The 56141-nt window shown below is 64.7% G+C and carries 52 protein-coding genes (2 of these 52 cut by a window edge); 27 read left to right on the forward strand and 25 right to left on the reverse strand.

What is annotated here, in order from left to right; all coding sequences use genetic code 11:
• Positions 1-286, forward strand: the end of a protein-coding gene (locus CH271_RS23950; RefSeq protein WP_094635178.1) for a xylulokinase. Its footprint begins 1133 nt before the window's first position; only the last 286 of its 1419 coding nucleotides appear in the window; its start codon lies off the left edge, out of view; its stop codon occupies positions 284-286.
• 92 nt (positions 287-378) lie between these two features.
• On the opposite strand, the gene CH271_RS23955 is transcribed toward CH271_RS23950, so the two are convergent.
• Genes CH271_RS23955 through CH271_RS23985 form a run of 7 tightly spaced genes read right to left on the reverse strand, consistent with a single transcriptional unit; the run spans position 379 to position 7743 of the window.
• Positions 379-1452 carry an SDR family oxidoreductase gene (locus CH271_RS23955; RefSeq protein WP_094635179.1) on the reverse strand — a complete coding sequence of 358 codons (1074 nt, stop codon included), beginning with the start codon at positions 1450-1452 and terminating at the stop codon, positions 379-381.
• A gap of 46 nt (positions 1453-1498) precedes the next feature.
• On the reverse strand, positions 1499-2236 hold the full coding sequence (locus tag CH271_RS23960) for a sulfite exporter TauE/SafE family protein (protein WP_094635180.1): 738 nt from the start codon (positions 2234-2236) through the stop codon (positions 1499-1501).
• Positions 2236-3231, reverse strand: coding sequence for an ABC transporter ATP-binding protein (locus CH271_RS23965; protein ID WP_037196069.1), 996 nt, complete (start codon positions 3229-3231; stop codon positions 2236-2238). The genes CH271_RS23960 and CH271_RS23965 overlap by 1 nt, the downstream gene beginning before the upstream one ends.
• Positions 3224-4243, reverse strand: coding sequence for an ABC transporter ATP-binding protein (locus CH271_RS23970; protein WP_094635182.1), 1020 nt, complete (start codon positions 4241-4243; stop codon positions 3224-3226). Before CH271_RS23970 ends, CH271_RS23965 begins: the two co-directional genes overlap by 8 nt.
• Entirely contained in the window at positions 4240-5226 is a 987-nt protein-coding gene (locus tag CH271_RS23975) for an ABC transporter permease (RefSeq protein ID WP_094635184.1), read from the reverse strand. Before CH271_RS23975 ends, CH271_RS23970 begins: the two co-directional genes overlap by 4 nt.
• An 8-nt stretch (positions 5227-5234) precedes the next feature.
• Complete coding sequence (locus CH271_RS23980; protein ID WP_037196062.1) at positions 5235-6164, reverse strand: ABC transporter permease; 930 nt, start codon at positions 6162-6164, stop codon at positions 5235-5237.
• Position 6165: 1 nt separating this feature from the next.
• Complete coding sequence (locus tag CH271_RS23985) at positions 6166-7743, reverse strand: ABC transporter substrate-binding protein (RefSeq protein WP_094635351.1); 1578 nt, start codon at positions 7741-7743, stop codon at positions 6166-6168.
• 338 nt (positions 7744-8081) lie between these two features.
• Here CH271_RS23985 and CH271_RS23990 point away from each other — a divergent pair, with 338 nt between their 5' ends.
• The 4 genes from CH271_RS23990 to CH271_RS29015 all read left to right on the forward strand — a co-directional run bounded on the left by CH271_RS23990 (position 8082) and on the right by CH271_RS29015 (position 10264).
• A complete protein-coding gene (locus CH271_RS23990; protein WP_179274830.1) occupies positions 8082-9077 on the forward strand; it encodes a 2-hydroxyacid dehydrogenase in 996 nt (331 codons plus the stop codon).
• Positions 9074-9469: a universal stress protein gene (locus CH271_RS23995; RefSeq protein WP_094635185.1), complete on the forward strand. Its 396-nt coding sequence runs from the start codon at positions 9074-9076 to the stop codon at positions 9467-9469. Before CH271_RS23990 ends, CH271_RS23995 begins: the two co-directional genes overlap by 4 nt.
• A 298-nt stretch (positions 9470-9767) precedes the next feature.
• Positions 9768-10103: a hypothetical protein gene (locus CH271_RS24000; RefSeq protein WP_037196056.1), complete on the forward strand. Its 336-nt coding sequence runs from the start codon at positions 9768-9770 to the stop codon at positions 10101-10103.
• Positions 10100-10264, forward strand: coding sequence for a hypothetical protein (locus CH271_RS29015; RefSeq protein WP_156399697.1), 165 nt, complete (start codon positions 10100-10102; stop codon positions 10262-10264). Before CH271_RS24000 ends, CH271_RS29015 begins: the two co-directional genes overlap by 4 nt.
• Before the next feature lie 77 nt (positions 10265-10341).
• Here CH271_RS29015 and CH271_RS24005 read toward each other — a convergent pair whose 3' ends face one another.
• Positions 10342-11235: a LysR substrate-binding domain-containing protein gene (locus tag CH271_RS24005; protein ID WP_094635187.1), complete on the reverse strand. Its 894-nt coding sequence runs from the start codon at positions 11233-11235 to the stop codon at positions 10342-10344.
• Between the two features lie 170 nt (positions 11236-11405).
• On the opposite strand from CH271_RS24005, the gene CH271_RS24010 reads away from it, so the two are divergent.
• A complete protein-coding gene (locus CH271_RS24010; protein WP_256986531.1) occupies positions 11406-12914 on the forward strand; it encodes a SulP family inorganic anion transporter in 1509 nt (502 codons plus the stop codon).
• Positions 12915-12944: 30 nt separating this feature from the next.
• The gene (locus tag CH271_RS24015; protein WP_094635190.1) at positions 12945-13349 is read left to right on the forward strand and encodes a MerR family transcriptional regulator; all 405 of its coding nucleotides are present in this window, start codon (positions 12945-12947) and stop codon (positions 13347-13349) included.
• 11 nt (positions 13350-13360) lie between these two features.
• Here the strand turns inward: CH271_RS24015 and CH271_RS24020 are convergent, their stop codons facing one another.
• Positions 13361-14986 (reverse strand): ribonuclease J, encoded by a 1626-nt coding sequence (locus tag CH271_RS24020; protein ID WP_094635192.1) that lies wholly within the window; start codon positions 14984-14986, stop codon positions 13361-13363.
• Between the two features lie 338 nt (positions 14987-15324).
• Between CH271_RS24020 and CH271_RS24025 the strand changes: the two genes are divergently transcribed.
• The gene (locus tag CH271_RS24025; protein WP_094635194.1) at positions 15325-16815 is read left to right on the forward strand and encodes a SulP family inorganic anion transporter; all 1491 of its coding nucleotides are present in this window, start codon (positions 15325-15327) and stop codon (positions 16813-16815) included.
• Between the two features lie 60 nt (positions 16816-16875).
• Here the strand turns inward: CH271_RS24025 and CH271_RS24030 are convergent, their stop codons facing one another.
• A complete protein-coding gene (locus CH271_RS24030) occupies positions 16876-17439 on the reverse strand; it encodes a TetR/AcrR family transcriptional regulator (RefSeq protein ID WP_179274831.1) in 564 nt (187 codons plus the stop codon).
• 62 nt (positions 17440-17501) lie between these two features.
• Between CH271_RS24030 and CH271_RS24035 the strand changes: the two genes are divergently transcribed.
• From CH271_RS24035 to CH271_RS24050, 4 genes are read left to right on the forward strand one after another with little or no spacing between them, the layout of a single operon-like run.
• Entirely contained in the window at positions 17502-18860 is a 1359-nt protein-coding gene (locus tag CH271_RS24035; RefSeq protein WP_094635197.1) for an MFS transporter, read from the forward strand.
• Between the two features lie 54 nt (positions 18861-18914).
• On the forward strand, positions 18915-20453 hold the full coding sequence (locus CH271_RS24040) for a flavin-containing monooxygenase (RefSeq protein ID WP_256986534.1): 1539 nt from the start codon (positions 18915-18917) through the stop codon (positions 20451-20453).
• Positions 20450-21295, forward strand: coding sequence for an SDR family NAD(P)-dependent oxidoreductase (locus CH271_RS24045; RefSeq protein ID WP_094635199.1), 846 nt, complete (start codon positions 20450-20452; stop codon positions 21293-21295). Before CH271_RS24040 ends, CH271_RS24045 begins: the two co-directional genes overlap by 4 nt.
• Entirely contained in the window at positions 21292-21963 is a 672-nt protein-coding gene (locus tag CH271_RS24050) for a TetR/AcrR family transcriptional regulator (protein ID WP_094635201.1), read from the forward strand. The genes CH271_RS24045 and CH271_RS24050 overlap by 4 nt, the downstream gene beginning before the upstream one ends.
• Here CH271_RS24050 and CH271_RS24055 read toward each other — a convergent pair.
• Positions 21960-22886 carry an alpha/beta hydrolase gene (locus tag CH271_RS24055; RefSeq protein ID WP_094635354.1) on the reverse strand — a complete coding sequence of 309 codons (927 nt, stop codon included), beginning with the start codon at positions 22884-22886 and terminating at the stop codon, positions 21960-21962. The genes CH271_RS24050 and CH271_RS24055 overlap by 4 nt on opposite strands.
• An 81-nt stretch (positions 22887-22967) precedes the next feature.
• Between CH271_RS24055 and CH271_RS24060 the strand changes: the two genes are divergently transcribed.
• Positions 22968-23516, forward strand: coding sequence for a TetR/AcrR family transcriptional regulator (locus CH271_RS24060; RefSeq protein ID WP_037196042.1), 549 nt, complete (start codon positions 22968-22970; stop codon positions 23514-23516).
• 1 nt (position 23517) lies between these two features.
• Here CH271_RS24060 and CH271_RS24065 read toward each other — a convergent pair whose 3' ends face one another.
• Genes CH271_RS24065 through CH271_RS24080 form a run of 4 tightly spaced genes read right to left on the reverse strand, consistent with a single transcriptional unit; the run spans position 23518 to position 28338 of the window.
• Entirely contained in the window at positions 23518-24465 is a 948-nt protein-coding gene (locus CH271_RS24065; protein WP_094635202.1) for a GGDEF domain-containing protein, read from the reverse strand.
• A gap of 48 nt (positions 24466-24513) precedes the next feature.
• Positions 24514-25782 carry a glucarate dehydratase family protein gene (locus CH271_RS24070; protein ID WP_094635203.1) on the reverse strand — a complete coding sequence of 423 codons (1269 nt, stop codon included), beginning with the start codon at positions 25780-25782 and terminating at the stop codon, positions 24514-24516.
• Complete coding sequence (locus tag CH271_RS24075; RefSeq protein ID WP_037196036.1) at positions 25782-26708, reverse strand: 5-dehydro-4-deoxyglucarate dehydratase; 927 nt, start codon at positions 26706-26708, stop codon at positions 25782-25784. Before CH271_RS24075 ends, CH271_RS24070 begins: the two co-directional genes overlap by 1 nt.
• Positions 26709-26739: 31 nt before the next feature.
• Positions 26740-28338 carry an aldehyde dehydrogenase (NADP(+)) gene (locus CH271_RS24080; protein ID WP_037196034.1) on the reverse strand — a complete coding sequence of 533 codons (1599 nt, stop codon included), beginning with the start codon at positions 28336-28338 and terminating at the stop codon, positions 26740-26742.
• 288 nt (positions 28339-28626) lie between these two features.
• Between CH271_RS24080 and CH271_RS24085 the strand changes: the two genes are divergently transcribed.
• From CH271_RS24085 to CH271_RS24095, 3 genes are all read left to right on the forward strand, one after another.
• Positions 28627-29973 carry an enolase C-terminal domain-like protein gene (locus tag CH271_RS24085; RefSeq protein WP_094635204.1) on the forward strand — a complete coding sequence of 449 codons (1347 nt, stop codon included), beginning with the start codon at positions 28627-28629 and terminating at the stop codon, positions 29971-29973.
• Positions 29973-30926 (forward strand): 2-hydroxyacid dehydrogenase, encoded by a 954-nt coding sequence (locus CH271_RS24090; protein WP_094635205.1) that lies wholly within the window; start codon positions 29973-29975, stop codon positions 30924-30926. The genes CH271_RS24085 and CH271_RS24090 overlap by 1 nt, the downstream gene beginning before the upstream one ends.
• A 130-nt stretch (positions 30927-31056) precedes the next feature.
• Complete coding sequence (locus CH271_RS24095; RefSeq protein ID WP_256986550.1) at positions 31057-32199, forward strand: L-talarate/galactarate dehydratase; 1143 nt, start codon at positions 31057-31059, stop codon at positions 32197-32199.
• Between the two features lie 16 nt (positions 32200-32215).
• On the opposite strand, the gene CH271_RS24100 is transcribed toward CH271_RS24095, so the two are convergent.
• Positions 32216-33484 carry a sensor domain-containing phosphodiesterase gene (locus CH271_RS24100; RefSeq protein ID WP_094635207.1) on the reverse strand — a complete coding sequence of 423 codons (1269 nt, stop codon included), beginning with the start codon at positions 33482-33484 and terminating at the stop codon, positions 32216-32218.
• Positions 33485-33772: 288 nt separating this feature from the next.
• Between CH271_RS24100 and CH271_RS24105 the strand changes: the two genes are divergently transcribed.
• Entirely contained in the window at positions 33773-35086 is a 1314-nt protein-coding gene (locus tag CH271_RS24105) for a TrkH family potassium uptake protein (protein ID WP_094635208.1), read from the forward strand.
• Positions 35079-35744, forward strand: coding sequence for a potassium channel family protein (locus CH271_RS24110; protein ID WP_037196024.1), 666 nt, complete (start codon positions 35079-35081; stop codon positions 35742-35744). Before CH271_RS24105 ends, CH271_RS24110 begins: the two co-directional genes overlap by 8 nt.
• On the opposite strand, the gene CH271_RS24115 is transcribed toward CH271_RS24110, so the two are convergent.
• Together CH271_RS24115 and CH271_RS24120 are read right to left on the reverse strand one after the other, a co-directional pair.
• On the reverse strand, positions 35728-37203 hold the full coding sequence (locus CH271_RS24115) for a mannitol dehydrogenase family protein (protein ID WP_094635209.1): 1476 nt from the start codon (positions 37201-37203) through the stop codon (positions 35728-35730). The genes CH271_RS24110 and CH271_RS24115 overlap by 17 nt on opposite strands.
• Positions 37200-38222, reverse strand: a complete 1023-nt coding sequence (locus tag CH271_RS24120) for an NAD(P)-dependent alcohol dehydrogenase (protein WP_094635210.1) — start codon at positions 38220-38222, stop codon at positions 37200-37202. Before CH271_RS24120 ends, CH271_RS24115 begins: the two co-directional genes overlap by 4 nt.
• Positions 38223-38338: 116 nt before the next feature.
• Here CH271_RS24120 and CH271_RS24125 point away from each other — a divergent pair, with 116 nt between their 5' ends.
• From CH271_RS24125 to CH271_RS24145, 5 genes are read left to right on the forward strand one after another with little or no spacing between them, the layout of a single operon-like run.
• Positions 38339-39370 carry a sugar-binding transcriptional regulator gene (locus CH271_RS24125; RefSeq protein ID WP_037196016.1) on the forward strand — a complete coding sequence of 344 codons (1032 nt, stop codon included), beginning with the start codon at positions 38339-38341 and terminating at the stop codon, positions 39368-39370.
• Positions 39367-40719, forward strand: a complete 1353-nt coding sequence (locus CH271_RS24130; protein ID WP_230596525.1) for an ABC transporter substrate-binding protein — start codon at positions 39367-39369, stop codon at positions 40717-40719. The genes CH271_RS24125 and CH271_RS24130 overlap by 4 nt, the downstream gene beginning before the upstream one ends.
• A complete protein-coding gene (locus CH271_RS24135) occupies positions 40716-41666 on the forward strand; it encodes a carbohydrate ABC transporter permease (protein WP_037196012.1) in 951 nt (316 codons plus the stop codon). The genes CH271_RS24130 and CH271_RS24135 overlap by 4 nt, the downstream gene beginning before the upstream one ends.
• Entirely contained in the window at positions 41666-42550 is an 885-nt protein-coding gene (locus CH271_RS24140) for a carbohydrate ABC transporter permease (protein ID WP_094635211.1), read from the forward strand. The genes CH271_RS24135 and CH271_RS24140 overlap by 1 nt, the downstream gene beginning before the upstream one ends.
• 11 nt (positions 42551-42561) lie before the next feature.
• Positions 42562-43668 (forward strand): ABC transporter ATP-binding protein, encoded by a 1107-nt coding sequence (locus CH271_RS24145; protein ID WP_037196008.1) that lies wholly within the window; start codon positions 42562-42564, stop codon positions 43666-43668.
• Here CH271_RS24145 and CH271_RS24150 read toward each other — a convergent pair.
• Positions 43665-44138, reverse strand: coding sequence for a DUF3995 domain-containing protein (locus CH271_RS24150; RefSeq protein WP_094635212.1), 474 nt, complete (start codon positions 44136-44138; stop codon positions 43665-43667). The genes CH271_RS24145 and CH271_RS24150 overlap by 4 nt on opposite strands.
• Positions 44139-44242: 104 nt before the next feature.
• Between CH271_RS24150 and CH271_RS24155 the strand changes: the two genes are divergently transcribed.
• Complete coding sequence (locus CH271_RS24155) at positions 44243-45931, forward strand: AMP-binding protein (protein ID WP_094635355.1); 1689 nt, start codon at positions 44243-44245, stop codon at positions 45929-45931.
• 68 nt (positions 45932-45999) lie between these two features.
• Here the strand turns inward: CH271_RS24155 and CH271_RS24160 are convergent, their stop codons facing one another.
• The 3 genes from CH271_RS24160 to CH271_RS24170 all read right to left on the reverse strand — a co-directional run bounded on the left by CH271_RS24160 (position 46000) and on the right by CH271_RS24170 (position 49139).
• Entirely contained in the window at positions 46000-46812 is an 813-nt protein-coding gene (locus tag CH271_RS24160; RefSeq protein ID WP_373453603.1) for an alpha/beta fold hydrolase, read from the reverse strand.
• A gap of 37 nt (positions 46813-46849) precedes the next feature.
• A complete protein-coding gene (locus tag CH271_RS24165) occupies positions 46850-48460 on the reverse strand; it encodes an ABC-F family ATP-binding cassette domain-containing protein (protein ID WP_179274832.1) in 1611 nt (536 codons plus the stop codon).
• Between the two features lie 133 nt (positions 48461-48593).
• On the reverse strand, positions 48594-49139 hold the full coding sequence (locus CH271_RS24170) for a hypothetical protein (RefSeq protein ID WP_037196003.1): 546 nt from the start codon (positions 49137-49139) through the stop codon (positions 48594-48596).
• Positions 49140-49231: 92 nt separating this feature from the next.
• Between CH271_RS24170 and CH271_RS24175 the strand changes: the two genes are divergently transcribed.
• The 3 genes from CH271_RS24175 to CH271_RS24185 all read left to right on the forward strand — a co-directional run bounded on the left by CH271_RS24175 (position 49232) and on the right by CH271_RS24185 (position 53620).
• Positions 49232-51061, forward strand: a complete 1830-nt coding sequence (locus CH271_RS24175) for a penicillin-binding transpeptidase domain-containing protein (RefSeq protein WP_094635213.1) — start codon at positions 49232-49234, stop codon at positions 51059-51061.
• A gap of 105 nt (positions 51062-51166) precedes the next feature.
• Complete coding sequence (locus tag CH271_RS24180) at positions 51167-52828, forward strand: NTF2-like N-terminal transpeptidase domain-containing protein (protein ID WP_179274836.1); 1662 nt, start codon at positions 51167-51169, stop codon at positions 52826-52828.
• A 45-nt stretch (positions 52829-52873) separates the two neighbouring features.
• Positions 52874-53620: a sulfite exporter TauE/SafE family protein gene (locus tag CH271_RS24185; protein ID WP_037195997.1), complete on the forward strand. Its 747-nt coding sequence runs from the start codon at positions 52874-52876 to the stop codon at positions 53618-53620.
• Positions 53621-53639: 19 nt separating this feature from the next.
• Here CH271_RS24185 and CH271_RS24190 read toward each other — a convergent pair whose 3' ends face one another.
• The 3 genes in view from CH271_RS24190 to CH271_RS24200 are tightly spaced (at most 5 nt apart) and all read right to left on the reverse strand, a layout consistent with a single transcriptional unit that may run on beyond the window.
• Positions 53640-54974: an NAD(P)-binding domain-containing protein gene (locus CH271_RS24190; protein ID WP_094635214.1), complete on the reverse strand. Its 1335-nt coding sequence runs from the start codon at positions 54972-54974 to the stop codon at positions 53640-53642.
• The gene (locus tag CH271_RS24195; protein ID WP_094635215.1) at positions 54971-56026 is read right to left on the reverse strand and encodes an ArsO family NAD(P)H-dependent flavin-containing monooxygenase; all 1056 of its coding nucleotides are present in this window, start codon (positions 56024-56026) and stop codon (positions 54971-54973) included. The genes CH271_RS24190 and CH271_RS24195 overlap by 4 nt, the downstream gene beginning before the upstream one ends.
• A gap of 5 nt (positions 56027-56031) precedes the next feature.
• Positions 56032-56141, reverse strand: the 3' portion of a protein-coding gene (locus CH271_RS24200) for an arsenate-mycothiol transferase ArsC (RefSeq protein WP_094635216.1). It continues 307 nt past the right edge of the window; the window shows 110 of its 417 coding nt (coding positions 308-417); its start codon lies off the right edge, out of view; its stop codon occupies positions 56032-56034.

The raw sequence follows: 56141 nt of genomic DNA on the forward strand, positions 1-56141 counted from the left end.
GGGGGTGGAGACGAAGCGGGTGCTGCTCATCGGCGGCGGCGCGAAATCGGCTGCGGTGCGGGAGCTGGCCCCGGCCATTCTCGGGGTCCCGGTGATCGTGCCCGAGCCGGGTGAATACGTCGCCGACGGTGCCGCGCGCCAGGCTGCATGGACGTTGGCCGGGACCGTTGAGCCGCCGACCTGGGCGCAGGCCGCGTCGAAGACATACGAGGCAGACCCGACCCCGGCGGTGCGAGAACGCTACGCCGAGGTGCGGGATCTGACCGAGGGTGCCGCCCCCAGGTGAGCGGAACCCCGTAGCAGAGGTCGAGTTCGGAGTGGAGCCTGCGGAACGACCGCAGGCTCCGCGCGCACGTGCGGCGCAGCCGCTCTCACGCTCTAGGGAATCAGGCGCGCGTCTCGGTAGCGCTGAATCACCGAGGCGATGGCGTCCGGCGTGGACCGGAAGCCGAGGAAGCCGGCCTTCTTGGACTTGTTCATGTCGGTCAGGCATTCCATGTCGCGGCCGAGGTCGCCGTCGGTGTGCCACCACGACGCCAGACGGGAGACATCGCTCTCCACCAGATCGTGCTTCTCCGCGATGCGCTTCCACGCAGCGGCCGCGTCGGACATGCGGGGTTCGAGGGGACGCGGTTCGGTGTCGAAGCCCTCGGGCTCGACGCCGAAGTGCGCGGCGAACTGCGGCCACAGCCAGCGCCAACGGAACACGTCACCGTTGGTGATGTTGAAGGCCTCGTTGTGCGCATTGTCATCGGTTGCGGCCCAGACCATCTGCTCGGCAAGCAGGTCGGCGTCGGTGAGGTCGGTGAGCCCGTTCCACTGCGTTTCGGAGCCGGGAAAGACGAACTTCTCACCGAGTTCCTTGCAGATCGACGCGTACACGGACAGCGTCAGCATCATGTTCATTGCGTTGCCGACCGCGAAGCCGGAGATGGTGTGGGCGCGGTGCACGCTCCAACCGAATCCGAACTTCTCGGCACCGGCGAACAGTTCGTCTTCCTGCGCGTAGTAGAAGTTCGGGGTGTCGAGGCGATCCTCGGTCTCGTGGAACGGCGTCTCGGCCATCACTGCCTCACCATAGGCATCGAACGGTCCGAGGTAGTGCTTGAGGCCGGTCATCAGCGCGACGTGCTTCACCGACTCGAGGGGCCCGAGAACATTCAGCACATTGCGTAGGGTCGCCGAGTTGACCTCGATGTTCTCCTGCTCGGAGTCCTTCTTCATCCATGCGGTGAAGAACACGACCTCGGGGCGAACGTCCTTCAGAGCCTTCTCGAGCGAGGCCGGATCGAGCAGGTCCGCGGCCACCGGCACGACGCCGTCGACGGGGGTACTTCCGCTGCGACTCAGTCCGTAGGTGGTCCAGCCTGCATCGAGTGCAGCGTGGCACAGGGCCTGCCCGGAAATTCCGGTGGCACCGACGATCAGCGCGCGCGTGGTGTTCGTAGTCATCCGCACCGACTACCCACTGGAGCCGATGCAACACGTGACACGGCCCTCACATCAGAGCGAGTACCTGCTGGGCGACGAGAACGAGTGCGCCGGTTGCGGAGACACCGATCGCGGTGATGCGCAGGCGTCGACGATCGAGAACGCGATTGACCACGCGAGAGAGCAGGAAGCCGAGAACTGTCGCCGGGGCCAGGAACACGAACAGCGTCGCGGTATGGGCGTCCACTGCACCGGCCACCGCCAGTACCGCCAGAGAAATGAGTGATCCGACGAGGAAGAAGCAGCTCATGGTGCTGCGCAGTTCGGCTCCGGTGTTGCGTTGCCACACCAGGGCCATCGGCGGTCCGCCGATGGAGGTGGCCGTTCCCAGAATTCCCGACGCGGCCCCGGCCACCACCAGGTTTCGTCTGTGCGGCAACGGGACCCAACCGAAGGACGTCAAGGCGACGCCGCTCAGCACCACCAGCGCGAGCAGGATGGCCAGGCCGCGCTCGGGCAACAGCACGAGCAGCAGGGCGCCCACCGCCGATCCGGGTAGTCGACCGGCCAGCGCCCACCCGGCGCCCGAGAGGTCGAGGGCAGTGCGATCACGAACCAGGACGAGCACACTGACGACCACGGCGAGCATGATCAGCGTCGCTGGGATGAGCCCGGGGTCGACGATGGCCACGATGGGCGCGGCGAGCATGCCCATGCCGAATCCGATGGACGCCTGCATCGCCGACGCGAAGAAGATGGCAAGCGCGACGACGACGAATCCGGTGACGCTCAGGTCTGTCGCCATCACGTCCCGGCAGCGACGAGGCCGAGATTGCCTGCGGCGAGCGGATAGTGGCATTCGGCGATGTGATCGGCCTCGTCGGCGTCGAGCGCCACCGGGGGTGCCTCACTGGCGCACAGTTCGGTCGCTTTCCAGCAGCGTGTGCGGAACCGGCATCCCGACGGCGGATTCAGCGGCGACGGTACCTCGCCCTTCAGCAGGATCTTCGTCCCGCGGTTCGACGCGTCGAGTGTGGGTGCGGCCGACATCAGCGCCGCGGTGTACGGGTGCGCGGGACGCTCGAACACGGCTTCGGTAGCGCCGGATTCGACGATGCGGCCCAGGTACATCACCGCGACGCGGTCGGCGACGTGTCGGACGACCGACAGATCGTGCGAGATGAACACGTACGAGATGCCGAGTTGCTTCTGCAGGTCGTTGAGCAGGTTGAGCACCTGCGCCTGGACCGAGAGATCGAGTGCCGAGACCGGCTCGTCGCAGATGATCACGTCGGGGTTCAACGCCAGGGCCCGCGCGATGCCGAGGCGCTGGCGTTGACCGCCGGAGAACTCTTGCGGGAATCGGTTCTCGTCGCTCGGTCGTAGGCCCACCAGATGCAACAGCTCACGCACTCGTGCGGAGCGATCGCGGCGAGTCTTGTACAGGCCTTTGTGAGTTCGCCACGGCTCGCCGATGATGTCACCTGCCGTCATCCGCGAGTTCAGCGAACCGTACGGGTCCTGGAACACCATCTGTACTCGTCGACGCCACGCGAGGAGTTCCTTGCCGCGCAGGGCGAACGGATCGATGCCGTCGAAGGCCACGGTGCCCGAGTCGGGTCGTTCGAGCATCATCAGCGTGCGCGCGAGAGTGGACTTGCCGCAGCCGGATTCACCCACCAAGCCGAGGGTCTCGCCGCGTCGCAGATCCAGGTCGATGGCGTCGAGGGCGCGGAGCTTGCCCCGGCCGACGTCGAAGGTCTTGTTCAGTCCGCGCACGGTCAACAGTTGTTCAGACATGGCTGGATACCTCGTTCGGGAAGTGGCAGGCCGACATCCGGCCGTCGCCGACGGATTCGAGCGGAGGGCGTGTGCTGACGCAGATGTCGCGGGCGATGGGGCAACGGGCCTGATAGACGCACCCGTCGGGAATCGAATGGAGATCCGGCGGGGTGCCGCCGATCGACTTCAGATCCTCACCGCGGACGGCGTGTACAGGGACCGAGTCGAGCAGTCCCTTGGTGTACGGGTGGCGCGGTTCGCCGAACACCTCGGACACCGGTCCGGTCTCGACGACGTTGCCCGCGTACATGATCGCGACCCGGTCGGCTTCCTCTGCCACCAGGGCGAGATCGTGGGTGATGAGGACGACGGCCATGTCGTGCTCGGTGCGCAGTTCCTTCAGCAGAGCCATGATCTGCGCCTGGACCGTCACGTCGAGCGCGGTGGTGGGTTCGTCGGCCAGCAGTACCGACGGACTCAGGGCCACGGCCATCGCGATCAGCAGTCGCTGACGCATGCCGCCGGAGAACTGATGCGGGTAGGAGTCGGCGCGCGATTCGGGCTCGGGAATGCCGACGCGGGCCATGAGTGTGATCGCCTCGACGCGTGCCTGTTTGGCCGACATGCCTCGATGGATCCGAAACGGTTCGGCCAGTTGCGTTCCCACGGTGTAGACGGGATTGAGTGCCGTCAGTGCATCCTGGAAGACGATGGCCAGTTCGGTGGCCGCGATGGTGCGTCGCACCTTGGTCTTGGCGGTGACCAGATCGACGTCGCCCAGCTCCACCGAGCCGCCGGTGATGTCGGCGATCGGTTCGAGCAGACCGACGATGGCCTGGGCGGTCATCGACTTGCCGCAGCCGGATTCACCCAGCAGAGCCAGGGTTTCACCGCGGCGGGCGCTGAAGGTGACGTTGTCGACGGCGCGAATGACGCCCGACGGCGTCCGCAGATCGACCGTCAGTCCGCGGACGTCCAGAGCGATGCTGCCGGTATCGGAACGCCGAGGTGCGGTTGCCGGTGCGCTCATGAGACGACCTTTCGTGCGGGGATCAGGCGAGACCGCTTGGAGCGGGGGACATTGAGTCGCCACCGCTGTGCCGGATCGGTGGCGATGCGGGCCCAGGCGGCGAGGACGGTGGCCGAGACGGTCGTCAGCACGATGGCCAGGCCGGGGAAGAAGGAGAGCCACCAGGCGGTCTGCAGGTAGGTACGGCCCTGCGAGACCATCAGGCCCCACGAGACGTCGGGTGGCTGAATGCCGATGCCCAGGAAGCTCAGTGACGATTCGGCGAGAATGACGAAGCAGAAGTCCAGGGTGGCGACGGTGAGCAGGGTCGGCAGCAGAATCGGGGCCACGTGGCGTCGGATCACCGATCCGCTCTTCGCGCCGAACGTACGGGCGGCATCCACGAACAGCCGACTCTGCAGTTCGGCGGACTCGGCGCGGGCGGTACGCAGGTAGATGGGGATACGCGTGACCGTCAGGACCAGAACGATGTTCGCGGCACTGGGCGAGAAGACGTAGAGCACGACGACGGCCATCAGCAGCGACGGGAAGCTGAGGATGACATCGGCGACGCGCATCGCCGCGGTCTCGCGCCAACCGCGATGGAAGCCGGCCCACATCCCGATGAACGAGCCGATGATCGCCGAGAGGATCACCGCCGGAATGGCTACCGACAGTGTGGTTCTGCTGGCCACGATCAACCGGGCCAACATGCTGCGCCCCAGAGGATCTGTGCCGAGGATGTTCATCCAACCGGTGTCGAGGGTGAACGGCGGCAGGTTGGAGCGGTCGAGGTCCTGATCGGTAGCAGCGTCACCGACCAACATCGGGCCGAAGATCGCGGTGAGGAAGACCAGCACCAGAATCGCGGCGGCGACGGTGGCGACCCTGTCGCGCAGGAGCAGCTTCCACAGCGGGGCCGACGCCTTGCGGGCCTCCACCGGACTCTGCGGTGGAACATCCTCGGGTTCGGACGTTTTCGGTGCTTCGAAGTCGAGTGACATGTTCTTACCTAGACCTTCACCTTGTCGCGAACCCGGGCGTCGAGCAATGCATAACAGGCATCGATGACGATGTTGAGCACGAAGATGCTCACCGCCGTCAACAGCACGGCCGCCTGCAGAACGGCGAAGTCGCGCTGCAGGATGGCGTCGATCATCAACTTTCCGATGCCGGGCCACCCGAAGATGGCCTCGACGACCACCGCGCCGTTGACGAGTCCGACCATCAGGTCGCCTGCAACCGTGAGCGCCGGTGCCGCGGCGTTGCGCAGGGCGTGGTGGGTGACGACCCGAAGATCGCCTGCCCCTTTGCTTCTCGCGAGCCGAACGTACGGTGCCGACAGTGCCGAGACCATCGCGCCACGCACCACCTGAGTCAGCACGCCGAGGGGTCGAATGAGCAGCGTGGCGATCGGCAACACCCACGAGAGCATTCCGCTGTCCACGCCCGAGGTGGGCAGCCAGCCGAACACGATGGCGAAGACGTAGACGCCCATGATGGCGAACCAGAAGTCAGGGATGGACGCGGCCGTCATCGACAGCAGGCTCGAGATGCGATCGGCCAACGAGTTCGGTCGGTACGCAGCCCAGCAGCCGATGATCACGGCACCGAGGATGGCGAGGAACATCGTCGCGAAGGCGAGCTGCAGCGTTGCGGGGAAGGCGCGCAATGCCATTGCCGACGCGTCCTCACCGGTGCGGAGCGACTGCCCGAAGTCGAGTTGGACGACGCCCTTGAAGTAGTCCATCAGCTGCGTCAGCACCGGCTGATCGAAGCCGTTGGTGGCGCGAAACGCCTCGCGCTGCGCCTGGGTGGCCGACTCGGGTAGGTACAGGCTGGTGGGGTCGCCGGTGAGACGAGCGAGGAAGAACACGCCCAGCAGGACGACGAACAGTGGGATCAGGCTGGTGTAGATCCGTCGGCGCAGAAATCTGAACATGTCAGGGCCTCTCGGTATCGGCGCGCGTCATCGCGGCCAGGTGCATTTCGTCGACCGTGGCCGAGTCCGGCGTGTAGTCGACCGAGGCGGCCTTGGCGAGCACCCCGTTCATGTGGGCGATGTAGGCCATCTGCATGATGTCCTTCGGTTCGTCGGCGAACACCTGGGCGTATGCGGCCTGCCTGTCTTCTCCGGTGAGTGCACCGGCGGCAGCGATCTCCTTGTCGAAGTCCGCTGTGCCGTAGGCACTCTGGAATCCGTCACTGGTGAAGTACTGATCGACGGTGAAGGCGGAGTCGCCGGCCTGGTTGCCGTGCTGAATCACCAGCAGATACGGCCCGACGTCCGGGAACGGACGTTCCTGGTATTCGGCGGTACCGGCGGCGTCCATCATTTCGATCTTGACGTTCATGCCGATCTTGGACAGTGAGTTCTGGATGACCTCCACTGTCTCGTTGATCTTGGGGAACTGTCCGGTGCGTCCGATCAGGCGGATCTCGGTGTCCACCGGTACCCCGTCTGCTCGTGCCTCGTCGATCAGCGTGCGGGCCTGGTCCATGTCGTATGGCCACGGCGTCAGGTCCTCGTTGTAGCCGACGACGCCCTCGGAAATCAGTTGTGCTGCAGGTGAACCGAGTCCCCTGAACAAGGCCTTGACGATGCCGTCGCGATTGATCGCGTAGTTGATCGCCTGCCGCACCCGCATGTCGTCCAGCGGTGGCTGAGCGGCCTGGATGCGGAGCGCCGTCGTTTCGTTGTTGGGGTACGCGACCCCGAGGTCTCCTGCACCGTCTTCCGGTCCGACGGAGGTTGCGATCTCGGCCTCGCCGTTGGTCACCATCGAGGCGCGGACGCTGCCCTCGCTGCGCCACTGGTACTCGGCCCTGGCGTACTCGGGCTTCGGACCCCAGTAGGTCTCGTTGCGTACGAGCGAGAGCTTCTGGCCGTAGTCCCAACGCTCGATCGCGAACGGTCCCGTTCCGATGGGCTCGCGTACCCGCTCGGTGTAGCTGGCTGTGCGCGGGACCATCTCCACGAACGACAGGCGCAGCGGCAGAATCGGGTCGGGTTCCGGCGACTGCACGGTCAGCGTCATCGGGTCGACCGCCGTGACCACCAGATTCGCGTCGCCGAACACGTAACCCTCGACGTTGCAGCCCAGTTCCGAGTTGACAGTGCGATCGATGGAGAACGCGGCGTCCTCGGCCTCGAAGGGACTGCCGTCGCTGAACGTCACACCGGGGTGGATCGCGAACGTCCATTCGGTATCGGAGGTCTGCTCCCACGAGTCGGCGAGCTTGGGTTCGAGATCGCCGGTGCTGGGATTGCGCTCCATGAGCGGCTCGGTGATGTTCGAGCGCGTCACCACACCCACCGATGTCAGTGAGACATCGCAGGCTTCGAGGGTCGGCGGCTCCTGCGGCAGAACGATGCGGAGAGTATCTGCGCGGCTCGGTCCACCGTTGTTGGAATTGGCGACGGTGCAACCGCTCACGACAAGTGAAAATGACAGTGCGCCAACGGCTATTGCGGCGACGCGATGGGTCCGTCCCTGCTGCACGAAGAGTGCAGGGCTCATGGTGGCCTCCAGTGGGAAAAGGATCCGCGTCTGCAAGTCGCAGCCGAATCTGTGACGGTAGACACACGGTATGAGCGGGCTGTCTCCACCGTCAACCGGACGAAATGCCCTTTCCGGCCAGTTTTGTGGGTCACAGGGACAGTTTCGATGAGGCCTGAATCACATCTGTAGTGGACTGACCAGGTCGGATGTAGGGAAGACCGGACGGGTCTGCATCGGCAATGCGTCGTTCATGCCGTTTGGGTATCGGTCCATGTTATTTCCGTGTTGGACAGGTATTCGAGGAGCGGCATACCGTACAGGAAACGCGCACGTTCCACCATCTCGCGAGGAGAACAATGGTCACCGTCAGCTCGCAGAGTTCCTCTGTGTCTCAACCGGATTCGCAACAGGGCGGTCGAGTGCTCCGAGTCGGTCCGCTCAAACCGTCGCTGATGGACACCTTGGTTGCCGAGTACGACGCGCTGGAACTGCCCGAAGGCGATGGTCGTGACGAATTCCTCGATGCGCACGGCGAATCGATCACCGCGGTGGTCACCTCCGGCCGCACCGGCGTCGATGCCGCGTTGATGGAGCGATTGCCGCAGCTCGGAGCCGTGGTGAACTTCGGCGTCGGATACGACACCACCGATGTCGACGCCGCAGCAGACCGCGGCATCGCCGTGAGCAACACCCCCGACGTGTTGACCGACTGTGTGGCGGACCTCGCTGTCGGTCTGGTGATCGACACCGTGCGTGGGCTCTCGTCCGCCGAGCGTTTTGTGCGCGCCGGCCGCTGGCCTGCCGAGGGCAACACGCCACTGACGCGCCAGGTCACCGGCAAGCGCGTCGGAATCATCGGACTCGGGCGGATTGGTTCGGCAATTGCCGATCGGCTCAACGGATTTCGCTGCGAAATCTCGTACCACAATCGCAAGGAGATCGACAGCTCGCCCTACGTCTACTCGGCCAGCCCGACAGCGCTCGCCGAGAACGTCGACGTACTGATCGTCGCCGCGTCCGGCGGTTCGGGAACTGCACATCTGGTGGATCGCGCGGTGCTCGAAGCGCTGGGACCGCAGGGATATCTGGTCAACGTGGCCCGCGGAAGCGTCGTCGACGAGGAAGCGCTCATCGAGTTGCTCGCCGCCGGGCAGCTGGCCGGAGCCGGTCTGGACGTCTTCGCCCACGAACCGAACGTGCCCGACGCCCTGCTGGCGATGGACAACGTGGTGCTGCTGCCGCACGTGGGAAGCGCAACGGTGGAGACCCGCGCCGCGATGGAAGCGCTCACGCTCGAGAACCTCGATCGCTTTCTGGCCGGCGGCACCCTCGTCACGCCGGTGACGCAGTGACCGTCGTCGTCGGCTACTCGCCGACCACCGAAGGAAAAGGCGCGCTGCCCTTCGCATTCCGCGAGGCGCACATGCGTGGAACGGATCTGATCGTCGTCGCCGAGGACAACAGCGCGTCCGACGCCGACTTCGCTGCCACCGTCGAATCGGCTCGCGAGGAGGCCTCGGCCGTTGGTGTCACGACGAATATCCACGACAACGAAGCCGGTCGCTCGCACGCCGACAATCTGATCGACCTGTCGTTCGGCGAACAGACACAACTGGTCGTCATCGGCATCAGGCGTCGATCGCCCGTGGGAAAGTTGTTCATGGGCAGCATCTCTCAGCGCGTTCTCCTCGAGGCGCACTGCCCGGTGACGGCTGTGAAGCCGCCGGTGGGGACACCGCGGTAGTTCGGTCGGCGGCCGGCGGAGGATGTCGTCGAGGACGTTGCAGCACGCCGCCCAGAAACTCGTAGGCACGAAACTTCGGGCGGTTACGCGCTGATCCATCTCTCCAAAAATTTGGCGTAGCGGTTTCTGGAATTCAGTGGTGCTCGAACTGGCATGTCGATTTCGTGTCGGTGGGTCCGGCTACGGTTTCAATACTCGCGGGGGAGAGCATGGCGGGGGGTGTCGGGCCGTCTGAGGCCAACCACTCGGCAAGGTCCCCACCCGCATGTCTCGACCGCACCCGAAAGGAACCCGGCCAGTGCCAGCACAAGCCTGGATCACCCTCATCGTCGGTTTGATTGCCGTCGTAGGCGTGGTGGGAACCGTCAGCCAGCGCACTCGGGCGGACAACCGTTCTCAATCCTGGCAACGCATCACCTGGTGCCTCGAGAGGACCGTCAGCGAGAACGACGACGAAGCCGCACTCGGCTGGAAAGTGTTCGGCACCGTTGCCACGACTCCGTTCATCGCGCGCACCGATCGCGACACGCTGCAGGCGATCGCAGATCTCACCGTGAAGCCACAGGACGACCTGGCGGAACCTGCCGAAACCGGCGACAATGAAAACGACACAGAGACGGAGGACCCCCGATGACCACCACCGAGAACCGCCCCGCGGGCCGTGGACGCTCGATGAAAGTCCGGTCCGCAGCCGCCGAAGCATCCATCAAGCTCCGCGAGTACGACAATAAGCCCGTCCCGCAATGGCTCCGTGACGTCGCAGCTGGCAAAGACACCAAGCCGCCCAAAGACTGAGCAACCTACGAACCGACGAAGGCCCGCCACCGACCATGGGGCGGGCCTTCGAGGCGTACGGCTCGATCACCGGCGCGTCACGACCACTCCCGCGTCGGGAGCACATCGGTCATGAAGCGGTGCAGTGCCGGGTTGTCGTTGTCCACGCGCCAGGCCGCGTCGAGCTCGACGGGGCGTTCCTTCACGGTCCGAACCGGCCGGAAGACAACACCTTCCGGCCGCATGGTCGACGCCGATTCCGGTACCAATGCCAATCCGATGCCGGAACGAACGAGCACCAGCATCGTGTGCACTTGGGTCACGTACTGGACGTAGCGCGGGGTCACGCCGACGATGGTGAACGTACTGATGAGCAACTCGTGGAAGTACCGCGCATCGACCGGTGAGTACATGATGATCGGCTGCTCGTCGAAGTCCTCCACCGACAGTTCGTCCTTCTCGGCCAGCGGGTGAGAGTCGGGCATCGCTGCGATCAACGACTCGTGCAGCACCGGCCGGGACGCGATCCCCGGTCGCTTGAGTGGTGGCCTGGCCAAACCGAGATCCAGATCGCCGACGGCCAAGGACTCCATCTGCACTGCCGAGACCATCTCGCGTAGAACAAGTTTCACGTCCGGCAGCTTTTCGCGCGCGGCGTCGAGCAACTGCGGGAGTACTGCATGGGCCGATGCGCCGGTGAATCCGACGACCACGGTCCCCAGGTCCCCGGTGGGTACGCGACGGACGGTGAGCAGTGCGCCCTCGGCGAGGTCGAGGATGCGTCGGGCCTCGGGAAGGAAGGCCAATCCCGCGGCCGTCAGGGTCACCGACCGGCTCGTGCGGTCGATCAGCTGCACGCCGACTTCGCTCTCGAGCTGTTGGATCTGCCTGCTCAGGGGCGGCTGAGTCATGTGCAGCCGTTCGGCAGCGCGACCGAAGTGCAATTCCTCGGCGACGGCGATGAAGCAGGAGAGCCTGTTGAGCGAGAACATCGATTCATTCCTTGCATCGCGGAGTGAGTTCTGTTGTGCCTCTGTAGATCAATCTAACTCACCGGCCGCGCCCGGACGATTGACAACCTTCTCTCCGGTAAGAGTAGAGTTGCCCGCGGAGTGGACGCCACATCGATCGCAGTCCCTCGCACCCATCGAACGGAGTTGTCGTGTCTCGAGCTGCCCAGGTGCCTGCCACCGCCGTCGAAGACGTTTCGGTGCTGGGTGCGTTGCGCTCACCCCGGCGGCTCAAGACCGAGGTCCTCGCGGGCCTGGTGGTGGCGCTGGCGTTGATCCCGGAGGCCATCTCGTTCTCGATCATCGCCGGGGTCGATCCGCGCGTCGGGCTGTTCGCGTCGTTCACGATGGCCGTCACCATCTCCATCGTCGGTGGTCGGCCGGCGATGATCTCCGCCGCCACCGGAGCGATTGCCCTGGTCGTCGCCCCGTTGGCGCGTGAATACGGCCTCGACTACCTCATCGCGGCGGTGATCCTCGGCGGAGTGTTGCAGGTGGTGCTCAGCGTGCTCGGCGTCGCCAAACTGATGCGGTTCATCCCGCGCAGCGTCATGGTGGGATTCGTCAACGCGCTGGCGATCTTGATCTTCACTTCGCAGGTGCCATATTTGATCGGGGTGCCGTGGCTGGTCTATCCGATGGTTGCCGTGGGCCTGCTCATCATGTTCTTCCTGCCCAAGCTCACCACCGTTGTGCCGGCTCCGTTGATCGCCATCGTGATACTCACCGGCGTCACACTCGTCTTCGCTCTCGCGGTTCCCGATGTGGGCGACGAAGGAGAACTGCCGTCCTCGCTGCCGTCGTTCCTGATCCCGAATGTGCCGTTCACGTTCGACACGCTGAGCATCATCGCCCCGTTCGCACTCGCCATCGCCCTCGTTGGGCTGCTCGAATCTCTGATGACGGCCAAGCTCGTCGACGACATCACCGACTCGCACTCCAACAAGACCCGTGAGGGCTGGGGTCAGGGTGTGGCGAATCTGGTCACGGGATTCACCGGCGGCATGGGCGGTTGCGCGATGATCGGCCAGACCATGATCAACGTCAAGGTCTCCGGAGCCCGCACTCGAATCTCGACGTTCCTCGCCGGCGTCTTCCTGCTCATCCTGGTCGTCGGTCTCGGCGACATCGTCGCGCTGATTCCGATGGCCGCGCTCGTCGCAGTGATGATCATGGTCTCGATCGGCACCTTCGACTGGCACAGCATCGACCCGAAGACGTTGCGCCGCATGCCCAAGAGCGAGACCCTCGTCATGGTCGCCACGGTTGCGGTCACCGTCGTCACCCACAACCTCGCGTACGGCGTGCTCGTCGGTGTCATCACTGCAATGGTGCTGTTCGCCCGACGGGTCGCCCATCTGACCGAGGTGGTCGACGTGGCCCATCCCGACGAGGACACCAGGGTGTACGCGGTGAAGGGCGAGTTGTTCTTCGCGTCGAGCAACGATCTGATCTATCAGTTCGACTACGTCGGAGATCCGAAGAACATCGTCATCGACATGTCCGAGTCGCACATCTGGGACGCATCGACCGTGGCGACCCTCGACGCCATCACGACCAAATACGCCGCCAAGGGCAAGACGGTGAAGATCGTGGGGCTGAACGCGCCGTCCACCGAGCGGCACGACCGCCTCAGTGGAAACCTCGGTGCCGAGCACTGACTAGGGTGGGCTGTCGAGGAGAGGCGGCACATGGCAGACGACGGCATGCACATGCAGATCGGACAGGTAGCTCAACGAACCGAGCTGTCCATCCGCACGGTTCGTCATTACGACGACGTCGGCCTCGTCACGCCCTCTGCTCGGACCGTCGGCGGCTTCCGGCTCTACACCGAGTCCGACGTCGCACGACTGCTCGTCATTCGTCGGATGAAGCCCCTCGACTTCACGTTGGCCGAAATGAAACAGCTACTCGAATCCCTCGACGTTCTGGGCGACGAGAACGCGACGGACGACGCCAAGTCGTCGGCCGCGGCCTTCGTTCGTGAGTGTCACACCAAGGCCGAGGAAAGCTGCCGCACGTTGCGGCGGCAGCTCGCCTACGCCGAGGAACTGACCGATGTGCTGTCCACCCGTGGTGCGGCAGCCCAGATCTGACCGGACCGGCTCTAGCCGTCCACGACCACCGGGACGATCAGGGGCTGACGGCCCAGGGTCTGCTTGGCCCACCGTGCCGATTCCTGCACGATGCGCTTCTCGATGTTCTCGCGAGAAGCAACCTTGACGTCGCTCTCGCGCGTGAGGGTCTTGCCGATCGCCTTGGCCAACGAGTCGAAAGCGTTTGCCTCGTGGGCAAATCCGCGTCCGATGAAGTCGACGTCGTCGACCAGCAGGCCGGTGTCTGGATCCACGATCGCGATAACGGTCAGCACGCCCTCGTTCGCCAGCAAGCGACGCTCGGCCAGCGAATCCTCGGTCACACCACCGACGGCACTGCCGTCGACGTAGATGAGTTCGATGGGGACGGAGCCGGTGATCTGCGCGACGCCGTCGAACAGGTCGATGACGCTTCCGTTCTCGGCGATCAACACTCGATCGCGGGGAACGCCGGTCCTGATCGCGAGATCGGCGTTGGCGCGCAGATGTCGCGACTCACCGTGTACGGGAAGCACATTGGCGGGTTCGAGGATGTTGTAGCAGTAGACCAACTCGCCTGCGCTGGCGTGACCGGAGACGTGCACCTTGGCATTTCCCTTGTGCACCACGCGTGCACCCTTGTCGACGAGACCGTTGATGACGCGGTAGATCGCGTTCTCGTTTCCGGGAATGAGACTGCTGGCCATCAGTACGGTGTCGCCGTCGCCCACCTTGATCTGATGCTCACCCGACGCCATCCGCGACAGCGCGGCGAGAGGCTCGCCCTGCGATCCGGTGCAGATCAAGGTGATCTTGTTCGCCGGAAGTCGGTTGAGCTTCGGTAGATCGACGACGAGCCCGTCGGGCACATCGAGGTAGTTCAGATCGGTGGCAATCTTCATGTTGCGCACCATCGATCGGCCCACGAACGCAACCTTGCGGCCCTGCGCGTGCGCGGCGTCGAGAACCTGCTGGATGCGGTGCACGTGGCTGGCGAAGCTCGAGACGATCACGCGCCCCGAGGTTTCGCGGAACACCTTCTCGATGGCCGGGACCAGATCGCGTTCGGAGACCATGAACCCGGGAACTTCGGCGTTGGTCGAGTCGACGAGGAGTAGATCGAGCCCTTCCTCGCCGAGGCGTGCGAAGCTACGGAGATCTGTGATCCGGCCGTCCAGCGGGAACTGGTCCATCTTGAAGTCGCCGGTGTGCAGCACAAGCCCGGCGTCGGTGCGAATGGCGATGGCAAGACCGTCGGGGATCGAGTGGTTGACGGCGATGAACTCGAGCTCGAACGGGCCTTCCTGACGGGTTTGCCCCGCTTCGACCTCGATCAGCTTTGTCGAGACCTTGAACTCCTCGAACTTGGCAGCCAGGAAGTGCAGTGTCAGACGTGACGAGATGACGGGGATGTCGCCGCGCTCGCGCAGCAGGTAGGGAACGCCGCCGATGTGGTCCTCGTGTCCGTGGGTGAGGACGATCGCGACGACGTCGTCGAGACGATCGCGGATGCAACTCCAGTCGGGGAGGATGACGTCGACGCCGGGTTGGTGCTCTTCGGGAAACAGGACGCCGCAGTCGACGATCAGCAGTTTTCCGTCGTACTCGAACACGGTCATGTTCCGGCCGATCTCGCCGAGACCGCCGGTCGCGATCACGCGAAGGTGCCCTGCCTGGAGCGCGGAAGAGGATCGCTTTCTCGGTGCGGCGGGGGATCTGCGGTTCCGTGGTGATCTCGACATGCCTCTTACGCTACGGGGGGCCTCCGACCTGGTGTCGACCCCGGTCCGAAGACTGTCGATTTGCATCAACTCTACTCTTGCGTAAGAGTATGGATTAGTTTCCTGACTGTTTCTCCCCACCCGATGTGTGCGGGACGCGTGAGATGCCCATCGGGCTCCACGAACAAAGCCTTCGGGTGCAGCGATGCGCCCACCCCTGGATGAGAGCGGCCGTTCCTCGGCCTGTCCTGTCCATCGATCACGAATGGAGAGATATGAGCGACTCCGCCGAGCGGATTCCGACCGTCATGGGTGCCCTGCGGTCCCCCCGAATGCTGAAGACCGAGGTGCTGGCCGGCCTGGTTGTCGCGTTGGCGCTGATTCCCGAGGCCATAGCCTTCTCGATCATTGCGGGTGTCGATCCGCGAGTGGGCCTGTTCGCGTCCTTCACGATGGCCGTGTCCATCGCGTTCCTGGGCGGTCGCCCCGCGATGATCTCTGCGGCCACCGGGGCGATTGCGCTGGTCATCGCTCCGGTCGCCAAGCAGTACGGCCTCGACTACTTCATCGCCACGGTCATCCTCGCCGGTGTGCTCCAGGTGGTTCTCGGAGTCCTCGGCGTTGCCAAGCTGATGCGCTTCATTCCTCGCAGCGTCATGGTGGGATTCGTCAACGCATTGGCAATTCTGATCTTCACCTCGCAGTTCCCGTCGCTCATCGGTGTTCCGTGGCTGGTGTACCCGCTGGTGGCCGTCGGTCTGCTGATCATGTTCTTGCTTCCTCGGATCACCTCCGTCGTTCCCGCGCCACTGGTGGCAATCGTGCTGCTGACCGTGGCCACGGTGGTGTTCGCGCTGAACGTCCCCAACGTCGGTGGCGAGGGTGAATTGCCGTCGAGCCTGCCCACGCTGCTCTTCCCCGACGTGCCGTTGAACCTGGAAACCTTGAGCATCATCGCTCCGTACGCGTGTGCCATGGCCATCGTCGGGCTGCTCGAGTCGCTGCTCACCGCCAAGCTCGTCGACGACGTCACCGATTCGCACTCGAACAAGACCCGCGAGAGCTGGGGCCAGGGTGCGGCCAACGTCATCACCGGCTTCTTCGGTGGCATGGGTGGTTGCGCGATGGTCGGCCAGACGATGATCAACGTAAAGGCCTCGGGTGCCCGGACGCGCATCTCGACGTTCCTGGCGGGTGTGTTCCTGCTGATTCTCGTGGTCGGTCTCGGCGACATCGTGGCGCTGATTCCGATGGCCGCACTCGCCGCCGTCATGATCATGGTTGCGATCGGCACGATGGACTGGCACAGCATTCATCCGAAGACGTTGCGGCGCATGCCCAAGAGTGAAACAGCAGTCATGCTGGCAACCGTGGTCGTCACCGTCGCCACCCACAACCTGGCGTACGGCGTGGTCGTCGGCGTCCTCACCGCGATGGTGCTGTTCGCCCGACGCGTGGCGCACCTGACCGAGGTCGTCGACGTGGCCCATCCGGACCAGGACACCCGCGTCTACGCGGTGAGGGGCGAACTGTTCTTCGCGTCGAGCAACGATCTGATCTACCAGTTCGACTACGTGGGAGATCCGAAGAACGTCGTCATCGACCTCAGTGGGGCCCATGTCTGGGATGCGTCCACGGTCGCGACCCTCGACGCCATCACCTCGAAGTACGAGGCGAAGGGCAAGCATGCCCAGATCACCGGCCTGAACGCCGCATCTGCCGAACGGCACGTCCGATTGAGTGGACAGCTGTCGGGCGGGCACTGAGCCGAACGTAGTGCGTCTTCCTCAGCCGGAATTGGCGGCGAATGTGGTGCACGGACACCGTCACCTCGTGGGCCGTTCCACGAATTCGGAAACGCAGATGCGCGCTTGCTCGGCTGTCGTGTGTCCGGCCATCACCAGCGATCCGAGCCCGTGCATGAAAGCCATGCATTGCCTGGCAAAGCCAGCGGCTTGCACCTCCGACAGCTGCGGATACCGAGTCCGATAGAGACCGACGAGATACTCATGAATCGCGGACAGGTGAGCGCGGTACGCATCGGCTACGGGCGATTCGGTTGTGATGGAGAGTAATTCGAGTGAGACACCGACACGATGGAGCGAGCGGCTCTCGTCGTCGGTGGGTAACGCTTCGAGGAGGAAGGTCTCGATCGAAGAGTGCTCGCCTGCGGATGGAGCGTGCTGCCACCGCTCCACGCTGCGGAGGGACAGGCGTCGAAGCGCGGAGTGCAGCAGTTCGTCCTTGCTGTTTCCGTAGTACTGCACCAATCGAAGTGACACACCCGCTTCGGTAGCGATGGCGCGCATGGTGACCGCCTCGAGGCCGCCGTGAGAAAGGAGGCGTTCGACCGCGTCGAGAATCTGCGTGGTCCGTTGTTCGTTGGTCATTCCATTCGCCCCCTCCGCTTGATACATTCGTATCAGTTATACGCATGTATCAAAGGGGAAAGATGGCCGCACGTCGCGCGCTGTGGGTGGCGTCAGTAGCGCAACTTGTCGTCGTACTGGATGTGTCGGTTCTCAACGTGGCACTCCCGTCCATGCAGCGTGACCTGGGCCTTGGCCCCGCCATGACGTCGTGGGTCGCTACGGGGTACAGCGTTGCGTTCGCGGGTGCACTCCTGGCGGCCGCGCGATTTGCGGACGGTCTGGGCGCTGCGCGCGTTCTGTTGTGGAGCACGGTGGCATTCACGGGCGCGAGCATCCTGGGCGCTCTGGCCGTGACCGGGTGGATGTTGATCGGGGCACGCATCGGCCAGGGTCTCGCGGCCGCCGCGTTGTCTCCGGCAACGTTCACGCTACTGACCGTGACCTATCGAGAGGGGCCGGATCGGACGCGCGCGATCGCACTGTGGACCGCAGTGAGTGTGGCAGGCGGCGGGATCGGCAACATCGTCAGCGGGGCACTGACCGAATTCGTCTCCTGGCGTTCGGTTCTGTTGATCAACGTGCCGATCGGTGTGCTCGTAGTGGTCGCTGCCCGAGCCCTGATCTCCGGGCGGCCGACTCCCGTGGCGGAGGTGAGGTGGTCGTCGGTCGCCGCGTCGGTCCTGGCGTTCGGGTCGGCCGTGTACGCGTTGTCGCTGTTCGCCGAGCGCGGTCGCATTTCCGGACCGGTGCTCGTGGCGTCGGCGCTGAGTGTGGCGCTGGCCTTGGCCTGGGTGCGGCGAGACAGGGCAAGCGCGGTACCGCTGATCCCGCCGAGCTTGTGGCGTCGACCTGAAATCGCCTTCGGAACTGCAGCGACGGCGCTCACCGCTGTCTGCTTCCAAGTGAGCATCTGGTACTTCCTGACGTTCCGCCTCCAACAGGACTGGGGGTACTCACCGCTCAAGACAGGCCTCGCGTTTCTCCCTCTCACGGTGACGCTGATGGCGGTGAACCTCGCCGTGGTGCCTCGACTGCTCGACCGAATGAGTGCCCGCGTTCTGATCAGCACCGGAGCGCTGATCGCCGCCTCGGGTGTGTGGTGGATCGGGTGGTCGTCGACGGAGCAATTCTGGCTCGCAGTTCTTTGCCCTTCGCTTGTCATCGGAATCGGCGGAGGCCTGATGAACACTCCGCTCGCCACCGTTGTGACCTCGGGCGTAGCGCAGGAAGAGGCTGGGGCGGCGTCCGGCCTGATGAACACGGCCAAGCAATTCGGTGGGGCCGTCGGCCTGTCGGCCGCGACCGCAGCCACCACGGTGTCAGATAGCGAGCGTGCTCCGTACCTGGTGATGGTCGTTGTCCTGGTAGCAGCCGCCGCACTCGCAATGCGCCTCGAGGATTCCAGGGCGAAGGGCTGTGGATCGAGCGATGTTCGTTGATCGGCACTCGCGCTCCGAAACCATTGCGGAATCGCGCGTCATCACTTTAAAGTGATGACGCGCGTCATCGGATTGCGCCTCGTGTGGGAGGGATTCGTCAGCATGCATATTCACACCGTGGTGATCATCGGCAGCGGCTTCGGTGGCCAGTGCGCAGCGAAGGCATTGCTCGATAGAGGCATCGACGACCTCGTCATTCTGGAGAGACGGCCCTTCCTGGGTGGCACGTGGAAGCAGAATCGCTACCCGGGCGCAGCCGTCGATGTGCAGAGTCCGCTGTACTCGATCGCGTCCGAACCGTTCGAGTGGACGCGCATGTTCGCCGAACGCGATGAGCTCGAGCGGTACACCGACCACGTGCTCGAATCCAACGGTCTGCCGGCGAGAACCCATGTCGACACCGACGTCCAGAAGATCGAATGGGCCGGAGACCACTGGACCATCACCACCTCGCGGGGCGACTACGCGGCGAAGTTCGTCGTCAACGCGTCGGGACCACTCAGTACACCCGTCATACCGCCGTTCCCCGGCCGAGAGAAGTTCCAGGGCACCCAGTTCCACACCAACGACTGGCACACCGAGTACGACCATGCCGGCAAGCGAGTAGCGATCGTCGGGAGCGGTGCCAGTGCCGCGCAGGTGATTCCCGCGATCCAGCCCGACGTGGCGCACCTGCACGTCTTCCAGCGCACTCCGCACTGGGTGATGCCACGTCACGATCGCGAATTCACGCCGCTGCAGCGCAGGCTGCTGAAGTTGGAACCGATCCGCAGGCTGGTCCGCGCCGGGATCTACTGGAGTCTCGAAACTCGCATCATCGGCTTCAAGTACTCACGGACGATGTTGAAGGCGGTGGCGCAGCGAACTGCGTTGAAGCACATCGAGTCTCAGGTTCCGGATTCCGACCTTCGAGCGAAGGTCACCCCGGACTACGTCATCGGGTGCAAGCGGGTTCTGCTGTCCAACACGCTCTATCCCGCGCTCGGGCAGGCGAACGTCACCCTGCACGACAAGAACGACGGCATCGCGGAGATCACCGAGACCGGAATTGTCACCACCACCGGCGAACACGTCGATGTCGATCTTCTGGTGTGGTCCACCGGATACGACGCCACCGACGGCGTCATCTCGTACCCGGTGATCGGCCGAGACGGCGTGGCTCTGTCCGACGTCTGGGATCCCTACCCGCGCGCCTACCTCGGCACGACGGTCCCCGGATTCCCCAACCTGTTCGTCGTCACCGGACCCAACACCGGAATCGGTCACACCTCGGCCATCTTCCTCATCGAGGCGCAGATGGAGTACATCGTGCGGGCGGTCGACGCCGTCCGGCAGGCGGGTGCAACGGCCATCGAGGTCACTGCCGCCGCCGAGCAGCAGTACACCGACACGATTCACCGCGACATGGAGGGAACCGTCTGGAAAGACGGCGGCTGCCACAGTTGGTACCAGTCGAAGTCGGGGCACGTCGTAGCCATGTTCCCCGGCTTCAGCTTCACCTTCCGTCGCTGGGCCAAGCGTTTTCGGCCGGAAGCCCATCACATCCACCGGTCATCCACCGCGGTGACTACGAAGAACGAGGTTTCGGCATGAGCAAGCACACCGGCCAGGTAGCGCTGATCACCGGAGCGGCAGGCGGTATCGGTTCCGCCGTGGCGACCGCACTGCATCGACGCGGTGCCTCGATCGTTCTGGTCGACATGGCGTCGACCGATCTCGAGGCGGTGGCGGGGAAGCTGGGCAACAAGCGCGTGGCGATCGCCTACGCCGACGTCACCGTGCGGGAGCAGCTCGACGCGGCCGTCGCCACCGCGATCGACACTTTCGGCAAGCTCGATTTCGTGATGGCCAACGCCGGAATCTCCAGCGGTGCACAGGCATCGACCGTTCGGTCGATCGAGGACGGAGTCTTCGAGCGGGTCATCGGCGTCAACCTGATCGGCGTCTGGAACACGGTGCGTGCCGCCCTTCCGCACATCGTCGAGTCCGGGGGCTACGTGCTGCTCACCTCGTCGACGTACGCGTACCTCAACGGCCTGGCGAATGCGCCGTACGCGGCATCGAAGGCGGCGGTCGAACAGCTCGGTCGTGCTCTGCGTGCGGAACTCGCGGGCACGAAAGCGACTGCTGGAGTGCTGTATCCGGGGTGGGTGGCAACTCCGATCGCCGAAGTCGCGTTCGGCGGCGACGACGTCGCGACGGCCATGATCGACCGCGCCTTCCCCACGCCGCTGCTCCGCCCGATCACACCGGACAAGCTCGCGCGCGTGGCCGTTCGAGGGATCGGACGGCGGGCTGCGCGCATCGCCGTGCCCGGTCGCTGGATCCCGATCTCGCTGTTGCGTGGCATCGTCAACCCGGTCATGGACGCCATGATGGAGCGGGACGCCGAATTGATCCGTCTCACTGCCGAACTGGATGCCCGACGGTCATGAGTGCAGCGCCGGAAGCCGCCGGCCGCGCCTACGGCGGTGAGAGCGCGGCCGACCGCGACGACCGTAGGCGGCGGCAGCTTCTGGACGCCGGCCTGCGGGTGTTCGGCAGCACCGGGTACCGCGCCGCGACCGTCCGCGGACTGTGCCGCGAGGCCAAGATCGCCGACCGGCACTTCTATCAGTATTTCGACAAGACCGAGGATCTCCTGCTCGCTGTTTACGCGGAATGCATTGCACACCTGACCGACTCGGTGTCCGGGGCCATCACGGAGGTGGAGACGGGCAGCGAGATCAGGGCTGTCGCCGAGCAGTTGCTCGAGCCGTTCTTTCGCGTCGTCGAGGACCCGCACCTCGCTCGCGTGGTGTGGATGGAGGTGCTCGGAGTCAGCCCTCGCGTGGAGCAGACGTACCTGACAGTGATGCAGCAGTTCGGGACGCTGTTGCTCGGCTACCTCCGCACGTTCGCCGGCGACGTACCGTCGGGCCCCGATTTGGATGTCGACCTGCTCGCCACCGCTGCGATCGGCGGAATCAGCCACACCGCGATGACGTGGTACCAGAGCGGTTATGTCGCGGAGCGGCGCATCGTCGTCGCCACCATCGCGACCATGCTTGCCAATATCGTTGCGCCGCTGACGAACACAGGGTCCGAGGGTCGAGAGAGTTAACGCACCGGCACAGTCCTCTTCAGGAACTCCAGCTGCTCTTCGATGATGATCGGGAACAACGGCTGCACGTAGGGGTCGAAGTGGCCGCCCTTGTGGATGTGCACGGTGGCGTCGGGAATCTTCGCTGCGATCTTCACGGTGACGTACGCCGGCGTGACCACGTCGTCGGACATGATCTGCATCAGAACGGGGCAGGTGATGTTCGACGCGGTCTTGCCCGGCGAGTACAACCCGATGCGCAGGAGTATCCGCGCAGCAACGGTTTCCGGGTAGTCGCCGTCGGTCAATCCGGATTCGGCGAGGAGGAGGTCGCGGCCGGGGACGGCGTCGGGTGAGGTCATCACGGCTCGATCGCCGGGGTTGCCGACCGAGTCGACGTACAGGGGTGACCTCCCCCGCACTGCGCGGATCTGGTCGATCACCGCTGACGGGGCGAGCTTGACGGTGCGCCGAAGTCCGGTCGCCCGCACGGCTGCGATCCCGTCCACGTGCGGGATCTGGGCGATGACGGCGGCGAAGTTCTCTCCTGTGCCGGCCCGGGTGAGCACGTGTCCGCCGGCGAAGGAGGTACCCCAACCGACGATGCGTGCCGAGTCGACACCGTCGAGTGTCCGGGCGTAGGCGACGGCGTTGCGCCAGTCGACGAGTTGCTTGCCGATGTCGAGCAGCTGCCGCGGCTCACCGTCACTGTCACCGAAGTGGCGGTAGTCGAAAACGAGAACCGTGTAGCCGGCGCGGGCGAAGACCTCCGCGTAGGCGAAGAGGCGAATGACACGTGGGGTGCCGAATCCGTGGGCCATGACCACGGCAGGAGCGTCGACCGTCGTGCCCGTGGGCCGATACACCGCCACAGCGCAGCGGACTCCCTCCGAATCGAACCATTCGTCGGTACGGCTGTATTCGGGCTGGTCGTCGGCGCTCATGTGGTTGTCCTTCTTCGTTCTCTTGATCGTCATTCAAGAAAATAGCACCGTCTTGAATGACGATCAAGATACGATGATGCAATGCCGCGCAACCGTCGACCCGTCGATCGCGCCGAGAAGCGCTCCGAGATCGTGAACGCCGCCCGCTCGCTGTTCGTCGACGACGGCTACGAGCACACCCCGATGGGTCGAATCGCCACCGCTGCCGGAGTGACCACCAATACGATCTACTGGTATTTCGGCGACAAGGACGAGCTGCTCGTCGGGGTACTCGACGACATTCACACCGAGGCCCTCGGTCGATTCGGTGCTCTCGCGGCGCAATCGGTGAACGAGCAGGTCCTCTGGGTGGTCGACGAGCTGGAGAAATATCATCGACTGGTCGATACGGTGCACTCGCGAACGTCGGTAGCTGCCTGTATCGACAAGTGGCACAACGATTTCCATGCGTTGTGGGAACAGTGGATCGCCGTCGAGCTACGCAACGCCGGCGTAGATGACGCCGACATCGAACCGACGACACGAATGATCGTCTTCGTCATCGAGGCCATGCTGACGCACCCGCAGGACGAGGCGTCGAAACGGGCCATGATCGATCTGCTGTTCCGCAAGGTCGGCGTCCGACGTTGACCTACTCGTGGACGGTTGTGCGGTTCCGCCCGAGATTCTTGGACTCGTACAACGCTCGGTCGGCGCGCGCGAGGGTGGCGCGGGCGGCTTCGCCGTCCTGCCGGCTGGCCACTCCCGCCGAGATCGTCACGTCCTTCGGTAGCTCCGTCCGAACGCGATCGACTGCGTCGCGTAGTTCGGCGGCTGTGCCCGTGATGCACAGCACCGTGAATTCATCGCCGCCCGAGCGGCTCAGCAGGTACCGCCGCGGAAGGCAGGTGCGTAGTGCGGACGACACGATCTCGAGCGCGCGATCACCGGCCGCATGACCGTGGTCGTCGTTGATCACCTTGAAGCGATCGATGTCCACCACTGCGATGGCGTCGATCTTTCCGCTCGCCACCGTTCCCGGCCGAGCGTCCAACTCACGGGTGAGGCGCCGTCGATTCGGGAGCTGGGTGAGGTGGTCGATCTCGGAGGTCGAGGCCACGCTCTGGACCCAGGCCGCGGAGATCGCGATGGCGACGAGCACCAGTTGGGCGTTGATCACCAGGACGGGATGGATACCGCCGACGACGGCACCCAGGTACGCGACGTACACGGCGTTGAGAACCGTCGTCCGCCAGGCGATGCGGTTGGGCAGCACGATGAACGCAGGCGTCACCAGAAGTAGCTGGAGGAAGATGCCGGACATGGCCGCGATGGCCCCGCCCGCCGCGCTGCAGAACAGGGCGATGCTCGCCAGACCGGACAGGTGCATCGCCAGGTAGAGGCGTCGAGAGAGCACCGGTGCCGCCGCGATCATGTAGATGCCCAGTGCGCACCATGCCACCGCCAGGACGAGCAACACGGTCGCCGCCCGAGGCGAAGCCCCGACGACGGTGACGACACCCACCAGTCCACTGACGAGGCAGTTGACCCCGGACGTTCGCGCGACCGGCGCGGGGGAATATTGCCAACCGGTGTTCACACGACAGACCTCTCGCACGGATCCCCACGACCCGGAGCGAGCTTAGTCCTACCAGCGCGGGCAGGTGTTTTCGAAGCTCGAATCGATGCTCTGCATGTATCCGGTGTCGTCACGGTCGCGGATACCGCAGTCGAGGTACTGCTGATGCAGCGCGGCGAGCGCGTCCTCGTCGATCTCGACGCCGAGGCCGGGCCCGGTGGGAACTGCCACCGCGCCGTCGACGAAGTTCAACACCCCGGGTACGACGACGTCCTCGCTCTTCCACGGCCAGTGTGTGTCGCAGGCGTAGGTCAGGTTGGGCGTCGCCGCGGCGAGGTGAACCATGGCGGCCAGGCTGATGCCGAGATGGCTGTTCGAGTGCATCGACAGACCCAGCTCGAAGGTGTCGCAGATGCCGGCGAGCAACCTCGATCGTTGCAGCCCGCCCCAGTAGTGATGGTCGGACAACACCACCTGCACCGAGTCCTTCACCACCGCGGGCTTCAGATGATCGAAGGCGACGACGCACATGTTGGTCGCGAGAGGCATCTTCGCCTCGCGCGCGACCTCGGCCATCCCGTCGAGTCCCGGTGTCGGGTCCTCGAGATACTCGACGATGCCGTCGAGCTCGGCGGCGACACGGATGGACGTGTCGACCGTCCACGCCGCGTTGGGGTCCAGCCGGAGCGGTAGCTCCGGGAATGCCTCCCGGAGCGCCTTGATCCCGGCTATCTCCTCGTCGGGTGGAAAGACGCCGCCCTTGACCTTGATGGCCTCGAAGCCGTACTCGTCGATCATCTTTCGGGCCTGGCGTACCAGGCCGGCCGGGTCGACGGCCTCGCCCCACTCGTCCGGTCGGCCACCGGGATGTGCTGCCCATTTGTAGAACAGATACGCGCTGAACGGAACGGAGTCCCGAACCTTGCCCCCGAGCAGGTCCGACACCGGCCGCCCCAACACCTTGCCCTGCACGTCCAGGCACGCGATCTCGAACGGCGAGAAGACGCGGTCGGTGGTACTGGCCGTGGTGATCATTCCCGCGACGCCGTCTCCGCCGGTGATGGACAGCGTCCCGAGTACCGTATCGACGGCATCTCGAATCTCGTTGAGTGCGAACACGTCCAGGCCGGTGATGGCCTGAGCCGCCGCGTCGAGACGAGCCAGATGCGCAGTGTCGGCGTAGGTCTCACCCAGTCCGACGACGCCGGCATCGGTGTCCAGCTGAATGATCGCGCGCAGTGCGTAAGGCTGATGCACCCCGACTGTGTTGAGCAACGGAGGGTCCACGAAGGCGATCGGAGTGATCCGAGCGCCGGTGATCAGAACCGGATCCTGCATCAGCGCACCGCGAGCTCGTTCGCCAGCACGGCCCGGCCGGCGGCGACGATCGCGGTCAGTTCCTCGAGGTGCGGCGCACTGATGTCCACCAGCGGCGGGCGCACCGGTCCGGCCTCGATACCCTCCATAGTCACGCCTGCCTTGATGAGAGCGACGGCGTATCCGGGAACCTTGTCGCGTAGACGCACCAGTGGGTGGAAGAACTCGCGAAGCAGTGCGGCAGTGAGCTTCTCGTTGCCGCTGTCCAGAGACCGGTAGAACGCCAGCGCCAGCTCGGGAGCGAATGCGAACGTGGCCGAGGAATACAGAGTGACACCGATGGCCCGGTACGCCTGTTGTGAGACCTCGGCGGTGGGCAGACCGTTGAAGAACTGGAAGGGCTTGCCCGACGGCTCGAGTGCATCCAGGACTGCGCGGACGATCCGGCCGACCTGATCGAGATCGCCTGTGCCGTCCTTGAACCCGACGACGGTGGGCAGCTGCGCTACCTCGACGGCCGAGTCCTCGGTGAAACGGGCATTGCCGCGGTTGTAGACGATCAACGGCAGATCGGACGCGGCGGCCACGGCCTTGGTGTAGTTGACCAGACCGGCCTGCGGCATCGTCACCAGGTACGGAGGTAGCAGCAGGATGCCGTCGGCTCCGTTGGTCTTCGCGCTCGCCGCGAACGCCTTTGCCTGCGCCACGGATCCGCCTGCGCCTGCGTACACCGGCACACGGCCCGCCACGACGTCGACTGCAGTGCGCACGATCTTGCCGAATTCCTCGCCTTCGAGGGCATGGAATTCGCCGGTGCCGCAGGCGATGAACACCCCACCTGGTCCGGCATCGACGCCCTTCGCGATGTGCGCGGCCAGCAGGTCGTAATCGACCTCACCGGCGGCGGTGAACGGGGTGACGGGGAAGAACAGGACTCCGTCGAGCATGGTGGTCTCCTCGAGAACTTGGTGGGGTGAGTCAGTCTTGGGTGAGCTGGCCGTCGATGCGGCGAAAGATTCCCTCTGGGTTGCCGTCGGCAATTGCATTGGGCAGCAATGATTTCGGAACGTCCTGGTAAGAAACGGGACGCAGGAAGCGCTCGATGGCGAGAGATCCGACCGAAGTGGTGCGGGAATTGGAGGTGGCAGGGAAAGGGCCGCCGTGGACCATTGCGTGGCCCACCTCGACTCCGGTCGGCCATCCGTCGAACAGGATGCGGCCGGCCTTGAGTTCGAGAACCGAGAGGAGCTTGCCTGCCTCGGTGTGATCTTTCTCGTCGGCGTGAATCGTGGCGGTGAGCTGACCTTCGAGTAGCGCGGCGACGTCGCGAACCTGCTGCGCGTCGGTGCACCGAACGATGAGGCTCGACGCCCCGAACACCTCGGCCTGCGCGTCCTCGGAGGTCAGGAACGTATCGGCGTCGGTCTCGAACAGCGCTGCGCGGCAGGCGTTCGGAGCATCGGAGTCGGATCCTCGCGCGACCACGGTGACTGCATCGGACAGCGTGGCGACGCCGTCCGCGTAGCTGGAGGCGATGTTCGGGGTCAGCATCGTGGTGGGGGCGGATTCCTCTACCGCCGCCGTCGCTGCCTCGGTGAAGGACTGCAGTCCAGGGCTGTCCACGGCAATGACGAGACCGGGGTTGGTGCAGAACTGGCCCGAGCCCATCGTCAGTGATGCGACGAAGGCGCGGCCGAGCTCGGCTCCGCGGGTGGCGAGAGCGCCGTCCATGACGAACACCGGGTTGATGGAACTCATCTCGGCGTACACCGGGATCGGCTCACGACGACCGGCCGCGGCGGCAACGAGAGCAGTTCCACCCGAGCGTGATCCGGTGAAGCCGACTGCCTTGATGCGAGGGTCGGTCACCAGAGCGGTGCCGAGTCCACGGCCGGAGCCGAACAGCAGAGAGAATGTGCCCGAGGGCATTCCGGTGGAAGACACCGCATCGGCGATCGCTCGACCGACCAGTTCGGACGTTCCCGGATGGGCATCGTGGGCCTTGACGACCACCGGGCATCCGGCTGCGAGAGCGGAGGCGGTGTCGCCGCCGGCGACGGAGAAGGCGAGCGGGAAGTTGCTGGCTCCGAACACTGCAACCGGGCCCAACGGAATCTGCCGCTGGCGGATGTCGGCGCGGGGGAGTGGCGTGCGATCGGGCTGGGCCGGATCGATACGGGCACCGTTCCAACTGCCCTCGCGCAGAACGGAAGCGAACAGGCGGAGTTGTCCGGTGGTGCGGCCGACCTCGCCGGTGATGCGGGCCAACGGAAGTCCGGACTCGGCGACGGCGCGCTCGATCAGCGTGTCGCCGAGAGCCGCGATGTTGTCGGCGATGGTCTCGAGGAACTGAGCGCGTGTCTCCGAGGACGTGGCCCGGTAATCGGCGAACGCCTCGGCCGCTGCGGCACAGGCTTTTTCGACGTCGGCATTGTCGCCGTGTCCGTAGGCAGGGTCGAGGTTCGCGCCGGTGCTGGGGTCGATTCCGTGAATCTGCGTACCGCCACCGAAGACCGGGACGCCGGCGATGATCATCCGGCCGGTGAGGTGGGTGGACTGTGTCGTCGACGCTGTCATGGGGTGACTCCTAAGGCTGTGGTGCGGTACGTACGCTGACGCCGAGGCGTGACCTGGCTCATAGCTCACCACGGTAGAAGGCCGATCGATACATGTCCAAGTCTAAAAATGTCGCATTTGATTCAGTCTCGGTATCGATCTCACTGCCAGGACCGATGCGCTCTCGGTGTCGTTACCGATGCCACTACTGCATCGGTCGATGCGCAGATGGTCTTGGACAGGAATCGATCGACAGCCCTACTGTCGTCTGTGAGCCGAGTCACCAGAAGTATGTGAGAAAGGTCGGGCATGAACGTCCACACCAGCACACCCGTCGTCGCCGAGATGCGTGTCATTCCGATCGCGGGTCACGACGACATGCTGCTGAACCTCAGCGGAGCCCACGCCCCGTACTTCACCCGCAATCTGGTGGTGCTCACCGATTCGGACGGGCGCATCGGCGTCGGTGAAGTGCCGGGAGGAGAGGCGATTCGGCAGACTCTCGAGGATGCGCGGGTACTCGTCGAGGGCCAGGGCATCGGTCGGTACAACGCTGTGCTGGCCGACATGCGCCGCACGTTCGCGGATCGTGATGCCGGAGGCCGCGGAGCGCAGACCTTCGATCTGCGGATCGCGATTCACGCTGTGACCGCAGTGGAATCGGCATTGTTGGATCTGCTCGGCCAGCATCTCGGCGTCAGTGTTGCAGCACTGTTGGGTGACGGACAGCAGCGCGAGAAGGTTCAGGCTCTGGGCTACCTCTTCTTCGTCGCCGATCGGACCAAGACCGACCTCGCGTACCGCAGTGCAGCCGACGAGGCCGACGGAGCAGACGACTGGATGCGCATCAGGCACGAGGAGGCCATGGATCCCGAGTCGATCGTGCGCCTCGCCGAGGCGGCGCAGGCACGCTACGGCTTCCAGGACTTCAAGCTCAAGGGGGGTGCGCTGCCCGCCGCCGAGGAGGCCGCCGCGGTACGTGCTCTGGCCGAGCGATTCCCCGAGGCTCGAATCACGTTGGATCCCAACGGTGGTTGGTTGCTGAAGGACGCGATCGAGACGTGTCGTGGCCTGCGGGATGTCCTGGCATACGCCGAAGACCCCGTCGGACCGGAGGGCGGATTCTCCGGCCGAGAAGTCATGACCGAGTTCAAGCGTGCCACCGGGTTGCAGACCGCGACCAACATGATCGCCACCGACTGGCGCGAGATGGGCCACACCATCCGATCCGGTGCGGTGGACATCCCACTCGCCGACCCGCACTTCTGGACGATGGCCGGTTCGGTACGCGTCGCGCAGCTGTGCGATGCGTGGGGTCTGACGTGGGGTTCGCACTCCAACAACCACTTCGACGTCTCGCTGGCGATGTTCACCCACGTGGCCGCGGCCGCTCCAGGGACGATCACGGCCATCGACACGCACTGGATCTGGCAGGACGGACAGCGAGTGACCAGGGAGCCGTTCACGATCGAGGATGGCTACCTCACCGTGCCCGACAAGCCGGGTCTGGGTGTCGAACTCGACTTCGAGCAGATCGACGCGGCGCACGAGTTGTACCAGAAGGAAGGTCTCGGTTCCCGCGACGACGCCATCGGTATGCAGTATCTGATCGAGGGCTGGACGTTCGACAGCAAGCGGCCGGCCCTGGTCCGCTGATGAAGATCGTCGTCGGTGATCGAAATGTGCTGCCCCATCGGGAGCAGTTCGAGGCGGGCCTGCCCGCCGATGCCGAGGTGATCTGGTGCGTGCCGTTCGACGGGAGCCGGGTCATCGACGAACTTGCCGATGCGGACGTCTACGTCGGTGGCAAGTTCAGCGCGGCCATGGGTGCCGCAGCGCCGAAGCTACGCATGGTGCACGTTGCCGGTGCCGGAACGGACAACGTCGATCGCTCCGGATTGGGCCCCGATGTGCAGGTGTGCAACACCTTTCACCACGAACAGTCGATTGCCGAGTACGTGGTGGCAGCAACGGTAATGCTGCGCCGACAGTTTCTGCTACAGGATCGGGCACTGCGCGAGGGGCGGTTCGCGACCGCCGTCTACGACCCGAGCATCCCGCAACCGTTGTCGCTGAGCGGTGCCCGCATCGGCTTCGTCGGCTTCGGACACATCGGCAGGCGAACCTGGCAGCTGTTTCAGGCCTACGGGGCGACCGGTGCTGCGGTCACCGGAAGCGGGCGAGCTCCGGATGAGGGACTCCAATGGGTCTCGGACGCCGCGGATTTGACGAGGCTCGCCGATTTCGCGGATGTTCTCGTGGTCTCCGCACCGCTGAACGAGCACACGCGCGGGATGATCGGTGCCGAAGAGCTGAGCAGACTCGGTCGCGACGGGGTACTCGTCAATGTCGGTCGTGGACCCTTGGTACAGGAGCAGCCACTGTTCGACGCGTTGTCGTCCCGCAAGATAGCCGCTGCCGCAATCGATGTCTGGTACCAGTATCCCGGGCCGGACGGCATGGGAGAACCGAGTGTGTTGCCGTTCCGCGATCTCGACAATGTGCTGATGACGCCCCACTCGTCGGGCGTCACGCATCATACGTTCGTGGGACGTGTCGCGGATATCGCGTCGAACATCGATGCTCTGGCGGCATCGATCGATCGATAATTGGTGTTGGACCCACATCGAGCGTCGAAATAGTCTGTGAGACAGAGTAAATCGACGATCCCAGGAGCCCGTGATGACCATCGCCACAGAAAAACCGACAAGCGGCCTCACTGCCCCCGATGCGGCAATCATGGCACTGGCTCCCGGCGTCGCAAGTATCGATCGCATCGCCGAAGTCACGCTGTCCTCGATCGTGTTACCGCTGAAGAATCCGATCAGTGACGCCAAGGTGCTCACCGGCAGGCAGAAGGCGATGACCGAGGTGGTGTTCCTGTTCGCCGAGATTCGTACCGAACAGGGGCATGCGGGAATCGGTTTCGGATACTCCAAGCGCGCCGGCGGGCCCGCCCAGTTTGCGCACGCCCAGGAGATCGCCCCAGTTCTCATCGGCGAGGACCCGAACGACATCGGCAAGATCTGGACCAAGCTCGTGTGGGCCGGAGCGTCGGTGGGCCGGAGCGGTGTTGCGACGCAGGCGATTGCCGCGATCGACATCGCGCTGTGGGATCTCAAAGCCAAGCGGGCGGAGTTGCCGCTGGCCAAACTGATCGGCTCGGCGCGCGATTCGGTGCAGACGTACAACACCTCGGGTGGTTTTCTGCACACTCCCATCGAGGAGGTCATGGAGAACGCCGCCATCTCCCTGGCCAACGGCATCGGCGGTATCAAACTGAAAGTGGGCCAACCGGATTGGCGTAACGATATCGCCCGCGTCACCGCGGTCCGTGAATTCCTCGGTGACGATGTCCCGCTGATGGTGGACGCCAATCAGCAGTGGGACCGCCCGACGGCGCAGCGCATGGGCCGAATCCTGGAGCAATTCGACCTCGTGTGGATAGAGGAACCCCTCGACGCGTACGACGCCGAGGGGCATGCCCAGCTGGCTCGTAGCCTGGATACCTCGATCGCAACGGGAGAGATGCTGGCGAGCGTCGGCGAGCACGTCCGCCTCATCGAGGCCGGCTCGGTCGACATTCTGCAACCCGACGCTCCCCGCATCGGCGGGATCACGCAATTCCTGAAGTTGGCCACGCTGGCAGAGCACCACAATCTGCAACTCGCCCCGCACTTCGCCATGGAGATCCATCTGCACCTCGCGGCGGTGTATCCACTGCAGACGTGGGTGGAGCACTTCGACTGGCTCGCCCCGCTGTTCGACGAGCATCTCGAGACCCGAGACGGGCGTATGCATCTGTCTGCACGCCCGGGACTGGGCTTCACGTTGAGCGAGCAGGGTCGGGCCTGGACAGTGGCGAGGGTGGTGGTGCGCTAGCTGGTACCAGCCCCGGTCACATGGGAATGATGCGGCGCATGAGCGATCTGGCGGCGGCGACGACGAGCTGCCGATTGTGCGTGTGCACGAACTCGAATCGTCGATCCGCGTCGGCGCAGTCCGTGTCGCCCAGATCGCGGGCGATGAGCGCCGAGAAATAGTGCTGACCGACCGCGGTGATCGTCCACTCTCGAGTGAACTCCTCCGTGGGATCGAGATCTGCTCCGCGCACACCCGGCGCAGGTGCCCCTCCCAAGCCGACGCCGACGGCCGCGACGAATGCGTGCTTGGTGGCCAGCAAGGCGTACTGCTCGGCGACAGGCGGGCTGAACCATCGGGAATGCTGGAAGGTGGACATGAGGGCCAGCGAATCGTTGGTATCGCGGGCGTAGTCCTCGATCTGGCGGGAGATGGCGCGGATGAAGGCTTTGGTTCCGATCGACGGAGCCACGAGCTCGAAGAGATCCGATGGCAGGTTCGGGACCAGACCGGAGTTCGAAACGGGTTCGCTCAGAATGGACAGCGCACCCGGTGCCGTCCGCACCGACTCGGGCAGCGGACCGGGCTTTCCGAACAGCCAGCCCTGGCCCAGTACCGCCCCGAGTGAGTGAGCGCGGGCGAGGTGTTCGTCGTTTTCGATGCCCTCTGCCAGAACAGTCGCTCCGGTCGCCTCGGAATGCGCTCGTACCGCGGCGATCACGCGCGCCTGCGCTCGATTCGGATCTTGCTGGACCAACGAACGGTCGAGCTTGATGATGTCCGGTGCGACGAACTCGAGCATGGTCACCGTGTCCGGATGCACGCTGATGTCGTCGAGAGCAATACGGCATCCTGCCCGCCGACCGTCGGCAACCACGGCCAACAACACTGCGGGATCGGCCAGCAGTGACCTCTCTGTCAGCTCGAGCACCACGGAGAATCGGCCCTCGGCCGATGCGAACACGCGCTTGGCGGCGTCGGTCGGTCCGGTTGCGGTGTGGGGTTCCACGTTGACGAACAAACACAGTTCCTGTGCCATCCCTGCAGCGAGTGCTGCGTCGACCGCGCTTGTGCGACAAGCCCAATCGAGATCATCCACCACACCCAGATCTGCGGCCGTCGAAAACACGGAATCCAGGTCCAATTGGGGCCACTCGGGCCACCGCGCCAGAGCCTCGTACCCGAGGACGGTTCCGGTGCCGAGTTCGACCACGGGTTGGAATACCGGTCGGACAGCGCTCACATCGGCGAGGGCAGAGGAAATCGCCTCGTGCGAGGAACGCTCGCGCACAGCGTCGTCCGGCATGAAGGTGTCTTTCTTCGCGATCGAACAATAGATTTTCAGCTCGTTTTCGACGTTACCCGCCCTGTGCGAGTTCGGCCCGGGGACGTGCAGATCACCACTGGGTGGGTCTCGTACCGTAGGCACTGCGCGGTTGGATGCCGCCTGGGGCACATGGGAGTGCAGCTTGCGGAACGACCCGCGGGCTTTGCCACACCACTGCGCGAGGTGCACAGTACTGTTTCTCGGGTGACAGACGCTCACCAGGCATCGCGATGGGCCGCGATCTTCAGGCCGACGCCGGTCCGGGTCATGGCCACAGGCTTCGCGCTCGCCATTGCGATAGGTGCGGGCGTGCTGTCGCTGCCTGCGGCCACCGTTCCCGGCAGCGAGACCGGGTTCCTGCAGTCGTTGTTCACGTCGACCTCCGCCGTCAGTCTGACGGGTCTGATCGTGGTGGACACCCCGGTGTACTGGTCGGGTTTCGGGCAGGGCGTGATTCTCGGCCTGATCCAGATCGGTGGGTTCGGGATCATGACGATCGCGTCCCTCGTCGGGCTGGTCCTGGCCGATCGAATAGGTCTGCGCGGCAGGCTCAATGCGGCTGCGGAGGTTCGTACGTCGGGTCTGGGCGATGTCCGAAGCGTCGTGGTCGGGGTGTTCCGTACCAGTCTGATTATCGAGAGCGTCGTTGCGCTCGCCCTCGCGGCGCGGTTCTTTCTCGGATACGACGAGCCTCTCGGGCGCGCACTCTGGCTGGGGACCTTTCATGCGGTCTCCGCGTTCAACAACGCCGGCTTCGCCCTGTTCAGCGACAACATGATCGGGTTCGCCACCGATCCGTGGATCTGCATTCCACTGTTGATCGCGGTCGTGTTGGGCGGCATCGGATTTCCGGTTCTCTTCGAGATCGCCCGCCACCTCCGCGCACGTGCCGGCGGCGTTCGAGCACGCAAGAGATGGTCACTGCACACTCGGCTGACCTTGACCGTCACCGGCGTTCTTCTGGTGCTCGGGCCGACGGTGGTGATGTTGTTCGAGTGGTCGAGAACGCTGGGTGGATTCGGCTTCTGGGACAAGATGCTCGTCGCGACGTTCCAGGGCGTCATGCCTCGAACCGCAGGATTCAACAGTGTCGACTACGCCGATGTCGACAACGCGACCCTGTTGGTCACCGATGTCCTGATGTTCATCGGCGGCGGCAGCGGCGGCACGGCGGGTGGCATCAAAGTCACCACCTTCGCGCTCCTTCTATTCGTCATCCTGGCCGAGATCCGCGGAGACCGGGAAGTGACGGTGTTCGATCGTCGGATCGACGCGCGCGTGCAGCGTCAGGCGTTGACGGTGGCACTGATCGGTGTCGCGTTGGTCATGCTCCCGGTCGTCGCGTTGTTGGCAGGCACGGACTTCGACCTCGACGTCCTCCTGTTCGAGGTCGTCTCCGCGTTCGCGACGGTAGGCCTGTCCACCGGAATCACCGCACAGTTGCCCGGGTGGGGGCAGGTGATCCTGATCGTTCTGATGTACCTGGGACGCATCGGCTCCATCACTCTGGTCAGCGCCCTTGCCGCCCGCGACCGCGGTCGGCGTTACACGCTCCCCACGGAAAGGCCGTTCATTGGCTAGGAAACCATCCTCCGACGTCGTCGTCGTTCTCGGGCTCGGCCGCTTCGGCAAGTCGCTGGCACTGGAACTGATGGGCCAGGGAGTCGAGGTGCTCGGCATCGACAGCGACGAGGCCGTAGTACAACGCGTGGCAGACCGTCTGACGCATGCTGTGGTGGCCGATACCACCGACGAGGAGTCTCTTCGGCAATTGTCGGTGCACGAGTACGACCGTGCCGTCGTGGGCATCGGGTCCAATCTCGAAGCCAGCCTGCTCACCGCATCGGCTCTGGTGAATCTGTCGATGTCGACGATCTGGGCGAAGGCTCTGAGCAACGCGCACGCCAAGATTCTCACCCAGATCGGCGTGCACCATGTGGTGCGGCCCGAGCACGACATGGGCAAGCGCGTCGCCCACCTGGTGCGCGGTCGGATGATGGACTACATCGAATTCGACGACGGTTTCGCCATGATCAAGACTTCTCCGCCCGCCTCCATCATCGGAAAGAAGTTGGGCGAAAGCGGGATACGCACCAAGCATCGTGTCACCGTCGTCGCGGTCAAGCGTCAGGGCGAAGGATTCACCTACGCCACGGCCGACACGGTGATCGGCGCGGGCGATACCGTCATCGTCTCCGGTCAGGTTCGAGACGCCGAACGATTCAGTGAGTCGACCTGAGCGATTCCAGCGTCGCGCGTGCTCCCTGCTCCTGCAGAGACGACAGTTGTTTCGTGTACTCGGCGACGAACCGCTCGTTGTCGATCAGATCCCCGAACACCGCGCGGTTGGCAATGAACGCCGTCGGATTCTCGCGCTGACTCTGCGCGATCGGCACCAGTGAATCCTTCAACTGATCGACGATCTCGATGGGCTCGCCGGACTCGTCGACGGCCTCGGCGTAGCGAGCCCAACTGGCCACCACTGCAGTGGAGCGGGTGATGTCACCGCCGGTCTCGAGATTCTTGCGGATGACAGGCAAGAGCCACTTGGGAATTCGGTCCGAGGACTCGGCACACAGGCGGGCGACGGTATCGCGAATCTCGGGGTTGGAGAACCGCTCGATCAACGTCCGCTTGTAGTCGGTCAGATCGATGCCGGGGACCGGCTGCAGCGTCGGGGTTGCTTCCTCGTCCATGTAGGCGAGCAGGAAGTCCGCGAACAGCGAATCCTGGCACACCTCGTGGACGAGGCGATAGCCACTGAGATAGCCGAAGTACGCGAGCGCCTGGTGGCTGGCATTGAGCAACCGCAGCTTCATCAGCTCGTAGGGCGTGACATCCTCGACCACCTGCACGCCCACCTCTTCCAGCGGCGGACGGCCGAGGGTGAAGTTGTCCTCGAGGACCCACTGTGTGAACGGCTCGCCCGCGACGGGCCATTGGTCGTCGATGGCGTATCGAAGCGAAAGCTGTTCGGTCACTTCCGGTGTCGTGACCGGCGTGATGCGATCGACCATCGAATTGGGGAATGCGCCTTCGGCTTGGATCCAGTCGGCCAATGCCGGGTCCTTCAGGCGCGCGAACGTCGTGAACGTCGACTGCGCCATATGACCGTTGCCCTCGATGTTGTCGCAGGACATGATGGTGAACGGGGTCATGCCGCGCTCCTTGCGCCGAGCCAACGCCTCGATGACCAGTCCGAATGTCGTTGCGGGAACTGCGCCGTCGGCGAGGTCGGCGACGATGGCCGGATTGTCCGCGTCGAACTCGCCCGTCGTCGCGGAGAAGTTGTAGCCACCCTCGGTGATGGTGAGCGAGACGATCTTCGTCGTGTCGGCGGCCATCTTCTCGATCACGGCCTCGGCGTCGTCCGGTGCGAACAGGTACTCGACGATGGAACCGATGACGCGGGTGTCCCACGTGCCGTCGGAATGCTTGAGCGCCAACGTGTACAGGCAGTCCTGTGCCTGCATGACGTCGTTCATTCGACGGTCACCGGGCAGCACCCCCACACCGCAGATTCCCCAGTCCAGCGCCTGCCCCTGCTGCATCAGACGGTCGATGTACATCGCCTGGTGGGCACGATGGAAGCCGCCGACACCGAAATGCACGATGCCCGCCGTCACCTCGGATCGGTCGTACGTCGGAACTGCGACGTCCTCGATGAAGTCGGCGAGGTTCTGCGAGTTCAACTTCATGCGTTCGTCTCCTTCGAAAGTCCTGGGATCACTACGGCTTTGATGCTTCCGGGTTGCCTGTCGGCGTTCAATGCATCCTCGACGCCCTCTAGTCCGAAGCGCGCCGTCACCATCGCGTCGAGATCCACCATGCCCGACGCCACCAGCGCGCGTGCGATCGGCCATGTGTTGGCGTATCGAAAGACGCCGGTGAGCAGCAATTCTCGGTTCTGGATCCGCGAGATCGGCAGCGGGTAGTCCGATCCGCCCATGCCGACGAGGACGACCGTTCCTGCAGGACGTACCGCGTGGATGCCGTCGATCACGGCTCGGGCCGCACCGGATGCGTCGATGAAGGCGTCGACCGTCAGGGAGCGCACGTCCTCGGCCGTGGGGTCGAGGACGCGAGTCGCGCCGAACTTCGCCGCGTTGGCGCGGCGGGACGCGTCGATGTCGGTGACGATCACTTCGGTGGCTCCGAATGCGCGCGCGACCTGAGCGGTGACGAGCCCGACGGGGCCCGCTCCTGCGATGAGCACACTCGATCCCGCGGAGATACGTGCCTTCTGGGCCGATGCGATTCCGACCGACAGCGGCTCGAAGAGGGCTGCGGCCTCGTCGGAGATGTCGTCGGGGACGTCGTGGGCGAAGGTCGATTGGATCAGTACGTACTCCGCGAGCGCTCCGTCGATGGGCGGCGTCGCGAAGAACTCCATGGCCGGGCACAGGTTGTAGCGGCCGGCGCGAGACTGAGCGCTGGTGGGATCGGGGCGCTGCGGCTCGATGGACACTCGCTGTCCGATGCGGGTGTCGGAGACGTCGGTGCCCACGGCCACGATGACGCCCGCTGCCTCGTGTCCGAGTACGAGGGGACCGTCGACCACGTAGTCGCCGATGTGTCCCTCGCGGTAGTAGTGCGCGTCGGAACCGCACACCCCGACTGCTGTGACCTGCACTAGGACCTCGTCGTGCGCGGGCGTGGGGACGGGCCGTTCTTCGAGTCGTATCTCCTGCACTCCGGTCAGGACGCTGGCCTGCATGGACTGTGGCACGGGTCGCTGGTGGCGAGGGGGTGTTGTGTAGATCACACCTTAATGTTAGCTTAGTGAGCAGATGAACACGAGCTGAGCATCTGCTCACAACTTGGGGAGGCGACATGGATGGATCGTCATCCGGTCCAGCGGGGTCGAAGTCTCCGCGGTCGGGAGAGGACCTCCGCTTGGCGCTGCGCGCCGCCACCATGTATCACCTCGAAGGCGCGACGCAGGCCGAGATCGCCGTGAAGCTCGGCGTCTCGCGCCCGACGGCGGGACGGCTGGTCGCTCGTGCCCGCACCCAGGGTCTCGTCACCATCGAGATCAACGTTCCCGACGATCTGCAGGGCACCGTCCACGCCGACGTCGAACGTGAACTCGAGGCTCGCTACGGGCTGACCGAGGTACTCGTCGTATCGGACGTCATCGACGGCACGGACGCCGGCTACGGGTCGCTGGGTCGCGCAGCGGCGACGTTGCTCTCGCGTCGACTCAAGGATCAGGACGTTCTCGGCTTCACCTGGGGTCCCGAAACGGTTGCGGTGGCCAGCTCGCTCAAGACCAGATCCACCAAATGTGCTGCGGTGGTGCAACTCGACGGTTCCATCACCTCGGCCGATTACCAGACCGGTGTGGAGTACACACTCGGACGCTGCGCTGCGTACCTGCAGGCGACACCCGTCAGGCTCAATGCGCCGCTGTATGCCGATCAGGCGACAGTGGTTGCGTTGGAGCAGGATTCCGTGATCTCGCGTGCCCTCAAGGCCGGGACCGATGCCGATGTGATGATGTACGGCATCGGTCCCGTTTCCACGTCCACCACGTTGTTCGAGGGCAGCTTCATCGACCTCGAGGTGCTCGACGAACTGCGCCGCTTGGGTGCGGTCGGTGAGATCGGCGGACGGTTCTACGACGCAGACGGCAAGGACACCGGAGGATCGCTCCCCGGCCGAACCGTGTCGGTGGGGCTCGACGCCATCAGGGCCTGTGATCGGGCCGTGCTCGTCACCGGCGGAAAACGAAAACACGAAGCGCTGCTCGGTGCGTTGCGGGGTGGACTGGCCTCGATCCTGGTCACCGATATCGAAAGTGCACGTTGGCTCGTTGCGCAAGCTCCGGCAACGGCGACCTCCAATGGAAAGGTATTTCAGTGAGGGTTCTACCGAAAGTGGTTGTCGCGAGCTCACTCGCGACGACCTTGGTGCTGTCCGGATGTGCCGGCGCCGGCTCGTTCGGCGGTGACGGTGACGGTACGACGATCACCGTCGCGATCGTCTCGAATTCACAGATGTCCGACGCCATTTCGCTTGCGCCCGAGTTCGAGGCGGAGAACCCTGGCATCAATCTGAAGTTCGTGTCGCTGTCGGAGAACGAGGCCCGGGCCAAGATCACGGCCTCGGTCGCGACGGGTGGCGGCGAGTTCGACGTGGTGATGATCAGCAACTTCGAGACCCCGCAGTGGGCCGAGAACGGCTGGCTCACCAACCTTTCCGAGTACGCGGACGCCACGCCGGGGTACGACGAGGACGACTTCATCCCGACGTTGAAGGAATCGCTGTCGTACGAGGGCAGCATGTACTCGGTGCCGTTCTACGGTGAATCCTCGTTCCTGATGTACCGCAAGGATCTGATGGAGGCCGCGGGCATCACGATGCCGGCGGAGCCGACGTGGCAGCAGGTGGCAGACGCCGCGGCCGCACTCGACAGCCCCGGCCTGTCCGGAATCTGCCTGCGCGGCAAGCCCGGTTGGGGTGAGGTGCTCGCGCCGCTCGACACGGTCATCAACGCGTTCGGCGGCCGCTGGTACGACGAGAACTGGAATGCCCAGCTGAACAGTCCCGAGGTACGCGAAGCCGTCCAGTTCTACGTCGACACCGTGCGTGAGCACGGTCAGGCCGGCGCGGCCACCAGCGGCTTCAGTGAGTGCGGAACGCAACTCTCACAGGGCAACACGGCAATGTGGTACGACGCCACCTCGGCTGTCTCGGTACTCGAGGATCCGTCGTCGAGCAACGTCGTCGGGCAGATCGGTTATGCCAAGGCCCCGTCGGCGGCCAAGGGCGACAACGGTTGGCTGTACTCCTGGGCGCTGGGCATTCCCCAGACCAGCGAGGCTCCCGACGAGGCGTGGAAGTTCGTCTCGTGGATGACCAGCAAGGAGTACCTGAACAAGGTCGGAAACGAACTCGGTTGGGAGCGTGTGCCTCCCGGAAGTCGTCTCTCGACCTACGAGATTCCCGAGTACGCGGAGGCGGCGGCTGCCTACGGTCAGCTGACCCTCGACTCCATCGACAGTGCCGACCCCAACAACCCCACCGTGGACCCGGTTCCGTACACCGGAGTCCAGTTCCTGACCATTCCGGAGTTCCAGGACCTCGGTACCCGGGTCAGCCAGCAGATCAGCGCCGCGATCGCCGGACAGATCAGCGTCGACGAGGCGCTCGACCAAGCGCAGCAATACGCCGAAGTGGTCGGCAAGACGTATCAGGAGGACCAGGGATGACCACCACCGAAGAACGGACGGCTCCGGCCGAACCGGAGAAGTTCGTACCGCGACCGAGAACGATCTCCAAGGCCGAGGGCTGGCGTCGACGCGGACCGCTGTTGCCGGCGTTGGTGTTCGCCATCATCGTCACCCAGATCCCGTTCCTGTTCACGCTGTACTACTCGACGCAGTCCTGGAACCTCGTTCGTCCGGGTTCGCGTGAGTTCAACGGCCTGAACAACTACATCGACGTCTTCCGCGACAGCCAGTTCCGCGAGGTCGCGATGAACACCGTGATCATGATCGTCGGAACCGTGATCATCTCGGTGGTCCTCGGTCTCGCCCTCGCGCTGCTGCTCGATCGTAAGTTCATCGGGCGCAGTCTGATCCGTACACTCCTGATCACCCCGTTCCTCGTCACCCCGGTCGCCGGTGCGCTGATCTGGAAGACGACGATGTTCGATCCCGTCTTCGGTCTGATCAACTTCGCTCTGAGTCCGTTCGGAGTCGGTGAGATCGACTGGGTTTCGCGGTTCCCGCTGGCCGCGGTCATGACGAACCTGGTGTGGCAGTGGACGCCGTTCATGATGCTGCTGATTCTCGCCGGGTTGCAGTCCATGCCCAAGGACATCGCCGAGGCCGCACGCGTCGATGGCGCAGGCCCGTTCAAGCTCTTCCGTGAGCTGACGTTGCCGCACCTGCGCCGGTTCATCGAACTGGGCACGGTTCTCGGTGCCATCTACCTCGTCAACACCTTCGACGCCGTCTACATGATGACCTCCGGTGGACCGGGAGTCGCGTCGGCCAACCTCCCGTTCTACATCTACCAACGTGCCTTCCTCGGTTTCGACATCGGTCAAGCCGCGGCCATGGGCGTCGTCACTGTGGTGGCAACCATCGTCCTCAGCACTCTGGCGCTGAGATTGATCTTCAAGAGCTTCAGCGCAAACGAGGAGGCGGCGTGATGAGCACGGCAACCACGAGCAAGAAGAAGCCCGTCGCGCAGACCTCCGACGGGCAGGAAATTCGCAAGAAGAGCAAGTGGGGCCCGGGCACGATCTGGTCCTTCGTCGCCTGGGTGGCCGGTATCGCATTCTTCTTCCCGGTGCTCTGGATGGTGATCACCGGCTTCAAGCAGGAGGCCGATGCGTACTCCAACCCGCCGAAGCTGATCTTCACCCCCACCCTCGATCAGTACCGGGGTGTCCTCGACAGTGGTATCGGTACGACCCTGCTGAACTCGGCGTTCGCGACGATCGTCTCGACGATTCTCGTTCTGCTGCTGGGTGTTCCGGCAGCGTTCGCACTGTCACTGCGGCCGGTCAAGAAGACCCAGGACGTGCTGTTCTTCTTCATCTCCACCAAGATGCTGCCCGTCGTGGCCGTCATCGTTCCGCTGTACGTCATCGTCGGTGACATCGGCATGCTCGACAACATCTGGGCACTGGTGATCCTCTACACCGCGATGAATCTGCCGATCGCCGTGTGGATGATGCGCTCGTTCTTCATGGAGGTGCCGTCGGAACTGCTCGAAGCCGCCAGTATGGACGGTGCGTCGTTGTGGACGTCGGTCCGCGAGGTGATCCTGCCGCTCGTCTCTCCCGGTATCGCGGCGACGTCGTTGATCTGCGTGATCTTCTCGTGGAACGAGTTCTTCTTCGCGGTCAATCTCACTGCTGTTCAGGCCCAGACGATTCCGGTGTACCTCGTCGGATTCATCACCGGCCAGGGCCTGTACTGGGCCCAGCTGTCCGCCGCTGCGACGTTCGCAGCACTCCCCGTCGTCCTTGCCGGATGGTTCGCGCAGAACAAGCTCGTGCGCGGCCTGTCCTTCGGCGCCATCAAATAGGAGAAAGTCTCATGGCTGCAATCACGTACAAGAAGGCATCCTGCGTCTACGAAGGTGCCGATTCGCTCGCCGTCGATTCCCTCGACCTCGAGATCGAGGACGGCGAGTTCGTCGTCCTGGTCGGACCGTCCGGCTCCGGCAAGTCCACCGCCCTGCGCATGCTCGCCGGTCTCGAGGAGATCGACGGTGGCGCAATCGAAATCGGCGGCAAGAACATGGTGGGCGTTCCGTCCAAGGACCGCGACATCGCCATGGTCTTCCAGAACTATGCGCTCTACCCCAACAAGACCGTCGGGGAGAACATGGGCTTCGCGCTCAAGATGCGCGGAGTGAGCCTCGAGAAGCGTCAGGCGCGCGTCGCGGAAGCGGCCCGTCTGCTCGATCTCACGGAGTACCTCGACCGCAAGCCCGGTAAGCTCTCGGGCGGCCAGCGTCAGCGAGTTGCCATGGGCCGGGCCATCGTTCGTGAGCCGCAGGTGTTCTGCATGGACGAGCCGCTGTCCAACCTCGACGCCAAGCTGCGGGTGCAGACGCGTACGCAGATCGCGGCGTTGCAGCGCAGGCTCGGCACCACGACGGTCTACGTCACCCACGATCAGGTCGAGGCCATGACGATGGGCGACCGCGTCGCGGTGCTGCGCGGTGGCAAGCTGCAGCAGTTCGCCTCTCCCACAGACCTGTACGACAATCCTGTCAATGCTTTCGTCGCAGGATTCATCGGGTCCCCGGCAATGAACCTGATGACGGTACCCATCGGCTCCGGTGGCGTCCAGATCGGTAAGTTCCTGCTCCCGCTCGAGCGCGACGAGCTGACCAAGCTCGCGAGCCTGGGTATCGACGAGGTCACCATCGGAATGCGGCCCGAGAACCTCGGCATCGTCCACGGCGGCGGCGAGGGCTTCGAGGGCAAGGTCGATCTCATCGAGGAGTTGGGCAGCGAGTCCTACGTCTACGCGCACCTCGACGACCCGAAGGTCAAGGGACTCGACGGGGGACCGGTGTCGTTGGTTGCGCGTTCGGCAGTGCGTGCTCCGGCGAGGATCGGTGAAAGTATCGGCCTGACGCGCCTCGACGGTGCGATCCACCTCTTCCACCCGGAAACGGGGGAGCGCATCTAGCGCGGTCGGTACGGGGCTTTCCGGGAGAGGATCAGTGCCGTCAGAAGTGCGGCACCCCAGAGCAGGAAGATGCCGTCGAAGAACAGGTGCCCGTACTTGACGCTTCGGTTCTCGTCCGAGGCGATGAGGCCGATCACCGCGCCGACGAACGACGCTCCGCCCCACAGGATCAGCAGCACAGAGCCGGGCCAGGATATGCCGAGGATCGACGACGGCAGCCGGGTCCGGTTCTGTGCTGCCAGGCGCGGCCGGTTCATGTACGCGAGAGCGGGAAGAATTGCCGCGCCGAGTTTGACCAGCGCAAGTGCCAGCAGTGCCGTCTTCGCGGTCTGCGGTTCGGTGTCGACCCATTCTGTTGCGAAGGAACCGACGGAGCTGAGCATCCACCGCCCGCCTGCGGCCCAATAGCCGGAAAACGCGGCGTGGACTATCCCCAGAGCACATGCGATCGCGAAGTATCCGATGGCCACGGTGACCGAGGGTAGCCGACGTCGCACCCCCGTTCGGGGGTAGCGAGGGGCCGTGCGCGTCCCCTAGCTTGGTGGTGATGGGCATCACACGCGCAGGAGGAAACATGGCCGAATCGGCACACACGGCATTCAGGAATGCACGCGATCTACTACTCGACGCCTACGGCGAGTACGACCGTGCAGTGGCATCTTTCGAATGGCCGTCGTTCGGTGAGACGTTCAACTGGGCGATCGATTGGTTCGATGCGATCGCGCGAGGCAACGATGGCACCGCGCTGTGGATAGTCGAGGAGGACGGCAGCGAGGCCAAGTACAGCTTCGACGACATCGCTCGTCGCTCCGACCAGGTTGCTCGCTGGCTCGAGCAGCAGGGAATCGGCCGCGGCGACTCGGTGATCCTGATGCTCGGCAACCAGGTGGAGCTGTGGGAAGCGATGCTCGCGGTGATGAAGCTGGGCGCGGTCCTGATGCCGACCACCACTGCCATCGGATCCGCAGATCTGACCGATCGCGTCGTACGCGGCAATGCACGCGCAGTGATCGTGAACCCCTCGGACACCGGCAAATTCGACGACGTCCCCGGTGACTACCTGCGTATCGCCACGTCCGCGTGTGATGGTTGGGTGGACTATGCCGAGGCTCGCTCCGTCGAGGCCGTACCGTTCGAGTCCGTGACGGCTCCCACCGACCGCCTTCTCATGTACTTCACCTCCGGTACCACCAGCAAGCCCAAGCTCGTCGAGCACACTCAGATCTCCTATCCCGTAGGGCATCTGAGCACCATGTACTTCCTCGGGCTGCGCCCGGGCGACGTACACCTGAACATCAGCTCGCCCGGGTGGGCCAAGCACGCGTGGAGTTGCTTCTTCGCCCCGTGGATCGCCGAGGCGACCATCTTCATCTACAACTACGGCAGATTCGACGCGAAAGCGTTGCTCGAACAGATCCGACGGGCCGAGGTGACGACGTTCTGTGCGCCGCCGACGGTGTGGCGCATGCTGATTCAAGCCGATCTCGCCGGCGGCGGTGGTTCGCTACGCGAGGCCATCGGAGCCGGTGAGCCACTCAACCCCGAGGTGATCTCGCGGGTCCAACAGGAGTGGGGGCTGAACATCCGCGACGGGTTCGGTCAAACGGAAACCACTGCGCTGGTTGCCAATACACCCGGAGCCGTACTCAAGTCCGGCTCGATGGGGAGGCCGCTGCCGGGCGTTCCGGTGGTGATCGTCGACCCCACCACCGGCGAACTCGCCGACGAGGGTGAGATCTGCCTCGACCTGGCCCAGAAGCCGTTCAACCTGATGACCGGCTATCTCGGTGACCCCGAACGCAATGCCGCCGTCATGGCCGACGGGTACTACCACACCGGCGACGTCGCATCACGGGACTCCGAGGGCTACATCACCTACGTCGGCCGCACCGACGACGTGTTCAAGGCCTCGGACTACAAGATCTCCCCGTTCGAGCTCGAAAGCGTGCTGATCGAACACCCCGCCGTTGCCGAGGCCGCAGTGGTGCCGGCCCCGGACGAGACGCGACTGGCCGTTCCGAAGGCATACGTGGCGCTGGCGTCGGGCTGGGAACCCAACGAGGACACTGCATTCGAGATCCTCAAGTACGCCCGCGAGCACCTGGCACCGTTCCTGCGTGTGCGCCGAATCGAGTTCTTCGAGCTACCGAAAACGATCTCCGGCAAGATCCGTCGAGTGGAACTGCGCGCTCGCGAGGATGCGGCCGTCGGACCGCTGGAGACCGAGTGGCGCGACGACCAGTTTCCTGCGCTGAAGAGGTGATGTGGCTGTCCACTATGTGCTGCGTGAGGCGGGATTCCGATTCTCGAGGCGAATTGTGGGCGCTGACGTCACCTGTCCCAGAACCGTTCGAGGACGCCGAGCACTTCAGTGGACGCCGCCATCGTTGTCGCGTGGTCGAATCCGCGGATGACATGCAGCTCGGAGTTCGGTACCAGCGCCGCGGCAGCTCGGGTGTCGTCGAGCCTGGTGCCGTCCTGACTGCCGACGTAGAACAGCGACGGTGGGGTGAATCGTTGCAACGCCTCGTCCGGTAGGCCGGGATCGGCGTCGGAGGCTCGGATGTACGCGGCCATGGCCTGGGCATCGTTGGCGGAGAACACCGCTCGGGTACCCGCATCGATCGGGAACATGCGGTGGCTGGTCCAGACCTCGAGAAATCCGTCCATGCCGCGCTGCTCCAACACATCGGCGCATCCGGGGAAGAACAGGCGATCGAACGCGCCTGCCTGAGCGCCGTGACTACCGCCGCCGACGGCCAGCGATCGCACTCGCTCGGGAGCCGCAGCCGTCAACGCCAAGCCCGCCCGAGCCCCGAACGAGTACCCGAGGTAATCGACGGTATCGACCCCCACCGCATCGAGCACCGCCGTCAGATCGCCGACGATAGTGCCCATCGCATAGGCGTCGGGAGAATGGGGCTTCTCGCTGCGGCCGTGCCCACGACTGTCGATCAGAATCAACCGCCGACTGCCGCGCAGCGCCTTCACATAGCCGAACGTCCGCCAGATCGTGTGCGTGAGAAAACTGCCGTGCACCATCAACAACGGCGGCCCGGACCCCACCACCGTGTACGCGATCCGTGTTCCATCGTCTGCATTCGAGGCGTACTCCACCCCGCGATTCTTGCCTTTGAAGTCCACTCAACGTGACATTGACCCCCACAAAGGCCACTGAACGTCACATTGACTCCCTACGGGCGGGCGCTTCTTCGGCGGACTCGGGAGGCTCGGCGGTCGGGGTGAGGTCGATGGTGCGGGTGGGCGCTATGGCGTCGAGGAACGGTCGATCGTGGCTTGCGATGATCAGCGCACCCTCGAATTTTCCGAGGGCGTCGATGAGGTGTTGTCGGCTGGTGATGTCGAGGTTGTTGGTCGGCTCGTCGAGCATCAGTAGTTTCGGAGCCGGCTCCGCCAGCAGAATTCGTGCCAGTGCGGCCCGCAGTCGTTCGCCACCGGAGAGGGTCGCGACGACGGCGTCGGCGTCGGATCCGCGGAACAGGAAGCGGGCGAGTTGGCCTCGGATCTGTTCGGCGGTGGCCTGTGGGGCGACATCGGATACGTTCTCGGCGACGGTGCGGGATTCGTCGAAGACGTCCAGTCGCTGCGGCAGATACTTCCACGGCACCTCTGCCCCGGTGGCGTCCAGAGCCCGCAACAGGGTGGTCTTGCCGCTCCCGTTCGGTCCGATCAGCGCGATGCGCTCGGGACCGACGATGTTGAGCTCGGGTTGTTCGAGAACCACCTGTCCCGCATGAACTTTCGTCGCCGGGAGGTCGACGCGTATCTCGCGGTCGTCGCGCAGGAGATCCTCGGCGGCCGACAGTGACGATCGGGCGTCGTCGACGCGGTCACTCTGCGTCCCGCGAAGTTTGCCTGCCGATTCCTGGGCAGCCCGCTTGCGTCGGCCCGCGAGGATCGGCGGTACACGCTTCTGCTCTTCCATCTTCTTCCCGAATCGCTGGCGTCTGTCGAGTTTGATTCGGGTGTCGATCAATTCGCGTTCCTGCTTGCGGACGTCGTTCTTGGCATCACGGACGGTCGCCCGTGCGGCTTCCTGTTCCGCGTCGACGACCGAGCGATAGTGCTGATAGTTGCCGCCGAACATGCGCAGCCGCGAGACCCCGCTGCGCTCGGCCCGCACCTCGGCGATGGAGTCGACGCGTTCGAGCAGCTCGAGATCGTGAGTGCACACGATCAGCACACCCGCGTAGCCGTCGACTGCCGTGTACAAGCGTTCTCGCGCAGCGTGATCGAGGTTGTTGGTCGGTTCGTCGAGCAGCAGTACGTCGGGCTGGGCGAGCAGTTGTGCGGTGAGGGCGAGCAGTATCGTCTCGCCGCCCGACAGGGTGCCGACGCGGCGATCCAGATCGTCCAGGGAGCCGACGATGCTGCCCAGGCCGAGCTTGTCCAGCAGTGCCAGAGCGCGCTCCTCGACGTCCCACGCCGACCCCACGATTGCGAAGTCGTCCTCGGTGGAGGATCCGGATTCTATGCGATGCAATGCTTTTCGCACCGAATCGATGGCCAGTACCCGATCGACGGGCAGGTCGGGATCCAGTGCGACGTCCTGGCGCAGGTAGCCGAATACGCCCGGTATCGAGATGGAACCGAGTTGTGGTGTCAATTCCCCGGCGAGCAATCGCAGGAGCGTCGACTTTCCCGCACCGTTGGCACCGATGAGACCTGTTGTGCCGCTGGGGAAGATGGCCGACATGGCGTCGAACACGGGGCCGCCGTCCGGCCATGTGAAGCTCAGGTTCGAGATGGACAGTGATGACGAATGAGGCATGGTTGCTCCAAAGGTGTGCGTGCGATGGATCTGCAGGCGTCTAGAACCTCTGGAAGAGCAATGGCCTCTCCGAATCTGTGGGCGACAAGGCGAAGGCCACGCTAGCCCCGAACCCGACGAGTACGCAAGCGAATTAAACCGATGGGCCCTTCTTGCGTAGCTCGTCGACCGTCGTCATGGCGCCCCGCAGTTCGTCCAGCCACTCCTGGGTGTGCTCGCCGACGAGCTTCACAGCCCAGGCCAGGGCGTCGGCCCTGGAGCGAGCGACGCCGGCGTCGACGAGGGTGTCCAGGACGCGACGCTCGGGCTGACGCAGGCGCGTCATGACCGGTACTGCGAGGTGGGTGAACAGGACCACGTCGGATCCGGTTCTCACTCCCCAGGCGACCTTGCGTCCGTATCGCTTCTCGGCCTCGTCGGCGATCTGCATGCGGTCGCCGCGGGTCGTTTCCCGGAATCGCGCGATGCGGCCCTCGTTGGCTGCGGGTGAACTGTCCTGCTCCACAGGCAATGTCCCTACGACGACGATCTCCTCTCGGTCGACCTCGACCGAGGCGGCACCGTCGAACCAGGTGTCCGGGAGTCGGCCACCGAACCACTCGGCGGCGTCGGTGGCGTCCGGAATGTCTGCGTGCTGCCAGCCGCCGGGGCGACCGAACGAGCGTCCGTTGGGTTTCATGTGAGCTCCCGAGTAGGTGTTTGTAAGACTGATTACATAATTACACCTCATTCAGGGATCGCGCCACCGGTGTTTCGCGGACGCCCTGGGGCATGATCGATCCCGTGCGCACTTCGACAAGACCGACGACTCTGGCCGCAATCGTGTCCGTACTGGCATTGGTGCTCGCCGCCTGTGGTCAGAGTGGGCCCGATCAGCCGCAGACCGTCGCCGAGCAGTTCGCGGACGCGGTCAACAGCGCGAATATCGATCAGGCTGCCGCGTTGACCACCGATCCGGCCGGCGCGACGGCAGCGCTCACCGGGCTGTACGACGGGCTTTCGGCCGGCGGTACGGTCACGGCAACTCCCGATTTCGAGGCAGTCGACGCCAACGAGGATGCGGGCACGTTCACATTGAATGCCGGCTGGCGCTTCTCGACGACCACCGACGGCACCGCCGAACCCGACGGCGAGCCGAAGGAATGGAACTACACGACCTCTGCGACAGCGGCGGAAACCGAGCAGGGCTGGAAGATCACCTGGGATCCGGCGATGCTGGTGCCGGGCCTGACGGCCGACTCGTCGGTGCGTTTCACTCCTACCGACGCGCTCGTCGCGCCGCGCATCTTCGACGGAAACGGCGTCGAGCTGATGTCGCAGCAGGTGGTCACCCTCGTCAACGTCGATGCGACGGCCGATCCCGTGGCTGTCGCGAACCTCGTCGGATCCGTCGTCCCGGGTATCACGGCCGAGTACGTCACATCGACTGTCGCTGCAGCGCAGGGTAACTCGGCGACCATCGTGTTGCTTCGTCAGGCGGATATCGATCCCATCGGTGCTCAGCTCGCGACCGTCCCCGGCGTCACGCTGGCTCCGCAGACGCGGCTGCTCGCCACCGACCGGAACCTCGTTTCGCCGGTCCTCAACGACCTGACGACTCTGTGGGAGCAGGAGCAGGCAGCCAATCGGGGATGGGCTGTGCAGGCCGTTGCAGCCGACGGCACCATCACCCCACTTGCCGGCCGCGACGCCGGAACCGGAGACGACATCGCGACCACCCTGGATTCGGCACTGCAACTGAAAGCCGAGAATGCGCTCGCGTCGTTGCCGCAGCAGTCGGCCATCGTTGCGCTTCGGCCGTCGACGGGGGCGGTTCTCGCCGTGGCACAGAATGCCGCCGCGGATGCCGAGGGCCCGATCGCCCTCACCGGTCTGTACCCGCCGGGGTCGACGTTCAAGACGGTGACCACCTCGGCTGCACTGCAGTCCGGTGCCGTCACCCCCGATACCGTGCTGCCGTGCCCGGCGACCGAGAACATCGAGGGCAGGCAGATCCCGAACGACGACAATTTCGATCTCGGCGACGTGCCGCTGCACACCGCCTTCGCCAAGTCCTGCAACACGACGATGGGTCGCCTCGGCGTGGCACTCCCGCCGAACGGACTGACCGACGCGGCCGCGCAGTACGGCCTCGGCGTCGACTACGTCACCCCCGGTCTGACGACCGTCACCGGTTCGGTGCCCTCGGCCGACACCCCGGCGCAGCGGGTCGAATCCGCCATCGGCCAGGGGCAGGTGACCGCGTCGCCGTTCGGAATGGCACTGGTCGCGTCGTCGATCGCCAACAACGGATTGCGCCCACCGACGGTCGTCGCCGGTGAGCCCGGAGTGGGAAACATGCAGCCGGCAGCGGTGGACCCGCAGGTCACCGAGCAGATCAAGACCATGATGCGCGAGACGATCACCGGCGGCACGGCCACGTCACTGAACGACATTCCCGGGCTGCTCGGCAAGACCGGCACCGCCGAATTCGGCGCGAACAACGAAGGAGCCCACGGCTGGTTCGTCGGTATCTCCGGTGATCTCGCGTTCGCGGTGTTCGTGAACGATGCGGGCAGTTCGACGCCTGCCGTCGAGGCTGCGGGTCGTTTTCTGCGCTAGTAGAGGCCGAAACCGACCGGGGCGTATCCCAATCGTGACCGGCTCGTATGAATCCCGTGCTTGTTACTCGTGTGACTACAGTGAATATTGTGACTCATGAGTTCTATGAGTCGTGCCCGTCGTGGCCCGCGCAAGGTCCGCGGTCGCTACCTCGTCGCCGTTGCAGCATCGGCGACGTTGACGGTCTCGGCAGTGTTCTGGATGGTCGATCGCCCACCGAGCGAGGCCGAGGTGCTGGTCTCGAAGTTCGTCGATGCCCTGGACAACCGAGACGTCGCTGCCGCTGCCGCGCTGACGACCTACCCGAATGCCGCGACGGCCGCGCTGAACCAGATGTTCGACGGCTTGTCGGCCGAGGGCACGTCCACCGGCGATTTCGACCTGACCCAGTACATGGACCTCTCCGACGAGAGCGGCTACTTCACTCTCGCGTCCGCATGGAATTTCGGTGAGGGCAAGGACTGGAAGTACAGCGCTCAGGGCTCGACCAAGAAGCTCAGTGTCGGCTGGCGAATCGCGTGGGATCCGGCCACCCTCGTCCCCGACCTCACCTCGGGAGGGTCGGTCCGATACACCAGGACCGACGCCGCTCCGCCGCTGATCTTCGACGCCGCGAACAACGTACTGATGAGCGAGCGCACCATCAACGCCATCTCCCTCGACCCGGCACAGACGAGCGATCCGGCGGCGTCCACTGCGCAACTCGCGGACGTCATCGACGTCGTGGCACCGCTGATCACCTCCGAATCGATGCTGGCCGAACTCGATTCGGCCGGCGGTGCACCGATCACCGCAGTGACCTTGCGCGACGACGATTTCGCCGTCCTCGAAGACGACCTGCGCGCCGTTCCGGGCGTGGTGGTTTCTCCGCAACCCAAGCTCATCGTCGACGACCGTCGGATCACCTCACCCGTGCTCGACTCGTTGCGAAGCGCCTGGCAGGAAGGACGCGACGCCACCGCAGGCTGGGCCGTCGACACCTACACCGCCGACGGAACCGGCGAACGCCGTGTCGGCTTCCAGGGACCCGCCGGTCCTGACCTGCACGCGACGCTCGATCCGCGAGTTCAGCTCGCAGCCGAGAACGCGGTCGTCATGGCGGGGTCGTCGGCGTCGATCGTCGCCCTGTCCACCTCGACCGGCGCGATTCTCGCTGCGGCACAGAACAGTTACGCGAACGAGCAGGGCGACGTCGTCTTCGGGGGCTCCTACCCGGCCGGCACCGCGTCGGAACTCGTCCGGGCCGTGCAGTCCGATCGCGGTGACGACAGCGCCGAAGATGCAGCTGCGAGGTTGGGCCTCGGTATCAACTACTCGATGCCCGGACTCGACGCCTACACAGGAACTCCCGCCGACAGTCGCAGCGCGATCGACGGCATCAGGACCGTGTCCACCGCCTCCGCCGACGAGGCGACGGTGACTCCGTTCGGACTCGCGCAGATGGCGGCCGCGATCTCTCGGGGCAGCGCTCCGACTCCGACGATCGTCGCCGGTCAGACCGCCGTCGCGAATCGGGAGTCCGAGGCAATCGGCTCGGATGCGGCAAACCGGTTGCGCGGCATACTCGCCGACTCGTCGAGCAGTAGCGGTCTCGACACCTTCGACGGTGTGCAGGGATTCGCCGGGGAAAGTGGCGACGATCGCTTCGTGCTCGCCACCAGTGGTGACGTTGCATTCGCGGTGTACATCGAGGGCGCGGACGGCGGAGACCAGGCAGTGCGCATGACGAGCCGGTTGCTGCAGGAGATGGCGAACCCCGTCGAGTAAGCCCTGCGGTGCCGGCCGGATCGTTAGGCGCGGTAGCTTTGTTCGGTGACTGTGCTCGATTTCGGACTTCTGGTGGTGGCCGGGTTCTTCGCCGGGCTCATCGGGTTCGTCACCGGGCTCGCGTCGCTGGTGTCCTATCCTGCTCTGCTTGCGGTGGGTTTGCCTGCGGTGTCTGCGAACGTGACGAACACGGTCGCGTTGGTCGCGGCCGGTGTCGGGGCGACGGCGAGTTCCTCGGCCGAGCTCGCCAAGGACGGCAAGCAGCTGGTTCGCTATGCGATCTACTCCGCGCTGGGCGGTACCACCGGTGCGATTCTGTTGCTCACTACGCCGGACGGTTCGTTCGAGGTGGTCGTACCGTTCCTGGTGGCGATGGCAGCCATCGCGCTACTGCTGCAGCCGCGTATCCGAAAGCTGTCCGGCGGCAGGCAGTTTCCGACGCTCTATCCGTTGGCGCTGTTCGCGGTCGCGATCTACGGTGGCTACTTCGGTGCCGGGGCCGGTGTCATCTTCCTTGCGCTGGCGCTGATCTGCACCTCGGATACTTTCTGGCGCGCAAGCGTTCTGAAGAGTTTCTTCCTCGGCATCGCCAATCTCATTGCCGCCATCATCTTTTCGTTCTCCGGCCAGGTGCACTGGTGGGCCGCGCTTGCCCTGGCGATCGGATGTTTCGTCGGCGGTGCCTGCGGGCCGCCGACGGTCAAGGTGATCTCGCCGATCATTCTGCGTATTGCGGTCGGAATTCTGGGGCTCGGTCTCTCCGGATGGCTGGGGTATCAGGCGTTCGGCTGACAGTTAGGTCACCTGTTCGCTACTTGCTCGACGGCGACCCGAGAGTGATCAACTCCGGCGCAGCAGGGGCACCGCAGCAGCCACCGGACGACGGGGCGTCGGGCTCGTCGAACAGGCCCGCGCCGCCGCAGACACCGGTGTCGGGCAGCGTCAGCTCGACCTTTCGTGCGCCCTCGTGGTCGCCTGCGAGTTCGGCTGCGATGCTGCGAACCTGCTCGTATCCGGTCATCGCGAGGAACGTCGGCGCGCGGCCGTAGCTCTTCATGCCCACCAGGTAGAAGCCGGGCTCCGGTTGGGTCAGTTCTTCGACTCCGTGCGGTGACACCGATCCGCACGAATGCATGTTGGGGTCCACCAACTCTGCGACGAACTTGGGTGCCTGCAGGGTGGGATCGAGATCGAGGCGAACCTCGGACAGCCATGACAGATCCGGGCGGAATCCGGTCAACGCCACGACTCGGTCGACGCGCTCTATGCGAGCGCCGGTGTCGCCGACGAGTGTCAGCCGGTCACCGTCGACTGCAACGGTGTCGGTGCGGAATCCGGATTGCACGGTGAGGAAGCCGTCGTCGACGGCCTTCTTGGCGCGTTGGCCCAGAGCGCCGCGAGCAGCGAGCTCGTCCGCTTCCCCTCCGCCGAACACATCGGCGGTGACTCCTCGGCGCACGGCCCAGGTGAGCGTCGTTCCTGGTTCCTCCGCGGCGAGTTCGGCGAAGGTGATGATGGCGGTCAAGGCGGAGTGTCCACTGCCGGCGATGACGGTGTGCTTGCCCGCGAACTGGGCGCGAATGGCCGGATCGGTCAGATCGGGGACCCGGTAGTCGATCCGGTCCGCAGCGGCCTTCTCGCCGATGGCCGAAAGTCCCTCGCTGCCCAGCGGATTCGGTGACCCCCAGGTGCCCGACGCGTCGACGACAGCGCGGGCGAGGATGCGTTCCTCGCTGCCGTCGGAGTGGCGGATGTGCACCGACAGCGGTTCGGTGTCGCGGCCGGCGTCGACCACGCGGTCGCGTCCGCGGCGGGCGACGCCGACTACCTCGGAGTCGACTCGGACGGCGTCGCCGAGAACGGCGGCGAGGGGTGCGAGGTACCGCTCCACCCATTCGCGACCGGTGGCATAGGTGTCACCGTCCGGTGCAGTCCAGCCGGTGGGCTCGAGCAACCGGGCCGCAGCGGGGTCGACGACCTCGGACCACGGGGAGAACAACCGCACGTGATTCCACTCGGACACTGCCGAGCCGGCGGACGGCCCGCATTCGAGAACGACCACGGCAGAGCCGGTTTCGGTCAGATGCGCTGCGGCGGCAAGACCGATGGGTCCTGCGCCGATCACTACTACGGGGTATTCGTTCATGACTGATCTACCTTTCCTCGTCGAGCGAGAGTGCTCACTGCTGCGCGTGCGGTGCGGCCGACGCCGATGAGCGTTGCCGATGCCGGTCCGGTCCAGTCGCCGTACCCCAGGAACATCAGGGTCGACTCGCCGCGAATATGATTGTCTTCCAACGTGATTCGAGGTCCGTCGGTATGCAGGTGCAGCGGCTGCAGGTGCCGCAGCGCGGGCCGAAAGCCGGTGCACCAGACGATCGCATCCAGTTTCTCCGTTGCGTGCCCGTCCGTCACGCCGTCGGCTGTGATCGCCGTGAACATCGGCCGGGCCTGCAGGACTTCGCGATCCCTGGCCTCCTTCACCGGCGGGACCATGACGATGTCGCCCAAGCCTGCGACCCCGCCGGTATCGGTATCACCCGCTGCCAGCGCTCGGGCGCGGTCGCTGGCGACATCGAACAGCACGCGCCCATCGACGTCGTCGGGCAGGAATTTCGGCTCACGGCTGGTGTACCAGTAGGTATCGGCGACAGTGGAGATTTCGGCAAGTATTTGAGCAGCCGAGTTTCCGCCGCCGACGATTCCTACTCGCTTGCCCACGAATCGGTCCGGTGTGCGGTAGTCGGCGGCATGCAGTTGGGCCCCACCGAATTCACGCATGCCCGGGTAGCTCGGCCAGAAGGGCCGAGACCATGTTCCCGTCGCGTTGACGACTGCTGTGGCACTGTGCGATTCGCCATCGGTGTCGACTCGGTAGCCGCCCGGGACCCGATGCACGGCCGTCACCCGGACGGGCCGGTGCACCGGCAGTTCGTACTTCTTCTCGTACGCTCGCAAGTAGTCGACCACATGAGACGCGGGTGGGAAACCGTTGTGCCACGGAGGCATCGGCCAGCCGGGAAGTCGCGAGTACTCGGCCGGCGAGAACAGGTGCAGCGACGGCCAGTAGTCCTGCCAGGAGCCTCCGGCATGGTTCTGGTTGTCGAGAATGACGAAGTCCAGCCCGGCTCGTCGCAGGTAGTAGCCGGCGGCCAGTCCTGCCTGGCCGCCGCCGATCACCACCACCTCGGACTTCATGCGAATCAGCTGCTCGCGCTGCGCATTCGGGATGCAAATTCCTCGACGCGAGCGGCAATATCGTCGCGTACCAGACGCATCCGTTCGATTCCGTCGATACCGCGTTCGGACGGCT

The sequence above is a fragment of the Rhodococcus sp. 05-340-2 genome, from assembly GCF_002258915.1.
GTDB lineage: Bacteria > Actinomycetota > Actinomycetes > Mycobacteriales > Mycobacteriaceae > Rhodococcoides.

What these genes read in the sequence shown, in the direction of transcription:
- CH271_RS24050 (WP_094635201.1), top strand. Translation starts at nt 21,292, where the DNA reads ATGAGTGCAGCGCCGGAAGCCGCCGGCCGCGCCTACGGCGGTGAGAGC.
- CH271_RS23955 (WP_094635179.1), bottom strand. Translation starts at nt 1,452, where the DNA reads ATGACTACGAACACCACGCGCGCGCTGATCGTCGGTGCCACCGGAATT.
- CH271_RS24015 (WP_094635190.1), top strand. Translation starts at nt 12,945, where the DNA reads ATGGCAGACGACGGCATGCACATGCAGATCGGACAGGTAGCTCAACGA.
- CH271_RS24080 (WP_037196034.1), bottom strand. Translation starts at nt 28,338, where the DNA reads ATGACAGCGTCGACGACACAGTCCACCCACCTCACCGGCCGGATGATC.
- CH271_RS24195 (WP_094635215.1), bottom strand. Translation starts at nt 56,026, where the DNA reads ATGAAGTCCGAGGTGGTGGTGATCGGCGGCGGCCAGGCAGGACTGGCC.
- CH271_RS24180 (WP_179274836.1), top strand. Translation starts at nt 51,167, where the DNA reads ATGAGTCGTGCCCGTCGTGGCCCGCGCAAGGTCCGCGGTCGCTACCTC.
- CH271_RS24030 (WP_179274831.1), bottom strand. Translation starts at nt 17,439, where the DNA reads ATGACCAACGAACAACGGACCACGCAGATTCTCGACGCGGTCGAACGC.
- CH271_RS24090 (WP_094635205.1), top strand. Translation starts at nt 29,973, where the DNA reads ATGAAGATCGTCGTCGGTGATCGAAATGTGCTGCCCCATCGGGAGCAG.
- CH271_RS24025 (WP_094635194.1), top strand. Translation starts at nt 15,325, where the DNA reads ATGAGCGACTCCGCCGAGCGGATTCCGACCGTCATGGGTGCCCTGCGG.
- CH271_RS24190 (WP_094635214.1), bottom strand. Translation starts at nt 54,974, where the DNA reads ATGAACGAATACCCCGTAGTAGTGATCGGCGCAGGACCCATCGGTCTT.
- CH271_RS23970 (WP_094635182.1), bottom strand. Translation starts at nt 4,243, where the DNA reads ATGAGCGCACCGGCAACCGCACCTCGGCGTTCCGATACCGGCAGCATC.
- CH271_RS24035 (WP_094635197.1), top strand. Translation starts at nt 17,502, where the DNA reads ATGGCCGCACGTCGCGCGCTGTGGGTGGCGTCAGTAGCGCAACTTGTC.
- CH271_RS24155 (WP_094635355.1), top strand. Translation starts at nt 44,243, where the DNA reads ATGGCCGAATCGGCACACACGGCATTCAGGAATGCACGCGATCTACTA.
- CH271_RS24145 (WP_037196008.1), top strand. Translation starts at nt 42,562, where the DNA reads ATGGCTGCAATCACGTACAAGAAGGCATCCTGCGTCTACGAAGGTGCC.
- CH271_RS23980 (WP_037196062.1), bottom strand. Translation starts at nt 6,164, where the DNA reads ATGTTCAGATTTCTGCGCCGACGGATCTACACCAGCCTGATCCCACTG.
- CH271_RS24040 (WP_256986534.1), top strand. Translation starts at nt 18,915, where the DNA reads ATGACGCGCGTCATCGGATTGCGCCTCGTGTGGGAGGGATTCGTCAGC.
- CH271_RS29015 (WP_156399697.1), top strand. Translation starts at nt 10,100, where the DNA reads ATGACCACCACCGAGAACCGCCCCGCGGGCCGTGGACGCTCGATGAAA.
- CH271_RS23990 (WP_179274830.1), top strand. Translation starts at nt 8,082, where the DNA reads ATGGTCACCGTCAGCTCGCAGAGTTCCTCTGTGTCTCAACCGGATTCG.
- CH271_RS24135 (WP_037196012.1), top strand. Translation starts at nt 40,716, where the DNA reads ATGACCACCACCGAAGAACGGACGGCTCCGGCCGAACCGGAGAAGTTC.
- CH271_RS24140 (WP_094635211.1), top strand. Translation starts at nt 41,666, where the DNA reads ATGAGCACGGCAACCACGAGCAAGAAGAAGCCCGTCGCGCAGACCTCC.
- CH271_RS23965 (WP_037196069.1), bottom strand. Translation starts at nt 3,231, where the DNA reads ATGTCTGAACAACTGTTGACCGTGCGCGGACTGAACAAGACCTTCGAC.
- CH271_RS23985 (WP_094635351.1), bottom strand. Translation starts at nt 7,743, where the DNA reads ATGAGCCCTGCACTCTTCGTGCAGCAGGGACGGACCCATCGCGTCGCC.
- CH271_RS24105 (WP_094635208.1), top strand. Translation starts at nt 33,773, where the DNA reads ATGGCCACAGGCTTCGCGCTCGCCATTGCGATAGGTGCGGGCGTGCTG.
- CH271_RS24055 (WP_094635354.1), bottom strand. Translation starts at nt 22,886, where the DNA reads ATGAGCGCCGACGACCAGCCCGAATACAGCCGTACCGACGAATGGTTC.
- CH271_RS24165 (WP_179274832.1), bottom strand. Translation starts at nt 48,460, where the DNA reads ATGCCTCATTCGTCATCACTGTCCATCTCGAACCTGAGCTTCACATGG.
- CH271_RS24070 (WP_094635203.1), bottom strand. Translation starts at nt 25,782, where the DNA reads ATGCAGGATCCGGTTCTGATCACCGGCGCTCGGATCACTCCGATCGCC.
- CH271_RS24170 (WP_037196003.1), bottom strand. Translation starts at nt 49,139, where the DNA reads ATGAAACCCAACGGACGCTCGTTCGGTCGCCCCGGCGGCTGGCAGCAC.
- CH271_RS24060 (WP_037196042.1), top strand. Translation starts at nt 22,968, where the DNA reads ATGCCGCGCAACCGTCGACCCGTCGATCGCGCCGAGAAGCGCTCCGAG.
- CH271_RS24125 (WP_037196016.1), top strand. Translation starts at nt 38,339, where the DNA reads ATGGATGGATCGTCATCCGGTCCAGCGGGGTCGAAGTCTCCGCGGTCG.
- CH271_RS24005 (WP_094635187.1), bottom strand. Translation starts at nt 11,235, where the DNA reads ATGTTCTCGCTCAACAGGCTCTCCTGCTTCATCGCCGTCGCCGAGGAA.
- CH271_RS23960 (WP_094635180.1), bottom strand. Translation starts at nt 2,236, where the DNA reads ATGGCGACAGACCTGAGCGTCACCGGATTCGTCGTCGTCGCGCTTGCC.
- CH271_RS23975 (WP_094635184.1), bottom strand. Translation starts at nt 5,226, where the DNA reads ATGTCACTCGACTTCGAAGCACCGAAAACGTCCGAACCCGAGGATGTT.
- CH271_RS24045 (WP_094635199.1), top strand. Translation starts at nt 20,450, where the DNA reads ATGAGCAAGCACACCGGCCAGGTAGCGCTGATCACCGGAGCGGCAGGC.
- CH271_RS24095 (WP_256986550.1), top strand. Translation starts at nt 31,057, where the DNA reads ATGGCACTGGCTCCCGGCGTCGCAAGTATCGATCGCATCGCCGAAGTC.
- CH271_RS24115 (WP_094635209.1), bottom strand. Translation starts at nt 37,203, where the DNA reads ATGAAGTTGAACTCGCAGAACCTCGCCGACTTCATCGAGGACGTCGCA.
- CH271_RS24175 (WP_094635213.1), top strand. Translation starts at nt 49,232, where the DNA reads ATGATCGATCCCGTGCGCACTTCGACAAGACCGACGACTCTGGCCGCA.
- CH271_RS24075 (WP_037196036.1), bottom strand. Translation starts at nt 26,708, where the DNA reads ATGCTCGACGGAGTCCTGTTCTTCCCCGTCACCCCGTTCACCGCCGCC.
- CH271_RS24100 (WP_094635207.1), bottom strand. Translation starts at nt 33,484, where the DNA reads ATGCCGGACGACGCTGTGCGCGAGCGTTCCTCGCACGAGGCGATTTCC.
- CH271_RS24085 (WP_094635204.1), top strand. Translation starts at nt 28,627, where the DNA reads ATGAACGTCCACACCAGCACACCCGTCGTCGCCGAGATGCGTGTCATT.
- CH271_RS24120 (WP_094635210.1), bottom strand. Translation starts at nt 38,222, where the DNA reads ATGCAGGCCAGCGTCCTGACCGGAGTGCAGGAGATACGACTCGAAGAA.